The 54,390-nt window shown below is 36.8% G+C and carries 76 protein-coding genes and 1 pseudogene (1 of these 77 only partly in view); 59 read left to right on the top strand and 18 right to left on the bottom strand.

Going from position 1 to position 54,390, the window contains the following annotated elements; all coding sequences use genetic code 11:
• From QXQ25_02465 to QXQ25_02480, 4 genes are all read left to right on the top strand, one after another.
• A partial coding sequence (locus QXQ25_02465; GenBank protein MEM0160570.1) for a transposase occupies nt 1-303 on the top strand: 303 nt, incomplete at its 5' end.
• 174 nt (nt 304-477) lie between these two features.
• Complete coding sequence (locus QXQ25_02470) at nt 478-1,008, top strand: nicotinamide-nucleotide adenylyltransferase (protein MEM0160571.1); 531 nt, start codon at nt 478-480, stop codon at nt 1,006-1,008.
• A 1-nt stretch (nt 1,009) separates the two neighbouring features.
• Nucleotides 1,010-1,798: an ArsA-related P-loop ATPase gene (locus QXQ25_02475; GenBank protein MEM0160572.1), complete on the top strand. Its 789-nt coding sequence runs from the start codon at nt 1,010-1,012 to the stop codon at nt 1,796-1,798.
• A 23-nt stretch (nt 1,799-1,821) separates the two neighbouring features.
• Nucleotides 1,822-2,655 (top strand): molybdopterin-binding protein, encoded by an 834-nt coding sequence (locus QXQ25_02480; GenBank protein ID MEM0160573.1) that lies wholly within the window; start codon nt 1,822-1,824, stop codon nt 2,653-2,655.
• A gap of 52 nt (nt 2,656-2,707) precedes the next feature.
• Here QXQ25_02480 and QXQ25_02485 read toward each other — a convergent pair whose 3' ends face one another.
• Nucleotides 2,708-3,304, bottom strand: coding sequence for a peroxiredoxin (locus tag QXQ25_02485; GenBank protein ID MEM0160574.1), 597 nt, complete (start codon nt 3,302-3,304; stop codon nt 2,708-2,710).
• 112 nt (nt 3,305-3,416) lie between these two features.
• On the opposite strand from QXQ25_02485, the gene QXQ25_02490 reads away from it, so the two are divergent.
• Nucleotides 3,417-3,668 (top strand): KEOPS complex subunit Pcc1, encoded by a 252-nt coding sequence (locus QXQ25_02490; protein ID MEM0160575.1) that lies wholly within the window; start codon nt 3,417-3,419, stop codon nt 3,666-3,668.
• Nucleotides 3,655-4,020, top strand: a complete 366-nt coding sequence (locus tag QXQ25_02495; protein MEM0160576.1) for a prefoldin subunit beta — start codon at nt 3,655-3,657, stop codon at nt 4,018-4,020. Before QXQ25_02490 ends, QXQ25_02495 begins: the two co-directional genes overlap by 14 nt.
• On the opposite strand, the gene QXQ25_02500 is transcribed toward QXQ25_02495, so the two are convergent.
• Nucleotides 4,006-4,596, bottom strand: a complete 591-nt coding sequence (locus QXQ25_02500; GenBank protein ID MEM0160577.1) for a winged helix-turn-helix transcriptional regulator — start codon at nt 4,594-4,596, stop codon at nt 4,006-4,008. The genes QXQ25_02495 and QXQ25_02500 overlap by 15 nt on opposite strands.
• Nucleotides 4,597-4,836: 240 nt before the next feature.
• Nucleotides 4,837-5,847 carry a tRNA preQ1(34) S-adenosylmethionine ribosyltransferase-isomerase QueA gene (gene queA, locus QXQ25_02505; protein ID MEM0160578.1) on the bottom strand — a complete coding sequence of 337 codons (1,011 nt, stop codon included), beginning with the start codon at nt 5,845-5,847 and terminating at the stop codon, nt 4,837-4,839.
• Between the two features lie 108 nt (nt 5,848-5,955).
• Between queA and QXQ25_02510 the strand changes: the two genes are divergently transcribed.
• The 10 genes from QXQ25_02510 (at nt 5,956) to QXQ25_02555 (ending at nt 15,068) form a co-directional block, all read left to right on the top strand.
• Nucleotides 5,956-6,513: a 2-oxoacid:acceptor oxidoreductase family protein gene (locus tag QXQ25_02510; protein ID MEM0160579.1), complete on the top strand. Its 558-nt coding sequence runs from the start codon at nt 5,956-5,958 to the stop codon at nt 6,511-6,513.
• Between the two features lie 3 nt (nt 6,514-6,516).
• Nucleotides 6,517-6,831: a 4Fe-4S binding protein gene (locus QXQ25_02515; GenBank protein ID MEM0160580.1), complete on the top strand. Its 315-nt coding sequence runs from the start codon at nt 6,517-6,519 to the stop codon at nt 6,829-6,831.
• The gene (porA, locus tag QXQ25_02520) at nt 6,828-8,015 is read left to right on the top strand and encodes a pyruvate ferredoxin oxidoreductase (GenBank protein MEM0160581.1); all 1,188 of its coding nucleotides are present in this window, start codon (nt 6,828-6,830) and stop codon (nt 8,013-8,015) included. Before QXQ25_02515 ends, porA begins: the two co-directional genes overlap by 4 nt.
• Entirely contained in the window at nt 8,012-8,914 is a 903-nt protein-coding gene (porB, locus tag QXQ25_02525) for a pyruvate synthase subunit PorB (protein ID MEM0160582.1), read from the top strand. Before porA ends, porB begins: the two co-directional genes overlap by 4 nt.
• A 6-nt stretch (nt 8,915-8,920) precedes the next feature.
• Nucleotides 8,921-10,792 carry an indolepyruvate ferredoxin oxidoreductase subunit alpha gene (iorA, locus tag QXQ25_02530; GenBank protein ID MEM0160583.1) on the top strand — a complete coding sequence of 624 codons (1,872 nt, stop codon included), beginning with the start codon at nt 8,921-8,923 and terminating at the stop codon, nt 10,790-10,792.
• The gene (locus QXQ25_02535) at nt 10,785-11,381 is read left to right on the top strand and encodes an indolepyruvate oxidoreductase subunit beta (protein ID MEM0160584.1); all 597 of its coding nucleotides are present in this window, start codon (nt 10,785-10,787) and stop codon (nt 11,379-11,381) included. The genes iorA and QXQ25_02535 overlap by 8 nt, the downstream gene beginning before the upstream one ends.
• Before the next feature lie 2 nt (nt 11,382-11,383).
• Nucleotides 11,384-12,517 carry an NAD(P)/FAD-dependent oxidoreductase gene (locus tag QXQ25_02540; protein MEM0160585.1) on the top strand — a complete coding sequence of 378 codons (1,134 nt, stop codon included), beginning with the start codon at nt 11,384-11,386 and terminating at the stop codon, nt 12,515-12,517.
• Nucleotides 12,518-12,575: 58 nt separating this feature from the next.
• Entirely contained in the window at nt 12,576-13,187 is a 612-nt protein-coding gene (locus QXQ25_02545) for a MarC family protein (protein ID MEM0160586.1), read from the top strand.
• Between the two features lie 71 nt (nt 13,188-13,258).
• Nucleotides 13,259-14,461: a dihydropteroate synthase gene (folP, locus tag QXQ25_02550; GenBank protein ID MEM0160587.1), complete on the top strand. Its 1,203-nt coding sequence runs from the start codon at nt 13,259-13,261 to the stop codon at nt 14,459-14,461.
• A 127-nt stretch (nt 14,462-14,588) separates the two neighbouring features.
• Nucleotides 14,589-15,068, top strand: a complete 480-nt coding sequence (locus tag QXQ25_02555) for a hypothetical protein (protein MEM0160588.1) — start codon at nt 14,589-14,591, stop codon at nt 15,066-15,068.
• On the opposite strand, the gene QXQ25_02560 is transcribed toward QXQ25_02555, so the two are convergent.
• Nucleotides 15,048-15,578 carry an AAA family ATPase gene (locus QXQ25_02560; GenBank protein MEM0160589.1) on the bottom strand — a complete coding sequence of 177 codons (531 nt, stop codon included), beginning with the start codon at nt 15,576-15,578 and terminating at the stop codon, nt 15,048-15,050. The genes QXQ25_02555 and QXQ25_02560 overlap by 21 nt on opposite strands.
• 245 nt (nt 15,579-15,823) lie before the next feature.
• Here QXQ25_02560 and QXQ25_02565 point away from each other — a divergent pair, with 245 nt between their 5' ends.
• From QXQ25_02565 to QXQ25_02710, 30 genes and pseudogenes are all read left to right on the top strand, one after another.
• The gene (locus QXQ25_02565) at nt 15,824-16,822 is read left to right on the top strand and encodes a 50S ribosomal protein L3 (protein ID MEM0160590.1); all 999 of its coding nucleotides are present in this window, start codon (nt 15,824-15,826) and stop codon (nt 16,820-16,822) included.
• A gap of 5 nt (nt 16,823-16,827) precedes the next feature.
• Nucleotides 16,828-17,592 carry a 50S ribosomal protein L4 gene (gene rpl4p / locus QXQ25_02570; GenBank protein ID MEM0160591.1) on the top strand — a complete coding sequence of 255 codons (765 nt, stop codon included), beginning with the start codon at nt 16,828-16,830 and terminating at the stop codon, nt 17,590-17,592.
• On the top strand, nt 17,589-17,846 hold the full coding sequence (locus tag QXQ25_02575) for a 50S ribosomal protein L23 (protein ID MEM0160592.1): 258 nt from the start codon (nt 17,589-17,591) through the stop codon (nt 17,844-17,846). Before rpl4p ends, QXQ25_02575 begins: the two co-directional genes overlap by 4 nt.
• Nucleotides 17,847-17,856: 10 nt before the next feature.
• Nucleotides 17,857-18,561, top strand: a complete 705-nt coding sequence (locus tag QXQ25_02580; protein MEM0160593.1) for a 50S ribosomal protein L2 — start codon at nt 17,857-17,859, stop codon at nt 18,559-18,561.
• A gap of 16 nt (nt 18,562-18,577) precedes the next feature.
• Nucleotides 18,578-19,024, top strand: a complete 447-nt coding sequence (locus tag QXQ25_02585) for a 30S ribosomal protein S19 (GenBank protein MEM0160594.1) — start codon at nt 18,578-18,580, stop codon at nt 19,022-19,024.
• Nucleotides 19,025-19,039: 15 nt separating this feature from the next.
• Complete coding sequence (locus QXQ25_02590) at nt 19,040-19,492, top strand: 50S ribosomal protein L22 (protein ID MEM0160595.1); 453 nt, start codon at nt 19,040-19,042, stop codon at nt 19,490-19,492.
• Nucleotides 19,489-20,142: a 30S ribosomal protein S3 gene (locus QXQ25_02595; protein MEM0160596.1), complete on the top strand. Its 654-nt coding sequence runs from the start codon at nt 19,489-19,491 to the stop codon at nt 20,140-20,142. The genes QXQ25_02590 and QXQ25_02595 overlap by 4 nt, the downstream gene beginning before the upstream one ends.
• A complete protein-coding gene (rpmC, locus tag QXQ25_02600; GenBank protein ID MEM0160597.1) occupies nt 20,102-20,302 on the top strand; it encodes a 50S ribosomal protein L29 in 201 nt (66 codons plus the stop codon). Before QXQ25_02595 ends, rpmC begins: the two co-directional genes overlap by 41 nt.
• A complete protein-coding gene (yciH, locus tag QXQ25_02605; GenBank protein MEM0160598.1) occupies nt 20,303-20,569 on the top strand; it encodes a stress response translation initiation inhibitor YciH in 267 nt (88 codons plus the stop codon).
• On the top strand, nt 20,566-20,823 hold the full coding sequence (locus tag QXQ25_02610) for a ribonuclease P protein subunit (GenBank protein MEM0160599.1): 258 nt from the start codon (nt 20,566-20,568) through the stop codon (nt 20,821-20,823). Before yciH ends, QXQ25_02610 begins: the two co-directional genes overlap by 4 nt.
• A gap of 2 nt (nt 20,824-20,825) precedes the next feature.
• Nucleotides 20,826-21,143, top strand: coding sequence for a 30S ribosomal protein S17 (locus QXQ25_02615; protein MEM0160600.1), 318 nt, complete (start codon nt 20,826-20,828; stop codon nt 21,141-21,143).
• 11 nt (nt 21,144-21,154) lie between these two features.
• On the top strand, nt 21,155-21,553 hold the full coding sequence (locus QXQ25_02620; protein ID MEM0160601.1) for a 50S ribosomal protein L14: 399 nt from the start codon (nt 21,155-21,157) through the stop codon (nt 21,551-21,553).
• Between the two features lie 10 nt (nt 21,554-21,563).
• Nucleotides 21,564-21,905: pseudogene (rplX, locus tag QXQ25_02625) on the top strand (50S ribosomal protein L24).
• 149 nt (nt 21,906-22,054) lie between these two features.
• On the top strand, nt 22,055-22,768 hold the full coding sequence (locus QXQ25_02630) for a 30S ribosomal protein S4e (GenBank protein MEM0160602.1): 714 nt from the start codon (nt 22,055-22,057) through the stop codon (nt 22,766-22,768).
• Nucleotides 22,761-23,282: a 50S ribosomal protein L5 gene (locus tag QXQ25_02635; GenBank protein ID MEM0160603.1), complete on the top strand. Its 522-nt coding sequence runs from the start codon at nt 22,761-22,763 to the stop codon at nt 23,280-23,282. Before QXQ25_02630 ends, QXQ25_02635 begins: the two co-directional genes overlap by 8 nt.
• Nucleotides 23,283-23,284: 2 nt before the next feature.
• Entirely contained in the window at nt 23,285-23,446 is a 162-nt protein-coding gene (locus QXQ25_02640) for a 30S ribosomal protein S14 (GenBank protein MEM0160604.1), read from the top strand.
• Nucleotides 23,447-23,460: 14 nt separating this feature from the next.
• The gene (locus tag QXQ25_02645; protein ID MEM0160605.1) at nt 23,461-23,850 is read left to right on the top strand and encodes a 30S ribosomal protein S8; all 390 of its coding nucleotides are present in this window, start codon (nt 23,461-23,463) and stop codon (nt 23,848-23,850) included.
• A gap of 13 nt (nt 23,851-23,863) precedes the next feature.
• Nucleotides 23,864-24,409, top strand: a complete 546-nt coding sequence (locus QXQ25_02650; GenBank protein ID MEM0160606.1) for a 50S ribosomal protein L6 — start codon at nt 23,864-23,866, stop codon at nt 24,407-24,409.
• A complete protein-coding gene (locus QXQ25_02655) occupies nt 24,406-24,804 on the top strand; it encodes a 50S ribosomal protein L32e (GenBank protein ID MEM0160607.1) in 399 nt (132 codons plus the stop codon). Before QXQ25_02650 ends, QXQ25_02655 begins: the two co-directional genes overlap by 4 nt.
• 6 nt (nt 24,805-24,810) lie before the next feature.
• Nucleotides 24,811-25,260 carry a 50S ribosomal protein L19e gene (locus tag QXQ25_02660; GenBank protein MEM0160608.1) on the top strand — a complete coding sequence of 150 codons (450 nt, stop codon included), beginning with the start codon at nt 24,811-24,813 and terminating at the stop codon, nt 25,258-25,260.
• Entirely contained in the window at nt 25,257-25,745 is a 489-nt protein-coding gene (locus QXQ25_02665; GenBank protein MEM0160609.1) for a 50S ribosomal protein L18, read from the top strand. Before QXQ25_02660 ends, QXQ25_02665 begins: the two co-directional genes overlap by 4 nt.
• A gap of 4 nt (nt 25,746-25,749) precedes the next feature.
• Entirely contained in the window at nt 25,750-26,436 is a 687-nt protein-coding gene (locus QXQ25_02670) for a 30S ribosomal protein S5 (GenBank protein ID MEM0160610.1), read from the top strand.
• Entirely contained in the window at nt 26,402-26,872 is a 471-nt protein-coding gene (locus QXQ25_02675) for a 50S ribosomal protein L30 (GenBank protein ID MEM0160611.1), read from the top strand. The genes QXQ25_02670 and QXQ25_02675 overlap by 35 nt, the downstream gene beginning before the upstream one ends.
• Nucleotides 26,873-26,877: 5 nt before the next feature.
• On the top strand, nt 26,878-27,303 hold the full coding sequence (locus QXQ25_02680; protein MEM0160612.1) for an uL15m family ribosomal protein: 426 nt from the start codon (nt 26,878-26,880) through the stop codon (nt 27,301-27,303).
• Nucleotides 27,296-29,107, top strand: a complete 1,812-nt coding sequence (gene secY / locus QXQ25_02685; protein MEM0160613.1) for a preprotein translocase subunit SecY — start codon at nt 27,296-27,298, stop codon at nt 29,105-29,107. Before QXQ25_02680 ends, secY begins: the two co-directional genes overlap by 8 nt.
• A gap of 6 nt (nt 29,108-29,113) precedes the next feature.
• Complete coding sequence (locus QXQ25_02690; GenBank protein ID MEM0160614.1) at nt 29,114-29,662, top strand: adenylate kinase; 549 nt, start codon at nt 29,114-29,116, stop codon at nt 29,660-29,662.
• Nucleotides 29,655-30,326, top strand: coding sequence for an EMC3/TMCO1 family protein (locus QXQ25_02695; GenBank protein MEM0160615.1), 672 nt, complete (start codon nt 29,655-29,657; stop codon nt 30,324-30,326). The genes QXQ25_02690 and QXQ25_02695 overlap by 8 nt, the downstream gene beginning before the upstream one ends.
• Nucleotides 30,323-30,859 carry an AAA family ATPase gene (locus QXQ25_02700; protein ID MEM0160616.1) on the top strand — a complete coding sequence of 179 codons (537 nt, stop codon included), beginning with the start codon at nt 30,323-30,325 and terminating at the stop codon, nt 30,857-30,859. The genes QXQ25_02695 and QXQ25_02700 overlap by 4 nt, the downstream gene beginning before the upstream one ends.
• Entirely contained in the window at nt 30,849-31,772 is a 924-nt protein-coding gene (locus QXQ25_02705) for an RNA-guided pseudouridylation complex pseudouridine synthase subunit Cbf5 (GenBank protein MEM0160617.1), read from the top strand. Before QXQ25_02700 ends, QXQ25_02705 begins: the two co-directional genes overlap by 11 nt.
• Nucleotides 31,773-31,805: 33 nt before the next feature.
• Nucleotides 31,806-32,681, top strand: a complete 876-nt coding sequence (locus QXQ25_02710) for a hypothetical protein (GenBank protein MEM0160618.1) — start codon at nt 31,806-31,808, stop codon at nt 32,679-32,681.
• Here the strand turns inward: QXQ25_02710 and purF are convergent.
• Genes purF through QXQ25_02725 form a run of 3 tightly spaced genes read right to left on the bottom strand, consistent with a single transcriptional unit; the run spans nt 32,678 to nt 34,489 of the window.
• Nucleotides 32,678-34,126 carry an amidophosphoribosyltransferase gene (gene purF, locus QXQ25_02715; protein MEM0160619.1) on the bottom strand — a complete coding sequence of 483 codons (1,449 nt, stop codon included), beginning with the start codon at nt 34,124-34,126 and terminating at the stop codon, nt 32,678-32,680. The genes QXQ25_02710 and purF overlap by 4 nt on opposite strands.
• Complete coding sequence (locus QXQ25_02720; GenBank protein MEM0160620.1) at nt 34,074-34,238, bottom strand: 50S ribosomal protein L37e; 165 nt, start codon at nt 34,236-34,238, stop codon at nt 34,074-34,076. The genes purF and QXQ25_02720 overlap by 53 nt, the downstream gene beginning before the upstream one ends.
• A 23-nt stretch (nt 34,239-34,261) precedes the next feature.
• Nucleotides 34,262-34,489, bottom strand: a complete 228-nt coding sequence (locus QXQ25_02725; GenBank protein ID MEM0160621.1) for an LSM domain-containing protein — start codon at nt 34,487-34,489, stop codon at nt 34,262-34,264.
• Nucleotides 34,490-34,708: 219 nt separating this feature from the next.
• Here QXQ25_02725 and albA point away from each other — a divergent pair, with 219 nt between their 5' ends.
• From albA to purN, 5 genes are all read left to right on the top strand, one after another.
• A complete protein-coding gene (gene albA / locus QXQ25_02730; GenBank protein ID MEM0160622.1) occupies nt 34,709-34,990 on the top strand; it encodes a DNA-binding protein Alba in 282 nt (93 codons plus the stop codon).
• Between the two features lie 126 nt (nt 34,991-35,116).
• Nucleotides 35,117-35,896, top strand: a complete 780-nt coding sequence (locus tag QXQ25_02735) for a DNA methyltransferase (GenBank protein MEM0160623.1) — start codon at nt 35,117-35,119, stop codon at nt 35,894-35,896.
• A 2-nt stretch (nt 35,897-35,898) separates the two neighbouring features.
• On the top strand, nt 35,899-37,056 hold the full coding sequence (gene mfnA / locus QXQ25_02740) for a tyrosine decarboxylase MfnA (GenBank protein ID MEM0160624.1): 1,158 nt from the start codon (nt 35,899-35,901) through the stop codon (nt 37,054-37,056).
• Complete coding sequence (dph2, locus tag QXQ25_02745; protein ID MEM0160625.1) at nt 37,038-38,024, top strand: diphthamide biosynthesis enzyme Dph2; 987 nt, start codon at nt 37,038-37,040, stop codon at nt 38,022-38,024. The genes mfnA and dph2 overlap by 19 nt, the downstream gene beginning before the upstream one ends.
• A gap of 34 nt (nt 38,025-38,058) precedes the next feature.
• Nucleotides 38,059-38,673: a phosphoribosylglycinamide formyltransferase gene (gene purN / locus QXQ25_02750; GenBank protein MEM0160626.1), complete on the top strand. Its 615-nt coding sequence runs from the start codon at nt 38,059-38,061 to the stop codon at nt 38,671-38,673.
• Here the strand turns inward: purN and QXQ25_02755 are convergent.
• Complete coding sequence (locus QXQ25_02755) at nt 38,668-38,832, bottom strand: hypothetical protein (protein ID MEM0160627.1); 165 nt, start codon at nt 38,830-38,832, stop codon at nt 38,668-38,670. The genes purN and QXQ25_02755 overlap by 6 nt on opposite strands.
• 185 nt (nt 38,833-39,017) lie before the next feature.
• Between QXQ25_02755 and QXQ25_02760 the strand changes: the two genes are divergently transcribed.
• From QXQ25_02760 to QXQ25_02780, 5 genes are read left to right on the top strand one after another with little or no spacing between them, the layout of a single operon-like run.
• Entirely contained in the window at nt 39,018-39,392 is a 375-nt protein-coding gene (locus QXQ25_02760; GenBank protein ID MEM0160628.1) for a hypothetical protein, read from the top strand.
• Between the two features lies 1 nt (nt 39,393).
• Nucleotides 39,394-39,924 carry a hypothetical protein gene (locus QXQ25_02765; GenBank protein MEM0160629.1) on the top strand — a complete coding sequence of 177 codons (531 nt, stop codon included), beginning with the start codon at nt 39,394-39,396 and terminating at the stop codon, nt 39,922-39,924.
• Nucleotides 39,925-39,939: 15 nt separating this feature from the next.
• Nucleotides 39,940-41,091, top strand: coding sequence for an SPFH domain-containing protein (locus tag QXQ25_02770; GenBank protein ID MEM0160630.1), 1,152 nt, complete (start codon nt 39,940-39,942; stop codon nt 41,089-41,091).
• Nucleotides 41,092-41,096: 5 nt separating this feature from the next.
• Entirely contained in the window at nt 41,097-42,047 is a 951-nt protein-coding gene (locus QXQ25_02775) for a zinc ribbon domain-containing protein (GenBank protein MEM0160631.1), read from the top strand.
• A 35-nt stretch (nt 42,048-42,082) separates the two neighbouring features.
• On the top strand, nt 42,083-43,393 hold the full coding sequence (locus QXQ25_02780) for a tryptophan--tRNA ligase (GenBank protein ID MEM0160632.1): 1,311 nt from the start codon (nt 42,083-42,085) through the stop codon (nt 43,391-43,393).
• Here the strand turns inward: QXQ25_02780 and ilvA are convergent.
• On the bottom strand, nt 43,386-44,609 hold the full coding sequence (ilvA, locus tag QXQ25_02785) for a threonine ammonia-lyase (GenBank protein MEM0160633.1): 1,224 nt from the start codon (nt 44,607-44,609) through the stop codon (nt 43,386-43,388). The genes QXQ25_02780 and ilvA overlap by 8 nt on opposite strands.
• On the bottom strand, nt 44,581-44,883 hold the full coding sequence (locus QXQ25_02790) for a DUF1805 domain-containing protein (protein MEM0160634.1): 303 nt from the start codon (nt 44,881-44,883) through the stop codon (nt 44,581-44,583). The genes ilvA and QXQ25_02790 overlap by 29 nt, the downstream gene beginning before the upstream one ends.
• A gap of 165 nt (nt 44,884-45,048) precedes the next feature.
• On the opposite strand from QXQ25_02790, the gene QXQ25_02795 reads away from it, so the two are divergent.
• Nucleotides 45,049-45,405: an ArsR family transcriptional regulator gene (locus tag QXQ25_02795; protein ID MEM0160635.1), complete on the top strand. Its 357-nt coding sequence runs from the start codon at nt 45,049-45,051 to the stop codon at nt 45,403-45,405.
• A 5-nt stretch (nt 45,406-45,410) separates the two neighbouring features.
• On the opposite strand, the gene QXQ25_02800 is transcribed toward QXQ25_02795, so the two are convergent.
• From QXQ25_02800 to eno, 6 genes are read right to left on the bottom strand one after another with little or no spacing between them, the layout of a single operon-like run.
• Nucleotides 45,411-46,040 carry a DedA family protein gene (locus QXQ25_02800; GenBank protein MEM0160636.1) on the bottom strand — a complete coding sequence of 210 codons (630 nt, stop codon included), beginning with the start codon at nt 46,038-46,040 and terminating at the stop codon, nt 45,411-45,413.
• 2 nt (nt 46,041-46,042) lie between these two features.
• A complete protein-coding gene (locus tag QXQ25_02805) occupies nt 46,043-46,480 on the bottom strand; it encodes a CoA-binding protein (protein ID MEM0160637.1) in 438 nt (145 codons plus the stop codon).
• A gap of 15 nt (nt 46,481-46,495) precedes the next feature.
• Nucleotides 46,496-47,911: an aminopeptidase gene (locus tag QXQ25_02810; GenBank protein ID MEM0160638.1), complete on the bottom strand. Its 1,416-nt coding sequence runs from the start codon at nt 47,909-47,911 to the stop codon at nt 46,496-46,498.
• Between the two features lie 4 nt (nt 47,912-47,915).
• Complete coding sequence (gene amrB / locus QXQ25_02815) at nt 47,916-48,734, bottom strand: AmmeMemoRadiSam system protein B (GenBank protein ID MEM0160639.1); 819 nt, start codon at nt 48,732-48,734, stop codon at nt 47,916-47,918.
• Complete coding sequence (rpsB, locus tag QXQ25_02820; protein ID MEM0160640.1) at nt 48,731-49,330, bottom strand: 30S ribosomal protein S2; 600 nt, start codon at nt 49,328-49,330, stop codon at nt 48,731-48,733. The genes amrB and rpsB overlap by 4 nt, the downstream gene beginning before the upstream one ends.
• Before the next feature lie 7 nt (nt 49,331-49,337).
• Nucleotides 49,338-50,546, bottom strand: coding sequence for a phosphopyruvate hydratase (gene eno, locus QXQ25_02825; GenBank protein ID MEM0160641.1), 1,209 nt, complete (start codon nt 50,544-50,546; stop codon nt 49,338-49,340).
• A gap of 138 nt (nt 50,547-50,684) precedes the next feature.
• On the opposite strand from eno, the gene QXQ25_02830 reads away from it, so the two are divergent.
• Nucleotides 50,685-51,041 (top strand): hypothetical protein, encoded by a 357-nt coding sequence (locus tag QXQ25_02830; GenBank protein MEM0160642.1) that lies wholly within the window; start codon nt 50,685-50,687, stop codon nt 51,039-51,041.
• Between the two features lie 40 nt (nt 51,042-51,081).
• A complete protein-coding gene (locus tag QXQ25_02835; protein MEM0160643.1) occupies nt 51,082-51,564 on the top strand; it encodes a cytidine/deoxycytidylate deaminase family protein in 483 nt (160 codons plus the stop codon).
• Here the strand turns inward: QXQ25_02835 and QXQ25_02840 are convergent.
• Complete coding sequence (locus QXQ25_02840; GenBank protein ID MEM0160644.1) at nt 51,561-53,351, bottom strand: PINc/VapC family ATPase; 1,791 nt, start codon at nt 53,349-53,351, stop codon at nt 51,561-51,563. The genes QXQ25_02835 and QXQ25_02840 overlap by 4 nt on opposite strands.
• A 337-nt stretch (nt 53,352-53,688) precedes the next feature.
• Nucleotides 53,689-54,390, bottom strand: partial view of a Glu-tRNA(Gln) amidotransferase subunit GatE gene (gatE, locus tag QXQ25_02845; protein MEM0160645.1) — the end only. It continues 1,143 nt past the right edge of the window; 702 of the gene's 1,845 nt are visible here — the last part of the coding sequence; its start codon lies off the right edge, out of view; its stop codon occupies nt 53,689-53,691.

A 54,390-nucleotide genomic window follows, 5' to 3' on the forward strand; every position in this document is an offset into this window, starting at 1 on the left:
TCGCGGATAGTATATCGAGATAAAGGGTACTATGGAGTAGAGCCAAGAGGCATAGATGGGACAATGGATAAAAAAGTAAAGGGAGAAGACAAATTGCCAATAGCATCGATACGGAGAAATCTAAGAATTTCGAAAAAACGGTCGATAGTAGAAAGGCCCTATGCAGTGATAAAGAGCATATTTCATGGAGGTCATGTATTGGTAACAACGGTGATCAGGGTTCGAGTAAAGGCAATGTTTATGTGTTTAGCACATAATCTATCCATAGTTTTATCATTGCAAAAACGGGGGTTGATAGCGTAAGCTATAAAAAAATCAATGAAAAAACGTGAAAAATAATAAAAATAAATGAAAAATGATCTAGGAAACTGCCTATTTTTGCAATTTTGAATGTTTTTTTATGATGTAAGTTAGAAATCGAGACATAATCATAAAATTTATTATAGTTATTAGATATCGTCAAAGGTGAATGTTAAGATGGTTAAGAGAAATCATAACAAGATCTCAATTTATCCAGGAAGATTTCAACCGTTTCATCTTGGGCACTTGAAAGCAATAAATTACATTTTAAAAGAGGAAAAAGAGCTAATAATAGTCATAGAAAATGCTACAGAATCTTTTACACTTTCAAATCCATTCACTGCTGGTGAAAGAATAGAGATGATTAGGAACACACTGAAAGTTGAGAATATAGATCTCACTAGAATCCTCTTAATTCCCGTATCAAATATTGAGAACAATGCACAATGGGTTAATTATCTAAAAACCATGCTGCCAGACTTTGATATCTGCTACTCTAATAACAATCTTGTAAAAGTTTTAATGCAGGAAGCAGGAGTAACGGTAAAAGAGATCCCATTTTTAAATAGGGATATATATCAAGGTAATCTTATAAGAGCAAGAATCATAGCTAATGAGCCTTGGAAAGAGCTGGTGCCAGAGCAAGTATACAACATCATTATGAATAAAGGTTTGGACAAAAGAATTAGAAGGATAAGTGAGGAATAGTATGATCTATTCATTTTTAGGCAAAGGAGGTGTTGGAAAATCTACAATTTCAACAGCATTTGCACTTGAGAAATCAGATCAGCGAAAAGAGAAGATTGCATTGATCACGTTTGACTTTATGCCTTCATTACATCATATTTTAAAAGATGGTCACGAAAATGTAGACATTTATGAATACTCTGAAGCTACAGTTGCAAATAACTGGATTGAAGAGTATGGAGAGGAAGTGTATGATCTTATTTCCAGTTTTTTTGATCTGGACAGATCTATAATTGATCATATTGCACGTGCTCCCGGTATAGCAGAAGAGTTTATGCTTTCAGAAATATTGGCAATGAAATCAAAGTATCGTACTATTGTATGGGATACAGCAGCTGCATCTTCAACCATGCATTTATTATTGGCTGAAAAAGAGTTTTATGATCATATAAGCAGGGACATTAAGTTTTATGTCAGTATAAAAAATATGTTGAATAAGATAAATAGGCATGGTAAAGATCCAATAACCATATTAAACAAATGGCAATTGCTCGCTAAAAACGTTTGGGAAATACTCGAAAAAGAGACGGTATTTTTTGTTATTGAAAATCAGGATGAGCTTTCTAAAATACAGGCAATGGAAATAGAAGAAGACCTTAAGAACATGGGATTGAGCATAAAAGCTCATATATTAAACAGATGCATTTCATGTGAGGGTACAATATCTATACCCGAGCTCAAAGGATCTGCATTAGAAACAGTTCAGAAGATTCGGTTTTATATTAAAGATAGCATGAAAGTTTACATTTAAAAAAGTTTCTGGAGGAAATATTAATGGCAGATCGCAATATGGTTGAAATACTAGTTACTGGCGATGAGATACTGAATGGTGATGTAGCAGATACAAATTCTACTTACCTGATTCGCGGCGTTACTAATCTTGGAGGCTATGTAACGCGTGTAGTTACGGTGCGGGATGATATCGAAACAATTGAAACAGAGTTAAACAGGAGCATAGCAAATCATCCAAAAGTCATAATAACTGTTGGAGGATTAGGACCTACACCCGATGACCTAACTTTAAAAAGCATCGCTTATACATTAAAAAGAGATATGGAGATTAATGAAAAAGCTTTGAAATTCATAAAAGATAGATATGAGAAACTCGCGAAAAATAAGATACTTGAAGATGGGACATTAACAGCACCCAGAATTAAGATGGCCACATTGCCAAAAGGATCTATTGCACTTGAAAATCCAGTCGGCAGCGCGCCGCCCGTTTTAACGAGAGTCAATGATATTATTATAATATCTTTGCCCGGAGTACCGGCAGAGTTAAAATCTATATTTGAGAAAGTTTTAAAACCGATCTTAGTCCATGAATTTGGAGATCGCATATTTTTTGAGAAAGTATTGGTTTTAAGCTCTAGGGACGAGTCTAAAATTTCAAGTGTATTGAAAGAGATCTCAGATAATTATAAAGACTTGTATTTCAAATCAAGGTCACAGATATTCGGATCTGATAATAAACTGACAATTACAGTGGCGATGAGGGGTGATACTATGGAAGAAATAGATAAAAAAATAAAGAGTGTAGTTGAAGATCTAACAGCAAAATTGTTGAAAGTAGGAGTAAATATAGAAAATAGTGAGCTACATCTCAGCTAAAGATCTGAAAATTACTGTTTTTCTCAAACATCTGCAACATTTAAATAAAAAATTAGAGTTTTCCAATATCTTTTACAATATTTATATCCAGTGCCTTATCTCCAATTTTCCAGTTTGCAGGAATCGCGCACATATGTCCTTCCTCAGAAGGTGTATCATGCAAATATTTCAGGCCCATAAAAGCAGTGTAAATGTGTGTTGCATCTTTGCCAAGTCCGTCATTGAATAGAGAGATATACTGTACTTTTCCTTCAGGATCTATTATAACAACGCCTCTTCTTGCAGATCCTGCGCTTAAATTTAAAAATCCATAATCTGTAGATATTTTTTTGTTAAAATCCTCCAGCATCGGTATTTTGCTATTTTTTACTCTTGGAGAAGTGCCCACCCATCCTTTATGAGAAAACACGCTGTCAGTACTAACTGCGAAAATTTCGGCGTTGTTGCTTTTAAAATCATCATAAATCTGCATAAAAGCTTCAATGTCTGTAGCGCATACAAACGTAAAATCACCAGGGTAGAACGTCAATATTACCCACTTTCCGCGAAAATCAGAAAGCTTCACATTTTCGATCTTATCAGTGCTCGGAAAATATGCTTTTGTGGTAAACTCTGGAGCGATCTCTCCAATATCTATTAAACTATTCATTTTACATCACCAGTTTAACAAAATTAATGGCACCTATAAAAATATTTTGTTATTTTTTCAGCTATAATATCGATAATAATTAAATACCACTAAAAGATATGGTTTAGAGAGTATGAGTTATTCAGAAACCGCCGAATTTGAATTTGAGGAACCGGACGCAGAGATAATATATCAATCTCTGATAGTGGAGAGTTTAAGAGAAATTCCAAGAACTAAAATTGAGCTTTCGACGAAAGACAAAATACTGAAGCTGATAATATATGCAGAAGATCTAAATGCTCTAAGATCAGCGATAAACTCATATTTAAGATGGATAAATTTATCAATAAATATACTGGAGTTGAAAAAAAATGGTAGAACTTAATTTAAGCCCTTACTTACAAGAAAAATTGAAGCAGGCTCAAAATTTACAGCAGCAATTAGAAAGTACGTTGGCGCAGAAGTATCAGTATGACATAAAAATAAAAGAGCTTGCAAAGACAATTGAAGAATTAAGCAAGATAAAAGATGATTCCAAGATATACAAGAATGTGGGAGCTATCCTTATAGAAGTGAAAGACAGAGCAATATTATTGAAAGAATTGCAGGATGAAAAAGAGACTCTTGAAGTAAAATCAAAAACAATGGAAAAGCAGCAAAAATTTTTAGAGGATAAATACAAAGATATTCAGGCTGAGTTTGCCAAGGCATATGGCCAGAAATCAGAGAGCAGTTAATCTCTCTATTTTTTTCAGGTATTCTGACTTGCAGACATTGCAGCAAAAATATTTGTTTTCTCCTCCAACTTTTGCAATTACAGGTTCTCCCTTGATATCCCCCTTGCAATAATAACACTTGATCTTTAACATTGTGTCTTTTTCAAGCATAGTCTCATTTTCTGATTTATGTTCAGAAAGTATTGAATATCGTTTATAGTTCACCATCTCCTGAGAAAGAATCTCTAAAAACTCATGTAACTTCTCGATATTTTTGTAGACGTATGTGACTATTATTACATTCGATTCTGCATTGAGAATTTTTCTTACATTTTCGAGGCCTGAAAGCTTATCTAGGAAACTCTTTAATTTTTTAGGGTCACATTCTATTATGAAAAGGTCTTTGTAGTTCCCAAGTTTAATAAAATCCAATTCGGTAGTATATTTCTTGATCAATTCTAACCGTTCAAGAATTTTAATTTTTGAACTTACGGTAGGAGTGCTAATATTAATTTTTTTTGCGATTTTTCTGTGCGATATTCTGGAATCCTCGATAAGCAAAGACAGAATTTTTAAATCGATGTCATCTAGCTTCATAAGTATATAAAAAACTTTTAGATATTAAGTTTTTGTTATATTTCTATGACGGTAATATAAGGTTGGATAAATAATATTTTTTACTCAAATTTTTTATGTAAGTATTTGCCTTATATCAGAATTAAAAGAGTATTCGCTACGGTAATTCAGAATGATCTAACCATCAATTTCAGCCAGAGTTATACGTTGATTTATAAAAAGAGAAATACGTTTAATTTTTATGCGCAGTATGATAAAAAATTAATCATTTTTTGGGAGATATGGAAATACCAACATAGCGTCTCCAAAGCTGAAAAATCGGTACTTGTTTTCAACAGCAATTCTATATGCTCTCATAATATTTTCATATCCTGCAAATGCTGAAACTAACATCAAGAGAGAAGATTTTGGAATGTGAAAGTTGGTAATCAGTGCAGCTACACCGCTTTTAAATTTATATCCTGGATATATGAACAGATCTGTTTTCGTAGTGTTGCTCATAATCTTTCCATCTTTAGCAGAGCTTTCAAGTGCTCTCATAACAGTAGTTCCAACGGCTATCAATCTGCCGCTTCTATTGTTGATCAGGTCTGCAGTATCATTTGAGATACTATAATACTCATAGTACATTTTATGGGTAGTAATATCCTCTTCTCTGACCGGTGCAAAAGTGCTGAATCCTATATGTAAAGTAATATATCCTATTTTTACTCCTTTATACTCAAGGTTTTTTAAAAGCTGGCTTGTAAAATGAAGCCCGGCAGTAGGCGCAGCAAGAGAGCCATTATTCTTGGCAAAAATAGTCTGATATCTATCTGCATCTTTTAACTCTTTTTTTATGTACGGTGGTAGTTTTACAGTAGCAACATTATCTAGATCTGGCTCTTGTTCAAATTCTATAGTTCCAAACCCTTCATTTTTCTCTATTACCTTCCCTCTCAAACCATTGAAATCTAAAATTGTTCCAATTCTCACATTTTTTCCGCCTATAATAGCAGTGCATACATTATCTTTTTTAGAAGTGATCAGAGCCTCAACTTTTCCACCAGTTAATTTTTTTCCGATCATTCTTGCTTTCAGTACCTTTGTGTCATTGAATATTATCAAATCGTCTTTTTCCAAATAATTGATTATGTTATAAAAATAGTCATGAATTATTTTGTCTTGATTGAGTACCATCAATTTTGAATGGTCTCTGGGATCTACCGGATCCTGCGCAATCAATGTTTTAGGAAGATAAAAATCATATGCTTCAAGGCTATTTAAATTCATAATTTACCCTAAATTAGCAGCAATTATTAATGATTTCTATTTATATTATATTCTACATATAACAAAATATTTTATACAATAAAGAATTATAGGATTGGTGTAAATTATATGTATGAGATAAGATTTCATGGTAGAGGTGGACAAGGTGCTGTTATAGCATCTGAGATCTTAGCAACAGCATTTTTTTATGAGAATAAATACGTATCCTCGTTTCCATATTTTGGAGTAGAACGAAGAGGTGCGCCTGTAACTGCTTTCACTAGAGTTGATGATCAACCGGTGCTAGTCAAATCTCAAATTTATGCTCCAGATTTTGTAGTAGTATTGGATCAGGCGCTCATAGATCAAGTTAATGTTACAGCAGGACTTAAAAAAGGTGGCGCAATTTTGATAAATTCAAACAAAGATCCTGATTTTTTTAAGTATGATTCTGCAGTAGCTACAGTCAATGCAACAGAGATAGCGTTATCTCATAATCTAGGCTCTTCCTCTGCACCGATTGTAAATACCGCAATAGTCGGTGCGTTTGCAAAAGCTACCAATACAGTATCTATAGATTCTGTTTGCAAAGCAATCAGGGACAAGATAAATATCTCTCCGGAGGAGAACGTGAAGGCTGCAATTGAAGCCTTTGAAAATACAAAACTAAAAAAAGAGGTGAAATGAAATATGCCAGGTTTTCCAACACCTATAACAACAGTGCCAAGCACCACCAATAAAACTGGTACTTGGAGAACATTCAAACCGGTGATTGATTACAAAAAATGCATCAGGTGCATGATTTGCTGGAAATTCTGCCCTGAACCGGCAATAATCATAGTTCCTAATGATAAATATGGATACCCAAATCCCGCAATATCAAAACTTGACGCGCCAGAGATCGCCTATGATTATTGTAAAGGATGCGGGATCTGTGCCAACGAATGTCCAGTGAAATGTATAAACATGGTATTGGAGGAGCATGAGGAGGGTGGATCAATATGAAAACTATGCTTACAGGCAATGAAGCTGCGGCACATGGAGCCAGATTGGCCAATGTAAAGATTATATCTGCCTATCCTATCACACCACAGACTACAATCGTTGAAAAAATAGCAGAATTTGAAGCTAATGGAGAAATCGATGCAAAATATATACGTGTAGAAAGCGAGCATTCTGCAATGGCAACTTGCATAGCTGCCGAAAATACAGGAGTCAGAACTTTTACGGCCACATCTTCGCATGGGCTGGCTTTAATGCATGAAATGTTAATGTGGGCTGCAGGGGCAAGACTGCCGATTGTGATGAGCGTAGTAAACAGAGCTATGGGACCGCCATGGTCAATCTGGTCTGATCAGCAGGATACCATTGCACAGCGTGATACTGGCTGGATGCAAATTTACGCAGAGAACAATCAGGAAGTACTTGATTCTATATTGATGGCTTATAAAATTGCCGAGGATCCCGCAGTATTATTGCCAATGATGGTGATAGAAGATGCATTCATACTTTCGCATACTACAGAGTCCATTGACTTGCCATTGAAAAAAGATGTGCTTAAGTTTTTGCCTGACTATAAGCCAGAATTTAAGTTAGATATTTCAAATCCTGCAGGATTTGGATCATTAGTTATGCCAGACGGCCCGTTCATGGAGTTCAGGCATAAAAGTGAAATCGCATTGGAACAAGCAAAAACCATAATAAAAAAGGTAGATCTGGAATTTAAAGAGCAATTTGGCAGGTCATATGGAGGCCTTGTTGAAAACTATATGACAGAAGATGCAGAGTATATAATCACAATGTTAGGCAGCACTGCCTCTACTGCAAAATATGTTGTAAACAAAATGCGCAGTGAAGGCAAGAAGGTAGGATTATTAAAGATTCGATCGTTCAGGCCATTTCCGGTAGAAGAGATTCGTAACACTGCCAAAAACGTAAAGGTGCTTGGAGTAATGGATAAGAGCTATACATACGGGCATGGTGGTGCACTGTTCAATGAAGTCACATCATCACTGTACAATCATAAAAGTGCGATAGTAAAGAATTACATTACTGGGCTGGGTGGCAGAGATATTACGCCGGAGCTGATTGAACAAATGTTTGAAAACATGATACAGATAGGAAAGAGCGGGCTTGATAAGGAGATCGAGTGGGTAAATTTAAATATTGATTTGGAGGCGAGTTTATGAGAAATCTGACTATACCAGAGCAGGAATTGATGTTACCGGGGCACACTGCATGTATGGGCTGTGGAGCAACAATCGCCATGCGCTATGTTTTAAAAGCACTGGGAAAAGATACAATATTGTCAATACCTGCCTGTTGCTGGGCAGTTATCCCGGGCGTATACCCTGCACGAGCACTGGAAGTTCCTTTGCTATATACAGCATTTGAGGTTACTGGCGCTGCCATATCTGGCATAAGAGAGGCTTTGAACGTGCAAGGGAAAGAAAACATTAATGTTGTAGGTTTTGCTGGTGATGGCGGTACTGCAGATATCGGAATACAATCGCTAAGCGGTGCAGTTGAACGCGGGCATAATGTGTTTTACATTATGTATGATAATGAAGCATATATGAACACAGGGATCCAGAGATCCTCAGAAACGCCGTATGGAGCATGGACCACTACCACGCAGATCGGCAAGCTGAGAGACTGGAAAAAAGAGCAGAAGAAAGATATGGTTGCAATAATGGTTGCTCATCATATTCCTTACGTTGCAACAGCCAGTATTGGCTATCCGGAAGACATGATTAAAAAGTTACAGAAGGCGAAGGATATTGAAGGTCCTAAATTTTTTCACATCTTTGCATCATGTCCTACAGGCTGGAAATCTCCACCTGCCAAAAGTGTAGAGATCGCAAAATTGGCAGTTGAAACAAAAATATTTCCTCTTTACGAGGTAGTTAACGGTGTTTATAATATTACATACAAACCACAGAAGAAAGTTGATATTAAAAAGTATCTCGAGTTGCAAGGTAGATTCAGGCACTTAACTGATGAAGACATAAACGAGATCCAGAACATTGCTGAAAAGAATTATGAACAGCTACTAGAAAAAGAAAAATGGACAAACTCCAAGTTGTGAGTAGAGATGCCCTATAATTATCTTTATGAAGATAATGTAAATAAAACGTATTTCATACTTTCGAACGAGGCCATAGTGAGGGGTGCACTGGAAAGCGGTGTAGACATTGTAGCTACCTATCCTGGCACACCCACATCCGAGATTGGAGACATATTTTCAAAAATTGCAAAAGATGCAGGAGTCTATTTTGAATATTCTACAAATGAGAGTGTTGCGCTTGGTGTAGCTGCAGCTGCAAGCAGTTCTGGTCTAAGAGCTATGGCTTTTATGAAGCATGTGGGTTTAAATGTAGCCTCAGATTTTTTGATGACCACAGCATATATAGGTGCCAAAGGTGGCTTTGTGATCATTACAGGCGATGATCCATCAATGCATTCTTCCCAGAATGAACAGGACAACAGACATTATGCCGAACTTGCACACTTACCATTAATAGAGCCATCATCACCACAAGAAGCAAAAGATTTTCTCAAGCAGGCTTTTGATATCTCAGAATCTTTGAAGCTTCCGGTTCTTTTCAGGACCACTACGAGAGTTAACCATTTAAGGGGACAGGTAACGTTCGGAGCGCTTAGGAAAAACAAGAAAAAATCAGAATTTATAAAAGATCCAGAGAGCTTAGTGCCATTGCCGTCCAATGCTTACAAAATGCGTAAGAGTCTTGAAGAAAAAAATAAGGAAGCGCTAAAATATTCAAACGATTCAACACTGAACAAAATTGAAGACGCGCAATCTGAATATGGGGCGATAACAAGCGGAGCAGGATATAATGTTTTGAAAGATGTAATAACTGATAATAGTATAAATATCAAACTGTTAAAATTAGGATTTACGAGACCTGTTCCTGATGCTTTAATTTTAAAATTTATAAAATCTGTAAAAAAGCTGATAATTGTGGAAGAGCTGGATCCTTATTTAGAGAAAGAGGTTAGAACGTTAGCGCAGTTAAATGGAGTAGATATAGAGATATTTGGTAAAATGAACGGCTATTTTCCAAGCATGTACGAATATAATTCTGATGTAGTATACAGTGGCATAGCAAAGGCACTGAACCTAAAAACCTTGGAAAACCCGAAATTTGAAGCAGATCTAAATATACCATCAAGGCCGCCGGTACTGTGCCCCGGCTGTCCGCATAGAGCTACATATTATGCGACTAAGACAGCATTGAAACAGCTCAGAATTAACAATGCAATAGTATCCTCCGACATAGGCTGTTATACATTAGGAATACAGAAACCATATGAACTTGCAGACTTTTTGCTTGCAATGGGCTCTTCGATCAGTGCTGCTACAGGATTTGCCAAAGCCACAGATCAGCCTGTAATATCATTTATTGGTGATTCCACGTTTTTCCATAATGGTATACCGGGTTTGATCAATGCAGTGCACAATAAATCCAATTTATTACTGATTATTCTTGATAACCGCACCACTGCAATGACAGGGCATCAGTCTAATCCGGGAATGCCTATTGACGGCATGAACCAGCAGGCTCCAGAGCTATCAATAGAAAATATTGTGAAGGCTATAGGCGTAGAGTTTGTAAAGGTAGTTGATCCGTACGATCTGAAGACAATGACTAAAGCGATAAGAGAAGGATTGGAGTATCCAAAGACCTCTGTGATTATTGCTAAAAGAGAGTGTGCATTGCTTATGGACGCTAGAAACAGAAAGAATTCTACATGGACTACATATCACATAAATCAGGATAAATGTACACAATGTATGAACTGCGTATCTCACTTTTCTTGTCCTGCCATATTTACAGAAAACGGAAAAGTTTACATAAACGCCACGCTATGCGATGGATGTGGAGTATGTGCAGAGCCGCAAGTTTGTGGATTTAAAGCAATTGAGGTGAGCAAAAGTGACTAATCTCAGCATCTTATTTGCGGGTGTGGGCGGAGAAGGTGTGGTTACAACTGGCGCTGTTTTAGGAGACACGCTTACCAGAAAGGGTATTAAAGTGGTAATGTCAGAGGTACATGGGATGGCGCAGCGCGGTGGCATTGTGACAGTAGAGATGAAAGTGGGGGCTTGCAACAGTCCTATCATAGGCATAGGCAAAGCAGACATAATTGTGGGGTTTGAGCCTATTGAAACGTACAGAGTGCTAAATAAAGGAAACAAAGATACAAAGATAATAATGAACAGCAGCAGGATCGTACCTTTTACTGTATCTGTAGGAGAATCGGAGTATCCTGATTTTGATAAGATCGTGGAAAACATTAAAAAATACTTTAATAGTTTGTATATTATAGATGCTGAGTCGCTGGCAATCAAAGCCGGTAACTCAATTGTCGAGAACATTGTGTTATTGGGTGCTCTTACAGCATTGAATATTATTCCTGTGAACAAGGAAGATGTTATGGAGAGCATAAAGACTGCATTCTCAAACAAGCGTTATGAATCAATGAATATTACTGCGTTCGAGCTTGGATATAACTTCATTAAAGCACATTAAAAATGGAAGACATAATAATAATAGGTGGCGGTCCATCAGGTCTGAAACTTGCGTCTATAGTGGGTAGATACATTAATACAACAATTTTGGAAGAACATTATGAGATCGGCAGGCCCAGCCATTGTACAGGGCTATTTTCCAAGCCAGTGTTTGAGATGGCGTCTGCAAAAGCGGTGACTAATCGAGTGCGTGGAGCTATTATTAAACTTGATGATCTGGAATTCTCAATTACCAAGAAAGAGGACGTAGCTTATGTGGTTGAAAGAAGCGATTTTGACAAAAACATGGCATATGAAGCAATCAATAACAATGCCAAGCTTCAGCTAGGAGCCAGAGTCAAAGAAATAATTAAAAGTAATAACAGAACGATAGTAAAATACAGGAAAGACGGAAACCTGAAAGAGCTGGAAGGAGCAGTAATAGTTGGAGCGGACGGATATGCCAGTATGGTGAGAAGATACATGAACCAGAGTGTACCCAAATTTCTGGGTGGCATACAGCTGAGGGTTTCAGGTGCATCTATAGATGATGATTATGTAAAAATACTGATTGGCTCTGATATTGCGCCCGGCTTTTTTGGATGGATCGTGCCAGAAGGAGAGAAAATGGCTAAAGTGGGGCTTGCTACAGACAAAGGGTATGCGGTTCAGTTTCTTAAAAAGATATTAAAAGATGAAACATTGAAAAATGCTAGGATTCTTGCAGTAGAAGGGGGCGTAATACCGATAGGAACGGTCAAAAACATGGTATTTGAAAACTTAATGTTAATTGGAGATGCTGCTGGATTTGTTAAAGCCACATCCGGTGGTGGAGTGTACATGGGCTTAAAAAGCAGCATCAATGCATCGAAGGTAATATTAAATCATTTTAAAGATAGTTCATACAGCCTTACAAACTTCGAAAAATTGAATGCAAAGCTTTTGAAAGAGCTTAAAATAGATCTGAAAATTCACAATATCTATTCATCTTTTTCAGACTCTGAGCTAAAAGATCTTTTTACTATTTTAAGCAAGAGAGAGAACGTGGAAATAATAGAAAAGTATGGGGATATAGATTACCCTTCAAAAGTTGCATTCGCGCTTTTAAAGCGTAATCTGGCACTTTTAAAGTATGGATCTAGATTACTGAAAAAGTGAGTTTGCATATAATAAAATATATATTATGCTATCATTTATCTATTAATCCGGTGATAGTTTGGACATAGTAGATCAGTTTTTGCATATATTCATTCCCATATTCGTTATAGTGGATCCATTTGCGTCCGTAGCTTTATTTATCAGTTTAACTGCCGGGCTTCCAAAACCTGCAACGGATAAGATCATAAAAGAGTCTGTGTTATGGGGGTTTTTGATATTGCTAGTATTTGCATTGATCGGCTCTTATATTCTTGACTTTTTCGGGATAAGCATAGAAGCATTAATGATCGCAGGAGGATTGTTAATGCTGATCGTGGGTATAGAGATGGTAAGAGAGGGAGATAAACCAAGAGCCACAAGAAAAGGACAGGAAGAAGAAGAGATTGGTGATATAGGTATAGTGCCTCTGGCCACTCCGATGCTTGCGGGCCCAGGTGCCATATCCCTGATGATCATACTGGTTGCAAACTATGACTTATGGATTGTTTTAATATCGACAATACTGGTATTTTTGATTGTGTTCTTATTTTTCAAGTTTTCATCGATGGTATACAGTGTGCTTGGCATGAAAGGCGCAAGAGCGTTTACGAGAGTGATGGGATTGTTGGTAGCGGCATTTGCAATGCAATATATACTTAACGGTATTGGAATATGGTACATACATCTATGATATTTGTGTACCATAGATTTCCTTAAGATTAAAGCAAAAAAGATATATTACGATTCATATCATATGATCTGATGTTTAATGCACATGTAAAAGTATTGACAGGTTCTAAGATTGACACTGAGATGGAAAAAATAAAGGTTGCGAGAGAGGGTATTGAAATAATGAAGCCAAAAGCACAATTTTTCATAGTGAAGCTAGAGCAGGTTCCAATAAAGGATGCCATAATCCTAAAGCAGGAATCTTTAAGCTGCGGGTGTGATGCAGCATTGGCATGGAATGTAGTATCTTTAAAGGCAGAGTTTACCGACGCGCTGGTATTTGGCTCTGGAAAGGAACTGGAATTATTAATAAAAAAAATGAAAAAGCAACCTTTTAACGGTAAGAAAATAGCAGAGGAAATAGAAGTAGCAGTATCCAATTTTCAGAAAAGCGAGTATCAAATCTCAACAGTCTCTAAGGTTATAAAAATACCTTATAGAAGGGTGATGGGAATACTTAACATCACACCTGACTCTTTTTCTGATGGTGGGAAGTATATTGATCCAGATCATGCGTTAGAGCGGGCTAAAGAGATAGAAAGAGAAGGCGCAGACATATTAGATATCGGTGCTGAGAGCACCAAACCTTATTCAAAACCAATATCTATAGAAGAAGAACTGAATCGACTGATGCCCGTGCTTGAAGCAATAAGGGACCAGATAAAGATTCCGATATCCATTGATACTTACAAATGGCAGGTAGCAGATAAAGCTTTAAAATTAGGAGCGGATATAATCAATGATGTTTACGGACTCAAAGACGAAGCCATGTTAAAGGTCATAAAAGATTTTGGTGCTGGAGTAGTGATAATGCACATGAAAGGAACCCCGCAAACTATGCAGAACGCACCTCATTATGATGATCTGATCTCTGAAATATCTCGATTTTTAAAAGATAGAGCCACAACAGCTATAATGAATGGCATTGAACCTGAAAAGATTATGATAGACCCGGGTATAGGGTTTGGAAAAACTGTAGAACATAATTTAAGCATATTAAACAACCTGCAGGATTTAAAGAGTTTAGGTTTTCCGATTGTTGTAGGAACTTCTAAAAAAGGATTTATTGGAGAGATAACTGGAACTCCGGTAGAAAGAAGAATGATGGGCAGCTTGGCTACGGCATTGATAGCAATGCATAATGGTGCATCCGTGATAAGGGCTCATGACGTGAAAGAAACAAAAGAGATAATCAAGATATTTGAATCTGTAACAGCTGAGAAAAAATATAGTTAGAAAAAGCGATTATATATAGTGTATGATAAGGTATTAACAATGAAAACTAAGGGATGAAAGGGCTTTGGGTTATACCCACAAAGTTTAAGCATCAAAGAGATGATAACTTTCAAAGGTGACTGTTAAGATGGTTAACAAAAATCCTAACTTGAAATATGAGTGCCCAATTTGTTTTGCGCCGTTAAAAATCAATGACGAAAAAATGGTTACCTGTCCTTACTGTGATGCATTGTTATATAATGTCGAAGGCACTTTAAAGCTCGTTAGCTCATATCCATGGTGGCAAAAAAAAGACCCATCGTTTGAAGAATACAAAAAACAGTATGGAGCATCGGGGATGATTAGAGCCGGAGATATATTAGAGCTATATGTATTCAAAGATGATAGTTGGTTTTTGATTTTTAATAATGTAATTTACAAAAAGAAAGCTGAACAGAGCTCTGAGCCTGATAAATATGATAAGAAAATTGAGGCTAAAGTGTCATACATATATGGCAGAATTCCGGTTTTTACACCTTTGAATTTTCAGACTGTAATATACTCTAACAATAACTGGATCATAAAGAAAGAGGTTTTCAACTACACGTTATTCGAGCGTGTGCAATAATTTTATGATCTGCTTTTTAAATAGATCAAGGGATTCTGTATTTACAAGCATCATGTCAGCAAGTATGAACACAGTAGCGAGCCCCCAAGAAAGTTCTCTGCGATCTCGTTCTTTGAATTCTTCCAGAGTTTTTGGATCGTCAGGTCTGTTTCTATTTTTTATCCTCTCATATCTCTTTTTCTCATTTGCGAATATTCCTACTACAATAAATTTTTCTTTCAGATGCTCTTTGAAATATTGGATTTCTTCAATATTTCTTATGCCATCTATAACAGTGTTTTCAGCATGAATATTTTTAATCGTTCTTCGTGCCCAAATATCCATACCATTATTTACTCTTTCTTCGTTAGCAATCTTACCAACTATTGAATTTTCTAAATTTAAGCCTAATGATTTTACGTAACTTCTTACAATATCCCCCATCCTTACAATTTCATAGCCATGTTTTTCAGCTTCAATTGCAAATTCTTCTTTACCGGATCCGGGCATACCAACAACAAGGATATTCATCATTAATGAAATTGGCAATAACTATTAAATTGTATCGGTATATTTTATTCTATACATTATATAATTTATATTATTTAATCAATAACTATTTATACCACATAAATATCTCTCTTTTTACTCAACGAGAGATTAGTCAGACGGATCATGGGACAATTCTATATGAATTCCCGAGGCAGAAAAATCAATAATATTTTGATTTTCCTGATCATTCGTCACGACTGATTCAGTATTCGGAGGAAATTAAAATGGCAACACCAAATCATTCTAGGAGAGGCTCTATGGGATACTATCCCAGAAAAAGAGCCAAAAAGATAGTGCCAACAATATCTACTTGGCCTGAATTAGATGAAGGACCGAAAGTTCAAGGATTTGCAGGATATAAGGCGGGAATGACCCATGTAGTAGTAGTGGACTGGAGAAAGAAAAGCACTACTGCAAACCAGGAGATAGTTTTACCGGTGACGGTAATAGAAGTTCCGCCAATGAAAGTGTGCGGTATAAGGTTTTATGAGCGCACAACGTATGGGTTAAGCATTTTTGAAGAAGTATGGGCTGCAAACTTGGACAAAGAGTTATCAAGAAAGATCAGCATACCAAAAAAAGCGAGTGAAAAAGATTTAAAAGATCTGGATAGAAGCAGGGTTGAAGAAATAAGGCTCATTGTTTATACGCAACCTCATCTCGTATCTTCACTGCCTAAAAAGAGGCCGGAGATTATGGAGGTACAGGTTGGGGGCGGTAAGATGGATGATAAAATAGATTATGCAATTAAGTTACTGGGAAAAGAGATATCTTTTTCTGATTTTTCAGAACCTGGAAAATTTGTAGATGTAATTGCAGTTACAAAAGGGAAAGGATTTCAGGGGGCAGTAAAAAGATTTGGAGTGAAACTATTACCCAGAAAGAACAGGAAACACAAAAGGATGGTTGGAACACTAGGGCCTTGGCATCCTAACTATGTTATGAACACTGTACCTATGGCCGGGCAGATGGGGTATCAGCAAAGGACTGAATACAATAAGAGAATAATTTATTATTCTAACAATAACGGAGAATCAATAACTCCAGCAGGAGGGTTCTTGAATTATGGAATTGTAAAAAACTCATATATCCTAGTTCATGGATCGGTGCCTGGAGCAGTGAAGCGAATTATCAGATTTAGAGATCCTATCAGAATGTCTGGAGAGAATGTGAAAGATATCAAGATAACATATATTTCAAGAGAATCTAAACAAGGAGTGTGAATTGGGTGAAAGTTAATGTTTACAATATAAGAGGCGGAATTAAAGGTCAAATTGATTTACCAGAGCCATTTACGTTTGCATACCGGCCAGATTTAATAAAAAAGGTTATTCTTGCAATACAGTCAAATGGAAGGCAGCCTTATGGAGCATATAAATATGCAGGAACCAGGCGCGTAGGCCATAACTGGGGCCCAAATCATGGGCGCTCAAGAATACCGCGCAGACCTGATGGTGATCGAGGTGTTCTTTTAGGTAATATGGTCGGCGGCAGAACTGCGCATGCACCTAGAAGCAACAGGAACTGGACTAAAAAAATAAATAAAAAAGAAAATCTAATTGCAAAGTTTTCAGCTTTATCACAGACTGCAAATAAAGATGCTGTAAGAAGCAGGGGCCATAAATTTAATGAAGAGATAACGTTCCCTATTATTGTAGAAAATGAAATTGAGAATATCAAAACAACTAAACAGGCAGTAGAGATATTGAATAGTTTAGGCATTTATGAGGACGTGGAAAGATCTAAGGATCGCCAGAAGATAAGGGCAGGAAAAGGAAAATTAAGGGGCAGAAAGTACAAGACCCCTAAAAGCATTTTACTGGTAGTGAAGTCCAGGCCCAGTTCACTAAAAAGCTTTGCGAATCTATCAGGGCTGGAAATAGTATCTGTGGATCAGCTAAATACATATGACCTAGCACCGGGTGGAAATGCAGGGAGATTGACTGTTTATACAGAAGAGGCTATAGACACCATAGCGAGGTGGAAAATATGAATCCATATTCTATAATATTGAGGCCTTTTGTTACAGAAAAATCGTTGTTTGCAATAGAGAAAGATAACAAAATAACTTTTATAGTTAAGAGAAATGCAACAAAACTAGAAATTAAAGAGGCATTTGAAAAAATGTTCAATATGAAAATAATTAAGATAAACACTATGATTACAAGAAATGGTAAGAAAGCTATAATCACTTTAGCTCCAGAACACAATGCTGGAGAGCTGGCTACGAGACTAGGAATATTCTGAGGTGAATAATATGGGAAAGAGAGTTAGAAGCAGAAGACGCGGGCGAGGAACTGGAGTGTATTTAGCACCAAGCCACAATTACGAGATCGAGATAAAGCATCCCTCTATTGAGGAAGGTTTAGGAGAAGTACTTGAGATTAAAAATGACATTTCACACACATCACCTGTCGCAGTAGTTAAATTAAACGACAAGAAATATGATATGATCGCGCATTCAGGAATGTATGTTGGTCAGAAAATTGAGGTCGGCATTCATGCGCCGATTAAGAATGGTAATATATTGCCATTAGGTTATATACCTGATGGTACAATGGTATACAATATAGAGATCAGACCTAATGATGGTGGTAAGTTCGTGAGATCTGCGGGCACATATGCACAGATAGTTTCGCATGGTGAAAAAGTAATGATTCTTTTGCCATCCGGACAAATGCGTGCCTTTGACCCGAGATGCAGGGCAGTTATAGGAGAGCCTGCAGGATCTGGCAGGCCCGACAAGCCTTTTATAAAGGCTGGAAACAAGATTCATGCTTATCAGAGCAAGGCAAAGAGGCCTTATACAGTTCGAGGTGTAGCGATGAATGCCTTAAATCACCCTCATGGTGGTGGAAATCACCAGCATGTAGGTAGGCCTAGCACGGTCAGTAAAAATGCACCGCCAGGCCGCAAAGTTGGGAGATTCGGACCTGTGAGAAAGAGATTAAAGAGGCGATAAAATTATGGCAAAGAAGATGATTGTATCTGCAAAATCAACAAGGCGAAAAAAGAGGAAAACGCAAAAGCTCGCGATGGAACGAGCCAAGGAATTTAGTTATAAAGGATATACACTTGACGAATTGCTTGAATTGAAGATAGAAGAGTTGATCACGATATTGCCAGCAAGAGCAAGGAGAACTTTAAAGAGAGGGTGGAATGAAGAGCAGAGCAAGCTGGTTGAAAAGCTATTAAATTCTGACAAAGAGGTAATTAAGACTCAAATCAGAGATGTTGTGATAATTCCACAGTTTGTTGGCAAGAGAGTTATGGTTCACAATGGAAAAGAGTATTTAGAATTTGAGATTAAACCTGAGATGATTGGTCATTATTTAGGAGAGTATTCACTCACCAGGCGAGAGATCAAACACTCAAGTCCGGGTGTAGGTGCTACCAAGTCATCCAAGTACGTACCTTTAAAATAAACTGGTGATATAAATATGTTAAGATATACAAATCAGCTTAAAGGCGAAAAAGTTGTGCGAGCAAGAGGAATAGATCTTCCGATATCGCTCAAAGACTCTGTAGTAGTATGTAATTTCTTGCAGGGAATGAATTTAAATGAAGCAAAAGATTATCTGAAATTAGTAATTGACAAAAAGAGGGCAATACCCTATAAATATTATATGAGAAATGTAAGTCATCAAAAGGGGATGGGTCCTGCACGATATCCTGTAAAAGTGTCACAATATATTTTGACAGTGCTTGCAAATCTGGAAGCAAATGCTGAAAATCAAGATTTAGATTTAGATTCTATACAACTCATTTCGATACTTGCGAAAAAAGCTAGAACTGTGAAAAAATACATGCCCAGAGCGCAAGGTAGAGCAACTCCATTTTTTAAGACGAGGGTATATGTGGAAATAATAGCTAAAGAGGTAGTTAATAAATGAATGAGCGTAAATTTGTACAGGAAAACATAAAACGAGTGTTATTAAAAGAGTATTTAAAAAGAGCAACTGACGCTGCCGGATTTGGAGGCATAGAAATTCAGAGAACTCCTTTAGGCACTAGAATAATACTGGAAGTAGAGAAGCCAGGTTTAGTGATAGGGAAGAAAGGAGACAAGATCAAAGAGATCACATCAGTGATCGAGAAAGAGTACAACATTGAAAATCCGCAGATAGAAGTTAGACAATCTGACAATCCTAACTTGAACAGCTTAATAATGGCAAAAAAGATTGCATCCGCTTTAGAGTCAGGGTGGCATTTTAGGAGAGCAGGGCACTCGACATTAAAGAGGATAATGGATTCTGGTGCAAAAGGCGCTCAGATAATCATTGGCGGTAAGATTGGAGGAGATAGGGGCAGAAGAGAGAAGTTCACAGATGGAAAGATAAAGTATTCTGGCAAACCTGCAGAAAGCATGTTTGTAGGATATGCTGTAGCAAAGACAAAGCCCGGGATAATCGGAGTGACTGTGAAGATTCTAACCCCTGATAAAAAGTTGCCTGATGAAATAACTATTGTTGAAAAGAAGGTAGTAAAGGAGAGTAATAAAAATGACGGAGCTAAGAGCGAAGGAGATAAGGCAGTTGAATAAAGAAGATCTTGCAAAGAAGCTTGATGAGTTGAGAGCTGAATTATTGCATGAGCGTGGAATATCTTCCATGGGCGGTGCGCCTTACAATCCAGGCAAAATAAAGTCTTTGAGAAGACAGATAGCAAGAATCGAGACCATTACGCGGGAGGAAAAGAAATAAATGAAAATAGAAGACAGCATTATAAATCCTATTGATTCTAACGAATTAAAAATCTCAGTTACAAAGCGCAGATATGGAAAGTATATGACTGTAATCGCGGGCTTTGATCTCAAAACCGTGGATATTTCAGAGCTTGCAACGACACTAAAAAGGAAGACGGCAACAGGTGGTACTGCGAAAGATGGCAGAATTGAGTTGCAGGGAGATCAGAGAGAAAGAGTGAAGAAGATATTAGAAGATTTAGGTTACAAGGTAGATACAAAATGAATTACTATACAACCGAGCTGATAGGGTTCGATGTCAAGATATTAAAATCTTCCAACCCATTACATTGCGGGGTAGAAGGAAAGATAGTAGATGAAACAAAAAACATGGTTTATATTGAGAGCTCTAACAGGATATTAAAAATACCAAAAAAAGGTACGGTTTACAAAATTGATAATTATTTGGTTGATGGTACAAAACTGATGTTAAGACCTTATGAAAGAATTTCAAAATTTGTTAAAATGGAGGATTGTTAAATATGAAAAATATCGGAATAGATGTAAAGGCACCTGAGTCCGAATGCCATGACAAGAACTGTCCATTTCATGGATCTTTGAGTGTAAGGGGGCAGATTATTGAGGGAATGGTAGAATCGGACAAGATGAATAAAACAGTAGTGGTAAAAAAAGAGTTTCACAGGTATGATAAAAAATACGAGCGATACAAGAAAGAGAGTAGCAAATATCATGCGCATTTGCCAGATTGTATAAAGGTGAATATTGGGGACAAGGTCAAGATAATGGAATGCAGACCGTTGTCAAAGACAGTGTCATTCGTAGTAATAGAAAAATTATAAGGTGATTAAATATGAAAGGTTTAGCTGGGAAACAGACGCGTGGATTACCCACTGGAGCAGAATTAGATTGCGCTGATAACACAGGCGCGAAGATAATTGAGATAATCACCGTGCTAACGTATCATAACACAAAAAACCGGCAGCCGGCAGCAGGTGTTGGAGATGCTATAGTGGTAAGCGTGAAAAGAGGAAATCCAGAAATGCGAAAGAAGGTGCTCAGGGCCGTTATAATAAGGCAAAAAAGGCCTTTTAGAAGGGCAGATGGCTTATGGGTTAGATTTGAAGATAATGCTGCAGTGATTGTAACAGAAACGGGTGAGACTAAGGGAACCGAGATCAAAGGGCCGGTTTCTAGAGAAGCTGCAGAAAGATGGCCCAGAATTGCAGCGATAGCCTCTACGATATTATAGGTGATTAAAGATGGTACAGCCAAGAAAGGTAAGAAAAGATTATTATACGGAGCCAAAACATGTGATTAGGAAAAACATATCATCACATTTGAGCAATGAGTTATATTCAAAATACGGTACAAGATCATTATCTGTAGTCAAGGGAGATACCGTAAAAGTGCAAAGGGGCAAATTTAAGGGATTTGAAGGAAAAATATCTAAAGTAAATGTAAAAGATCGCAAATTAGCGGTAGAAGGAATCACTATTTCAAAATCTGATAAAAAGCAGGTTTTGTATTATTTAGATGCTTCTAACTTGTTGATCACAAAGTTAAGCTTAGATGATAAAAAAAGAATTGAGAAACTCAGGAAAATAGCGGAAATTAAAAAGATAGCATTTGAAGAGCCTGAACCGGAAAAAGAGGAAACTACAGAAGTTAAGGAAGAAGTTAACGAGGAAAAAGCAGAACCTGAAAAAGCAGATGAAGAACCTTCAGAAGAAAGTAAAGAAGGAGGATCAGTATGAGTAAACATTTAAAGAGGTTAGCAGCGCCAAGGATATTGAAGATATCCAGAAAAGTGGATCCATGGTTAGCCAAGCCTAGAGCTGGGCCTCACAGATCTGAGGATAGCATAGCATTAGGTGTAATTATAAGAGATATATTAAAACTGGCTGACAAGGCAAGGGAAGCTAAAAGGATAATTGTAAGCAGAAACATTTTTGTTGATGGAAAAGTAGTAACAGACCCCAAATACTCGGTCGGATTGATGGATATAATTTACATTAAAACTACAGACAAATACTATAGGTTAATTTATGATAATAACGGTATTTTGAGAGTGATGAGCGTTCCAAATGAAGAAGGGATCTGGAAGCTTGTAAAGATTCATAAAAAAGTTACTTTAAAGGGTGGAAAAACTCAGATTATACTACATGATGGCAAATCAATATTATCTGAAGAGAAGAGCTACAAGGCAGGAGATACCTTAAAAATAAGTCTCCCTGACTTAAAAGTGATAGATCACTATCCTTTCAAACCGGGCAGTTATGTATTAACTATTGGTGGGCAGAATATCGGTAAGATTGCAAAAATAGAAAGTTATATAAAGACAAAATCCACAGCTCCTAACAGTGTCAAATTCAAAGAAGGCTTTGAATCTACCAAAGAGAATGTATTTGTCATTGGCACGACTAAAGCTGAGATCAGAATTCCAGAGGTGAAATTAGATGAGTAATGTTATGAAAGAGGTTGTTTTAGACAAGGTAGTATTGAATATTGGTGTAGGAGAAGGTGGAGAAAAGCTAAAAAAGGCAGAGAATGTTTTAAGATTGCTCACAAACAAAGATCCAGTGACCACAATATCCAAAAAAACAATCAGGGACTGGAACTTACGCAAAAATCAACCTGTGGGTGTGAAAGTAACATTAAGAAAAGCAGAAGCATTAACATTTTTAAAAAGAGCATTATGGGTAAAAGATTTCAAAGTACCATCTTATTCATTTGACAATAATGGAAACTTAAGTTTCGGTGTGAGGGATTACACCACCTTTGAGGGCATGAAATATGATCCAGACATTGGGATATTCGGATTAGATGTAAATGTTAGCTTTAAAAGAAAAGGTGGATACAGAGTAGAGTTAAGGCGCATAAGAAGCAAAAAGCTATCTTCTAAAGAGAGAGTAAAAAGGGAAGAAACTATGGAATATATGATCAAGAATTTTAATCTAAAAGTAATAGAGGTGAAATAACAATGGTACAGTCAAAACAGAGGCCTAAAAAGAACTATGGAAGACATGATGGCTGTATAAGATGTGGCAGAAAAAGAGGCTTGATACGCAGATATGGCCTAAGATTATGCAGGCAGTGTTTCAGAGAAACAGCTTACGATATTGGTTTTAGAAAATATTCCTAATAAAGGTGATAAAGATGAATATGGATCCGTTAAATAATGCATTAAACACAATTAAACATGCGGCGATTAAAGGAATTCAAGAGGTAGAGGTGAAGCCTGCATCAAAGCTTATAGGGAGAATATTGAAGATAATGCAGGAATATAGCTATATTTCAGAATTTGAGTTTATTGAAAACAATCAGGGTGGCAAATTTAAAGTGAAAGTAGTGCCGGTCATTAATGGCTGTGGCGTTATAAAGCCAAGATTTTCTGTAAAGAACAAAGATATTGAAAAGTATGAGAGAAGACTGTTACCGGCTCAAGATTTTGGGATATTGATAATTTCTACAAATCATGGTATAATGACACATAAAGAGGCCAAGAAGAATGGGCTTGGAGGAAAGCTTATTGCTTATGTATATTGAGTGGTGAAATGATATGGTAATGTTTCCAGAATTAAAATACAGCATTGACTTGCCAGACAAGGTTACTGTAAGTTATACCGACTCAATATTATCCATAAAAGGTCCAAAAGGATCAGTTGCCAGAGAGTTCAAGGATAATGATATAAAGCTTAGCATTGCAGGTAAAAAGATAGAATTATATGTAAAATTGCCAAAAAGAAAGCAGTACAGCCTTATTGGAACATGGATGGCGCACATAAACAATATGATAAAAGGGGTAACAGAAGGGTTTGAATACAGCTTAAAAGTTTTATACGCACACTTTCCGATCAAGGTCACAGTTAAAGACAATCATGTACTGATAGAGAACTTTCTCGGAGAAAAAACAGCTCGTTCGGCAGAGATATTAGAAGGCGTGAAAGTGACTCTTAAGGGTGATATACTTACAGTTTCAGGCATAGACATAGAAAAAGTAGGGCAAACTGCAGCAAACATAGAATTTGCAACGAAGATCAAGCATTTTGATCCGCGAGTGTTTCAGGATGGCATATATATCACAAATAAAGGTGAAGTTCAATGAAACCGGATTTAAATGATAAAGAAAGGATTTTACTTAAAATCAGAAACAAAATGAATAAGAAGAGACCTGAATTTAAAAGGCAGGAATGGTTCAGATATACTAAACTTGGAGAGTCATGGAGAAAGCCAAAAGGAAAGCATTCTAAGTTAAGAGAACAAAAAGGATACCGGCCCCCCAATGTAGACAGTGGATTCAGAGGCCCCAGAAAGGTAAGGTATCTGCATTCAAGTGGATTCAGGGACATTTTAGTTTACAATATTGAATCTTTAAAAAATCTAGACCCTAAAAAAGATGCAGTCAGGATCGCACGTACTGTGGGAATGAGAAAAAAGATAGAGATAGTGAAGGAAGCGAATAAGCTGGGATTAAAAGTTCTCAACGGTTTAGAAAGGTGAGAAAATATGGATTTAACATTTCAAAAAAGATTAGCGTCAAAAATATTTAAGTGCGGGGTAAACAGGGTTTATCTAGATCCAAAGGCTGAAGAAGACATAGAATCTGCCATATCCAGAGACGATGTAAGGATGTTAATTAAAAAAGGAGTAATCAAGAAACAAGATGTAGTTGGAAATTCCAGAAGCAGAATAAGGCACAATAAAATGCAGAAAAGCAAAGGGCTGAGAAGAGGTCAGGGATCTAGAAGAGGTACAAAATACGCAAGGTATCCAAAGAAACAGAGATGGATGAAAAATATAAGGGTATTAAGAAAAACTTTAAAATCTTTGAGAACAGATAACAAGATAGATGCTCATGTTTATCGCAGATATTATTTGCTTGCCAAAGGTGGATCTTTTAAGAACAGGGCCCACTTACTGTCACATCTCGAGTTAAAAGAAGGAGTGAAAAAATGACTGTCAATAGATTACCATTTAAAAGAAGAAGAAAGAACATTACAGATTACAGAACTCGTTTAAACCTGTTAAGAGCTAATATTCCAAGGGCTGTAGTCAGAAAGACGTTGCAGAACACAATTGTTCAGATTGTGAATTTTGAAGCTATTGGAGATAAGGTTATCTCGTCAGCCACGGCTATAGAATTAAAAAAATATGGCTGGTCATACTCTACAAAGACCGTTCCAGCAGCATATCTGGCTGGATATCTTGCAGGGAAGAGAGCCATAAAAAAAGGAATAGAGAAAGCAGTGCTTGACATTGGAAGGCAAGTGCCGTCAAAAGGTGGCAGAGTATTTGCGGCGCTACAGGGTATGTTAGATGCAGGATTATTGATTCCGCATAGTGAAGACAAGATTCCCAGTGCAGACAGACTTTCTGGAAAGCATCTGAACAAAGATATGGAATCTGAAATAACTCAAATTAAATCTAAATTGGAGGAATAACTGTATGGCTAAAGAGAACATAGAATGGATACCGAAGACAAAGTTAGGAAAATTAGTCATAAGCGGAAAGATCACGACACTTTCCCAAGCATTATCATCATATTTACCTTTAAAAGAACCGCAGATAGTAGATTTGCTCATGCCTGGCTTAGAGGAAGAAGTGCTTGATGTCAAGATGGTACAGAGGATGACCGATTCAGGGAGAAGAACCAACTTTGCAGTTACGGTGGTAGTAGGAAATAAAAATGGTTTTGTAGGTATAGGCAGGGCTAGAGGCAAAGAAGTAGGTCCTACAATAAAGAAAGCAATACAAAATGCAAAATTAAAAATCATCGAAATTAAAAGAGGTTGCGGATCCTGGGAATGTGGTTGTAATACATCTCATTCTTTACCATTTAAGGTGGTGGGCAGTGCAGGATCTGTAAGAGTGGTTTTAAAACCTGCTCCGAGAGGAGTAGGCCTTGCAGTTGGCAACATATCAAAAGCAGTGTTAAGATTAGCTGGAATAAGCGATGTATGGGGATTTACACAGGGTCATACAAAGACTACGGTTAATTATGCATTTGCAACATATGATGCATTAAAAGCAACGATCATCATGAGAATTAGCAGCAGGTTAAGTGTAAGTTTACCTATCTATAAAGGAGGTGTAAATAATGTACATAGTGATACGAGTGAGGGGACGGACTAAGATTAATACAGATACTGCAGACGCACTGAAAATATTAAGATTGACCCGTATAAACCATGCGGTATTATTAAAGAAAAACAAAGAAAATGAAGGAATGTTAAGAAAGGTAAATGATTATGTTACATGGGGTGAAATAGATAAAGAAACTTTAAAAGAGCTGATTACTAAAAAGGGTCGATTAATAGGTGATAAAGCAGTAACAGATGAATATATAAAGGAGAATACATCATACCAGAGCATTGATGAATTAACAACAGCCTTAATAGAGAGAAAGATTGTTTATGGAGAGATACCAGAGATAAAGCCCCTTTTTCGGCTTTCGCCACCAAAAGGAGGATATGGAAAGACAAAAAGGTCTCACAAAGAAGGTGGAGCCTTAGGATATCAGGGTAAAGAGATAAACAATCTTGTAAAGAATATGATCATATATAGGTGAATAATATGACAGACAGAGCTAGAAAATTTAGAGGATATAGGAGACATGGACATGGCATGAAAGGAAGACGAGGCAGAGGCCTTCGCGGTGGAGAAGGAATGTCCGGGCTTGGAAAGCATAGATGGATCTGGCTGAACAAGTTTTACAGGTATCACTGGGGAAGACATGGCTTTGTAAGCCACAATAACAATGTTCCAGACAGTACTATAAACATTATGGAACTTGAGCAAAATCTTCAGTTTTTTGAGGATATTGGGCATGCTAAACATGATAATGATCTATGGACTGTAGATCTGACCAGTGCAGGCATAACCAAGCTTTTAGGGAAGGGCACACCCACCAAAAAAATGAACTTGAAAGTTGAAAAAGCATCCGCACAGGCAATAGAAAAGATAAAAAAAGCTGGTGGCGGGGTAGAACTAGATGGTTGAAGTCACTGATAAAATCCCTAGAAAAAGAGGAGTAAGCGTAATTGTAGCTATATTGTTTATTGCCACTATTTATGTTTATATTTCATATATTGCCGGCAAACTATTGTCTTTGCAGAGCTTTTATAGTATATATATGGCACAGTGGCTTCCAAATACTGTAATACTGTTATTACTTGCGCCACTGTATTATATTTTATATTTGATTTTATCATATAATGGAGATAAGAAAAGTAAACTATACGGTTTAAAGCCATTGGTGGAGAGATTACCGAGCGTAATTAAGCCAGACAGGCATGTATTATTTAGAGAAAAGTTGTTTTGGACAGGCACAGTGTTGATACTTTATTTTGCACTTACTAACATATTTATCTACGGACTGAATACATCGGAGATCATAGATGTATTTGCCTCTTTCAGGGCCATATTGGCCGGTGCGTCTGGTACTTTAATGCAGCTTGGAATAGGGCCAATCGTTACAGCATCGATTATAATGCAGTTATTTGTCGGTGCTAAAATAATTAATTTTGATTTAACAAATGAAGAAGACAAAAGTATGTACCAGCAAACGCAAAAATTGCTGGTAATAATAATGATCTTGGTAGAGGCAATACCTCAGGTGTTCGGGTATCTGGATCCTTCCACATCATTTATTGCAATCTTAAATGGTATATGGGCCGGGCAAGGATTGTTTTTAGCCAGGACTTTAATAGTAGTACAGATATTTTTTGGCTCATACCTAGTGTTTTTAATGGACGAGTTGGTCTCAAAGTGGGGCATAGGATCAGGTATATCATTATTTATCGCTGCTGGAGTTGCTCAGGCTACTTTTACGGGTATCATAAACTGGATACCTTCCAATGTTGCACTTCCTGTATCTCTTGCAAACCCGCCCAGCGGAGTAATACCAAAAACAGCTTACTTGCTGATCCATTTTTCGTCAAGTCAGCTTTATGCAGGGAGGATTGAAACGATTTTGTTTGCTCAGCCAAATCCTATCGTTGCATTGATAGGCACGGTATTGATATTTTTGGTAGTGGCGTGGACAGAGAGCACTAAGATTGAGCTGCCGCTTGCGCATGAACGTGCTAGAGGAGCAAGAGGCAGATATCCTATCAAGCTGATGTACGCTTCAAATATACCTGTAATTTTAACGACAGCGTTACTTGCTAATGTAGCAATGTGGACAATGATATTCTGGACCAATCCTGCGCTTGCACACATACCATTGATAGGGCACAATCCTCTGCTTGGGGTATATCCAAATGCTGCCCAGATACAGATGTATGGCATAAACCAGACTACACCTATAGGAGGTCTCGCCTATTATCTAAACCAGATCAATGGGATAGGGCAATGGCTATTGCCATTAATGGAACCAACAACTTACCAGGCAGAGTTTCTAGGACACACATACTGGCAGGAATTGATAAGAGTATTCGCTTTTACAGCGTTTATGGTAGGGATGAGTGTACTATTCGCAATATTCTGGATCGATACAACAAATATGAATTCCAAGGCGGTAGCAAAACAGATTCAGAGCAGCGGCATGCAGATACCAGGTTTCCGGCGTGAGCCCAAGATAATTGAGAGCGTATTAGATAAGTATATTCCAGCGATCACTATATTTAGCGGTGCTGCGGTAGGTGCACTTGCAGCAGTGGCAGATCTGATAGGTACTATAGGAAATACTACCGGTACCGGATTGTTGCTGGCAGTAGGTATAATGATACAGTTTTATGAAGCAATGGGAAGAGAACAGCTTATGGAAATGCATCCTGTTGTAAGACAATTTTTTGAAGGGTGAGTAAAAATGAGAATAATAATAACTGGAGTTCCAGGTGTTGGAAAAAGCACGATATTAGAAGGAGTAAGCAAAAACATGGGTTACCCGATACAGAACTACGGAACAGTAATGCTCAACATTGCAAAGGGATATGGTGTGACATCAAGGGATGATATAAGAAAACAGAAAGTTGAATGGCAGAGAGATATACAGAAAGAAGCAGCAATGGCGATCGGCAAATCTGAGAATGTTATTGTAGACACACACATGTCTATAAAAACCAATTCCGGATATTTGCCAGGATTGCCTTCCTGGGTGCTCAAAGAATTGAAGCCTGACCTGTTAGTATTGATCGAGGCAGACTCGAAAGACATATCATCAAGAAGGAAAAAAGATGAGACTCGAGTAAGAGATGAAGATGAGGTTTTGAGCATAGAAGAGCATCAGAGCATAAACAGAGCTTTTGCAGCTGCATGTTCTGTTCAGACTGGTGCAAATGTCATAATCATTCAAAACAAAGAGGGTAAAGTTGAGGAAACAGTACTTAAGCTATCAGAGATGATAAGAAATGGCTGAGCAGAATGCACCGGTCCCGAGGCAAAGCGGCAGCACGATGGGGTTTTACTTCTTATTCATGATGCTCTCTTTTATCATTATTTTATCCCCTCAAATAAGAGATGCTATAGCATATGCTGTAGGCTATGTATTCTTTCCTGTATTAGGGTTCAATGGAGCACTGCCAATGTTAACAATTATCTTTGCAGGTGTGGTAATAACACTGATAAACACATATGCAAGGCACTATTTTGCAGACTGGATAAAGTTTGGAAAAATACAGAATAAGATGAAAGAGATGCAAAAAAAGAGCAGGGAAGCTTACAGAAGCAGGGATATAGCCAAGATAAACCAGTACAGGAAATTGCAGCAGAAAATGATGCCAGAGCAGATGGAAATGATGAATGCACAGATGAAACCCACAATGCTCACAATGTTTATTGTTATTGCAATATTCACATGGCTTTATGTATTTTTAGGAGGCCAGAAAACAATATATCCTGTCCATCTGGCAACGCTAAAATATTTTAATGTGCCATGGGCTTCTAATCTACCGTATAATGCATATTATTTTGTGATACCTTACTGGATGATTGTTTCTTCGCTTTTTACTGCGGTATTTGCACAAGTAATGACTTACATATTCAAAATGTATGAGTTTACGAAGAGGTTAAAAACTCTATGAAGTTAACAGTTAGTGGCCCACCTGGCAGTGGTAAAACTACTGTTTCTAAATTAATTGCAAAGAAACTATCTTATTTTTATATTTCTGGCGGGGATGTATTTAGAAAACTTGCTAATGCCCACAACATGAGCATAGAACAGTTTAGCAAATATTCTGAAAATAACCAGGAAATCGATAGAAAAATAGATGATTATCTGAAAAAAGAGCTTGAAAACAACGATAATATAATATTAGATTCTAGATTAGCTGGATGGATTGCATATTTAAATAATATCAAAGCGATAAAGATTTATATCACAGCCTCATTTGAGGTTAGGGTTAAAAGAATATCTGGGAGAGAAACAAGTGCAGAAGAAGAGATACGCAAGAACCTAGCATTAAGAGAACAGTCTGAAAAGTATAGGTATCTATTAATATATAATATACATTATGAAGATTTAAAAATATATGATCTGATAATAGATAGCGATGATAAAGACCCAGAAACGGTCACTAAAATAATAATGGAGTATGTAAAGGCTAATGGTTACTGAAAAAAAAAGTATTGAAGAGCTCTTGAACTTTGGAGTCGTTTTTATAGATAAGCCTAAAGGACCTACAAGCCATCAGGTTAGCGCATGGGTAAAAAATATACTGCAGGTATCTAAGGCAGGTCATGCAGGCACTCTGGATCCTAATGTGACGGGAATATTACCGGTCTCATTAAACAAAGCTACAAGAATTGTGAATTTTATACATTTAGACTCTAAAGAATACATAGCGCTTATGCGTCTGCATAAGGATGTAGAGCCTCAGAATATCATGGCAGTAATGAACGATTTTCAAGGGGTTATATTTCAAACGCCGCCGGTCAGGGCGGCAGTGGCCAGAAGGCTCAGAAAACGAACAATATACAAAATCGATGTATTAGAGATTTCAAAGAGAGATGTGTTATTTAAGGTTAGCACTGAAGCAGGAACATATATCAGAACTCTTTGCGTGGACATTGGAGACGCTTTAGGAGTAGGCGCACATATGGAAGAGTTAAGAAGAACCAGAACAGGGATATTTGACGAGTCTATTTCTTGTACTTTACAGAATCTGTTAGATGGTCATTATTATTATTTGCAGGGCGATGACAGCTATCTGCGAAAATTGATACATCCGGGAGAGGAGCTGGCGAGCAGTCTCCCAAAAATAATTGTGCGTGATCTTGCAGTTGATGCCCTGGCACATGGGTCCCCTTTATATTTCAAAGGAGTGAGTTCCTTAGAATCTAAATTTAATAAAGGAGAGTATGTATCATTGTATACTAAAAAGGAAGAATTGATCGGTGTGGGAATATCTGCAATAAACAGTGAAGATTATCCAAAAATGAACAGTGGTATGATTGCCAAAATGAAAGAGGTCATTATTGAGCGTGGCATATATCCTTCATTCTGGAAAAAAAAGTACATTGAAAAATAGAAAAAGTTATGAGTGTAAAGCAATTGTATTATTATGGCATATGTTAGATGGCATGGGATTTATGCAATAAAAGACGGACTCGTTGTGGATAAAATTGAATATGAAAAAGAGAAATTACCAGAATATTTTCAAAAGCTCAGAAATGGCGAGTTCAATGATTTTATAAAGAAATATGTGGATTATAACGAAATACTGAATACTGAAGAAGATATGAAACTCTTACAGCGGTCTTTATTAGAATTTGGAAAGCTGAGAATTAAGGAAGAAACACTTAAAGAAGAAGGAATTTTGCAAGCGATATCAACATTGCAGGACCTGGACATATACACAAATTTTTTATTTGAGCATCTGTCAGAATGGTATGGCATATATACACTAAAAACTGATCGATCTGTGGACGATACAATATCAAATATTATGGAAAATGTTGAGACTTTAATATCAAGAACAGAATACGATAAAAAAGCGCTATTATCTTTTTCAGAATTTGTTAAAAACGCGATGGTGCTTAAATCTCAATTAGAAAATTATGTAGAAGCTACTATGGATCAAGTTGCACCGAATTTAAAGATTGTTGCAGGACCACTGATAGGTGCACTGCTCATTTATCATGCGGGCAATCTTCAAAAACTGGCAAATATGCCAGCGAGCAAGTTGCAGGTTTTAGGCGCACAAACAGCCATGTTCAGGCATTTAAAAAAAGGGTCAAAGCCACCAAAGTACGGCATTTTATTCAAGCATCCGGCAGTACACAATGCACCGGCACCAAAACGTGGCAAAATAGCAAGAATGCTGAGCGGTAAGATATTAATTGCTGCAAAGATGGATTATTATGGAAATACCAATATTGGACCGGCTCTAAAAGATAAAATTAACAAGAGTGTAGATAGAATTTTAAAAACAGGTTAGAGCTTATAGAAATTGTTGAGAATTAACTGATCCCTGTATTTTTCTCCTTTTATAGGAACAGGGTAAGTGCCTGTCAAGCAGCCCAGACATAGATCATTTTCATTTATTCCAATAGCTTTTACAAGTCCAGCTATGCTTAGATATCCTAAAGAATCGGCATTGATAATTTCTCTTATTTCTTCTACGGTCTTTCCAGATGCAATAAACTGGCTTCTGGTTTTCATATCTATTCCCAGGTAACAAGGTGCAATAATAGGTGGCGAGGCGATTCTAACATGAACTTTTTCTGCCCCTGCATTTTTTAACAATTTAACAATCTTCTTTGTTGTATTTCCACGAACAATGCTATCATCAATAAGCACTATTTTCTTGCCGTTAATCACTTCTTTTATAGGATTTAATTTCAGCTGAATTTCCTGTACTCTTTCTTTTTCTGAAGGCATAATAAACGTGCGATCTATATATCTGTTTTTCATCAATCCTTCAGCAAATGGAATGTTTGCTTCTTCTGCATATCCAAGTGCATGGGTCCTGCCAGAATCTGGTACAGGCACCACGATATCTGCATCTGCAGGATGCTCACGGGCCAGAAACTTGCCAAGGTTTTTGCGGACAGAATATATGTTTTTGCTGTTCATTGTGCTATCTGCTCTTGCAAAGTACACATACTCAAACATACAAAAAGCAGTCTGCACATTTTCTATTCTATAGTGCGTGATAGCCTCATCCGGCTCAATTTCTAAAATCTCTCCCGGATAGATGTCTCTTATTGTTTTTCCGCCCAAGGCATCAAATACAACTGATTCTGACGCTATCCCATATCCACCATCAAGTTTACCAAGCACCAGCGGTCTAATCCCTAATGGATCTCTTATTGCAAATATTCTATCATTTATCTGAAAAGCTAAAGAATATGAGCCTTTAAGATATCTCATGCTTTTCTTAATTCCATCTATAATATTTCCACGCTTTGTAGACTCTAAAGCTATCAATTTTAAAATTAGCTCAGTATCAGATTCTGTAAAAAAAGAGTCTCCTGCTCTTTCTAGATATTCTCTAACATCTGCCGCATTTGAAATCTCGCCATTGTGAGCAATAGCCATATCTCCCATGGCAGTATGGATCATTATCGGTTGTGCGTTTGATATGATCGAAGATCCTGCAGTTGAGTATCTGACATGACCTATTCCACTGTTTCCAGATAACGAATCTAATAAATTTCGTGTAAAGACTTCATGTACCAGCCCCATACCCTTATACGTATAAACTTTATTATTATTATATAAACTTATGCCGGCAGATTCTTGGCCTCTATGTTGCAAACTTCTTAATCCAAAATATAGTGATGATACTATACTACTGTGGCTCTTAAATCCCAAAACACCACAATATTCAGTGCTTTTTCGCCCAATTATAGCTTCTGAGCCTTGGTGCGGGATAGCCACAGTGTGAGCACCTCTTTTCGTGGATATTGTATGCATGATATCCACATCTTCTACATCTGATGTGTGTCTTACGGCTCCCGTGTTTACCTAATGCAGGAGTACCTGCTCCCATAACTATTACACCTCTTAATTTAATTATGATGGAGAAATATATATGACGTTATCTCCCCTAACTATTACTGTATTTAATATTCCTTTTGACTGGTTCTCAATAACTTCTTCTGCGTTTTTGAGTACGAGATTCATATGTTGATCATATCCATTTAACTGCCCTCTATATTCTTTACTTCCTTTGACAGAGATCAAAACATTTTTATTTAACGCATTCTGTAGTATTTGTAATGGCTTTGCTGTATTATCCATATTGGGCATAAACCTAACCATATATTTAAACTTAACTTCAACCTATCTATACAAAAACTACGATATGGCATTGAGGTAATCTTTGCAGGCATACACAAATGTAATTTAATAATGCGAATTACTGAAAAATAATACGTGACATGCATACAAAACCAAAAAATATAAGTAGTATCAAATCATACATTAAATACAAAAAAACAATCTTACGGAGGTACTAATATGGCAGAAATACAAAAAAGCAACGAAAATGTGGTATTTATTGGAAAGAAGCCAACTATGAACTATGTTCTTGCAGTAATCACACAGTTTAAGACTGGTTCTAAACTGGTGGTTATAAAAGCAAGAGGCCGTACAATTGCTAAAGCTGTGGACATAGCTGAGATAGTTAAACATAGATTTTTACCAGATGTAAAATCTGAGGTAAAAATAGATACTGAAAAAGTAAAAAATGAAGATAGAGAGAGTAATGTATCTTCAATAGAAATAAGCATGAGAATGTGAAGTATCTCTATCTCTTTTATTATTTTTAAACACGCAATAGTTTAACTTTTGAGCTTTATTTAAAAAAAGATTTATTCAAATTAATTATTACAAAATTTTAAATCTATAAACTTATTTCTGTTGTCTGTGTCTATTAACAACTTAGATATGAAAAAATGGAAACAGTACGATGATATTATCACAGACTCTCTCTGGTTATTTTCTTCCAGAGACAATTCTGGTGTCCATGACCCCAATTTTCATGGCAATTTCATACCACAGATTCCAAGGCAAGCAATTATTAGATTTACAAAAAAGGGAGAGTGGGTTCTAGATCCTTTTATGGGAGCAGGCACTACATTAATAGAGGCAAAGTATCAAGGTAGAAATGCGATAGGTATAGATATTAATGACCAAATCTTAGAAGTTGCAAAAGAAAAATTAAAAGAAATAAAATCTGACACAATTTCAGAAGTATTTAGTGCTGACTCTACCAATCCTGATACATATAATAAATTGAAAAAAATCAATAGCAGGTTCCAGTTATTGATGATTCATCCACCATATTGGGATATTATACATTTTACTACAAAAGTAATGGACTTGTCAAATTCTGCAACGTTAACTGAATTTTTAGATAGGATAGATATAGTGATAAAAAACACATATGATCTTCTGGATCCAGGAAGATACATGGTATTTGTCATAGGTGACAAATATGAAAACGGAGCATTAGTTCCATTAAGCTACTATACATTGCAGATCATATTAAAGTATAATTATATTCTGAAGGGAATAGTTGTAAAAAATATTGAAGAAAACAGAGAAAAGCGTGGAAAGTACTCTTTATGGAGATATAGAGCCCTTAAAAGTGGCTATTTTGTGTTCAAGCATGAATATATATATTTTCTAAAAAAAGGAGATTGATTATGCAAAAAAGAGGAATATCTGAGAAGGAGATAAAGAAGGAATTATTGAACTATTATAGTGAGAATTATAAATATAGGGATGGCACCATTTTGAGTTCTATGAGCAGCGAACCTGAAAGCATAGCTGTTTGGGCAAATAGCAGGTTTATAGAATCAAATCTTGGAAACCCTTACTTATTTCCAGGGACAAAGAAAGTTGAGGAAAAAGTGATTAAAGGTATTGGAGAGTTGTTGCATAACAAAAATGCATATGGGAGAGTGCTTAGCGGCGGAACAGAATCAAATATTACCGCTTTATGGGCAGCTAAAAAGTTAAAAAAAGAGAAAAATACGGTAATAGTATCCAAGGCTGCGCATTTTTCAGTTGTTAAGGCTGCTGATTTGCTGAACCTGAACTTGGAAATAGTGCCTCTTACAGATAATTACGTTATTGACTATTCAATTGTCAAAGAGACCAATCCTGATGACGTTATGGCAATCATCGGCATCGCTGGTACTACTGAGTACGGCACTGTAGACCCCATTGATAAACTGGCCGATTTTGCAAGAAAATATAACATTTTTTTGCATGTTGATGCAGCATTTGGTGGATTTATAATACCTTTCTTAAAGATGTTGGGATACAAGCTACCTAACTTTGATTTTGAGATAGAGGGTGTGAATTCTATATCAATAGATCCACATAAGATGGGGCTCAGCACCATAGGCGCTGGAGCATTGCTGTTCAAAGATAATTATTTTGATCTGATTAGTTTTTCCTCAGAGTATCTGACCAGCAAGATAAGCACTACGTTACTTGGCACCAGAAGTAGTGGCAATGTTGCCGCTGCATACGCAGTAATGAGAAAAATGGGCATGGAAGGATATAAAAGAATGGTCAAGAATTGTTATCAAAATACGTTATATATGTACGACATGCTTCAGGAAAAAAACATTGATGTATTGTTAAAACCTGTTATGAACATTATAAACATAAAAACAGAATCATCTGAGAAGATAGCTAACAGACTAAAACCAAAATGGATGGTGGGATACAACAAATATGATAATTTATTAAGAATTGTAGTTATGCCGCATATTACTAAGCCAATCATAAATGATTTTTTGAGAGATCTTGAAAGAGAAATGAGGAGGGTAGGATGGAAGAATACAACATAAACTGGAACGAAATAAGAAAGATGCTTACAGATAAAAAGGTGAAAAAGATACTGATACAGTTGCCTGAAGGCTTAAAACAGTATTATTCATACATCACAGATCAATTGCAGGGGTTTGAGCTGGTGTTTTCTGGAGATCCTTGTTTTGGGGCCTGTGACATTCCAGATAATCGGTATGGATGTGACATGATCCTGCATTTTGGGCATTCTATTATTCCTAACCTGAAGCTTAACGTACCTGTTTATTTTGTAGAGATGAGAGTAAAAATGGATATTGAATGGATCAAGGATCAACTCAATAAGATAAATTGCAAAAAAATAGGTTTGACGGCAACATTGCAATACATAGATATGTTGCCAGAGATCTCTGAGTTTCTATCGAAAAAGCATATTGATTCGTATATAGGAGATAGTGACCCACGAATCACTTACAATGGGCAGGTACTTGGTTGCAACTTCAGCTCTGTGCGAAGCATAGCAAAAAAAGTGGATTGCTATATCATACTAAGCAACGGTGATTTTCATGCCATTGGCATTGAGATGGTTACTGGCAAGAAAGTCTACATAATTGATCCTCTGATGAGAGAGATAAGAACTGTCACAGAAAAGGTTGACAAGATTATTAGGCAGAGATATGCGGCCATAGGAATGGTAAAGAATGCGAGCACTTTTGCACTTATTGTTTCTACTAAAGCAGGTCAATTCAGAGGCAAATATGCTGAGCATATAAAAAAAGTTCTTGAAGAGCAAGGCAAGAAAGCATATATAGTATACTTAAATCTGCTGGATCCAAATCAAATGCTGAATTATAATGTAGACGCATTTGTATCTTTTGCGTGTCCAAGGATTGCGATCGATGACTGGAACAGATTCAATAAGCCGATCATTACGCCAATAGAACTTGAAATTGCGATTGGCATAAGAGATATCAGTCTCTTGAAATTTGACGAGATTGTAAATACAGATTAATAAATTTAAATATCCCTATTATATTATATGGACAATGATAAATTTAGGTGTGTTGATCTCTGGGCATGGAACTAATCTTCAGTCTATAATAGATGCCGTGAAAGCTGGCAAACTTAACTGCGAGATCAAGGTTGTAATATCCAATAGAAAAGATGCCTATGGTTTAGAGCGTGCTAACATAAACAAAATCCCTGCTATTTATATTTCGCCAAAAAACAAGAGTGATGAAGAATTTGATGAATTAGTATTGAAAATTTTAGAAGAGCATAATGTAGATATAGTGGTACTTGCTGGATATTTAAAGATTTTAACTTCTAAATTTATAAGAAAATATGAAAATAAGATTATAAACATTCATCCAGCGCTACTTCCGGCATTTGGAGGTAAGGGGTACTATGGTGAACATGTGCATGAGGCAGTGTTAAAAGCAGGATGTAAAGTTTCTGGCTGTACTGTGCACTTTGTAACCGAAGATATCGATGGGGGTCCTATAATTGCTCAAACTGCTGTAAATGTTTTGGATACAGATACGCCAAAAAGTCTGGCAGAACGAATATTGCCATATGAGCATGAAACTCTAATTTTCGCCCTTAAAAATCTCACTGAAAAAAAGTATATAATTAATGGAAAAAGAGTGATTTTTTTATAAAGCATCATATTTTTCTTGAAGTTCTGAGCTCAAATTTTCCAGCACTTCGTCTAAATTCTCGCTTTCTATGCTCACTACTTCTCCACTCTGCAACGTAATTCTTGCAATGAATATATCCCCGTCTCTTACCACTTCAACTTCAAACAGCTTTGTTGACATAAAAGTTCACCTTTTTTGTAATAGTTTCGGCATTTGTAATCTACTATTTAAAAATTTTTATTTTTTATACATCTATGAAACAATCTGAAAATTTAAAGTTAAATCATAATGTTTTTATTATGCAATAAAAATATAATTATATAGAAAAATAGATATATTTGATAAAGTTATGAGGTTTGATTCAGATGAAAAGCAGTAGATTTATAGGCATAATTATTGCAATAGTACTAACATTGTTCGCAGTACTATTATTCTATTATCTTTTCGTATCCAACACAGATAAATTAGTTGCTGTAGTTTATATTGGTATACTGTCCTTAGTATTTTCTCTCATTGGTTATCTTTTATATGCTTTTATAGGCACAAACATAATATTAAAAAGCTTTGCATGGGCCTATTATATTTTTGGATTCGGCACGCTTTTTTATGCTAATACGGTAATAAAGTTCAGTTTTCCATATCTATTAATACTACTTTTTATTTTTGTAATTTCTCTAGTATTTATATACTGGAGGTTAAGGTCTTTGGAGAATGTTAAAAGAAGTCGAGGTGCAAAATAATATGGCAGATATAAGAGATCAGGTCGAAGATAGCAGAGGAGTTTTAAAGAAATTGCAGTTATTAATACCAGGATATTCAGGGTATAGGAGACTAGAAGATATAAGAGAAGCTGATAATTATCTTAGAATCCAGATTGCAAATAAAATGCATGAAAACATAAACAACCTTCAGGATTTAAGAAAAATGCTTGTGGACAGAGGATTATATGCCGGATTATCCCAGTTTCAAACACTTTTTTCTGAGATCCAGCAATTGGAAGGAGCGATAAGACATGCACAGCAAGGATACTCGGGGATCTCGCCACCTATTAGAATTACGGCAGATAATCTTAATGCCATGTACGAATATGATTATAATTTTATAGCGCAAGCAGACACCTTAAATAATGAAATAAAAGAACTTGTGAATGCGGTGATGAGTGGAAACTCTCAGGATAGCTATGCAAAGCTACAATCTGTATCTGGCGCTATAAAGGATCTGAGAGATAAGTTTAATGAGAGAATGATAGTAATACAAGGTATAAAAGTATAAACGGAGGAATATATTATGTTTAAAAAGCAGGCGCAGGTAGGAAGTGGAGATAGCGTAATAGGTGCTACCACAATAATATGGGAAGATCAATATAAAGAAACCAACATTATGTGGAAAGTTCCAAGAAATATCAGGTTAAATGATAACATAGTGGTAAGAGAAGATGAGATTGCTGTTTTTTTCAGAGATGGTAAAGTATTAACTTATTTTGACAAACCTGATCGATATGCGTTAACATCATTAAATGCTCCGGTTGCAGGAAAACTGGTCCAATTTTTGTCAGGAGTTCAACAGCAAGCTGAAGTCTATTATCTGCAGCGCAGGTTTTTGGATGGCAAGTTTGGCAGTAAAGAACCATACATATTCAACGACGCAGATTTTGGCATAGTGAACCTGCGTGTCTTTGGGGAGTATAGATACAGAATATCACATCCAGAGAATTTTATAAATCAGTTTGTAGGAACTTTCAATGTTGAAACCTCTGCAGATGTTGAATCAAGAATGAAAGATCAGATGGTAATATTAGTATATGATACATTAGGAAAGATGAAGGCGCAGGGATTGAAAGTTACAGATCTGGCTGCAAATCTAACGAACATAGAGCAGGCTGTGCTTGCAAATTCCCCTTCGCATTTTGACCAGTACGGATTGGAGATCAATAAGATATCCGGACTGTCCATAAATTTGCCGGATGAAGTACAAAAAGCAATTGATCTAAGATCTCAGATGTCAGTTCTGGGAGTGAACTATATGCAATATCAGGCTGGTCAGGCAATGGTAGACGCTGCAAAAAATCCAAGTGGAGGTGCAGGCGCTATGACGGGATTGGGTGTGGGATTAGGAGCGGGAATGGGTGTAGGCGGCATGATGGGTGGTACAATGGCCGGGCAGATGTCTCAGCAACAAAACCAGAAAAAGTGCATTAAATGCGGAGCTATGATAGATGCTAATGCAAAGTTCTGCCCTGTGTGCGGTGCAGATCAAACACAGACTGCAGCTACGATCACATGCCCAAATTGCAAGGCGGTTGTGCCGGCAGGTACAAAATTCTGCCCAAATTGTGGCACAAAACTGTCAGGTACCATAACATGCCCTAACTGTCATGCAGAGGTACCAGTGGGTACAAAGTTCTGTCCTAACTGTGGCTATAAAATTACAGGAGCGTGAAAAAAATGATATACTGTAGTAAATGTGGAGCACAATTGCCAGATGATGCACAATTTTGCTATAAATGTGGCACAAAAGTTACAACGCAACCGGCTCAGCAGGCAGAAGCGAAACCGGCTGAAGAATCACATATACTCAAAGAGATGAAATGTCCAAACTGCGGTGCACCATTTTCTCCGAAGTTTGGAGAGATGATAATTACCTGCGAATACTGTGGCAGTTCGATCACGCTTTCAAATGAGGGCTGGAAACAGATACAGAGCCATACCATGTTACCGCCAAAGACGCTTGACAACAATCAAGTCATACAGGTAGTAAAAGAATGGATGGACAGAGGCATATTTCACAAGCATGTGGCTGAGCATTCTGAATTAAAAGAGATCTCCGTGAGCATGGTGCCATACTGGATAATCCCAGCAACTGCAACCACTAACTATGTGGCATCAGAGACTGGAGAGAGCGTAGCCACGACAGTAGGTACAATGGTCGCTGCAGCAGCTTTGAGCAGTGCAGTAAGTCGTGGTCGTGGGCCGATACTTGCGGTAGGTGCACCTGTTAACATAAAAAAGAGTTATACAATACATGGAGAATACCAGTATCCAGTGGTCGCTATTAAAGGATACCAGCAATATCAAGCGCTAGATTATCAATTTGATATACAGAACAGAGCGTTGTTCGACACGACCAAGATACCAAAAAATATAAAAGTTTTGAATGGAGATCTAGGCGAGGAAGCTGCCAAAAATTCTGCAAAAGGCTATATAAATCAGCTACAGGATAAAAAAGCACATTCACAGCACCATATGATTCAGTCAATACAGACCAATGTAAATGTTTCAGATGGTGAGTTATTGCATGTGCCTATCTGGGTATTGAAATTTTTGTACAAAGGAAAAGAGACAATGGTATTTACAGTAGATGGCTATTCATTAAAAGTAATGCAGGAAATAAAATAGAAACTATTAAATAATTTCTTTTTATTCTTTTTCCTATGTTTATAGATCCTTGGTCATCACAGCAGTTTATTGATTATAATAGGCTTCGAAGAGAGTTTGGAATAGAAGAGTTTAACTTTAAATTGCCAGATCCGCAAAAACTGTTCAGGAGAAATATAATATTCGGGCACAGAGGGTTTGACACTGTTTACGACGCAATAGTCAATCACCGGAAATTTGCGGTATTAACAGGATTGATGCCGTCTGGCAAGATGCATTTTGGTCATAAAATGACGATTGACCAGGTAATTTATTATCAATCTTTAGGTGCAGATATATACATTGCAGTTGCCGATCTAGAAGCGTATGCTACAAGGGGGAAAAGTTTCAAAGAAACTCTGAAAATCGCAGAAGAAGAGTATTTTTTAAATTATATAGCATTGGGGCTAAAATCTGAGCATTCTCAAATTTATTTTCAATCTCTCAGAAAGGATGTTACAGATCTAGCATTTATTTTTTCGAAGAGAACCAACATTTCCGAGATGAAAGGTATTTATGGATTTAAAGATGAAACCTCAATAGCGCACATCGAAAGCCCGTTAATACAGTCAGGAGATATTCTGCATGTTCAGCTGGACAAATATTCAGGTCCGATCCCGACCGTGGTGCCGGTGGGCATAGACCAGGATCCGCACATCAGATTGGCGAGAGAGTTTACAAGAAGAGTCAGTTTTTTCAGCGTTCAGCAAACAGATAACGGGCTGGGGATTTTCATAAAGCAAGATAATAACGTTGCAGAGCTTCTAAATAATGTATCAGATAACCTTAAAAAAATAGGAATTAAAGAGATTGAATTAAATGTACCATATAAGGCACTTTACATAAAAAACTTTGATTTAGAAAAGCAATCTGTAATCGAAAAAGAGCTATTAAAGATAGAAAAGCAAGAAGGTGGCTACGGTTTTTATTTGCCAGCGGCCACGTATCATAGATTGATGACTTCTCTGGACGGTACCAGAAAAATGTCTTCTTCGGTTCCAGATTCATATATATCTTTAACTGAAGAGCCGGCTGATGTAAAGAAAAAGATGATGAACGCCAAAACCGGCGGGGGCTCAACAATTGAAGAGCATCGTAAATTTGGTGGAAAGCCTGAAGAATGTTCAGTATACGAATATTATGTTTATCATCTAGTAGATGATGATAATTATTTAAAAGAGGTACATGACACATGCAAAGCAGGCACTAGACTATGCGGAAACTGTAAAAAAGAAGCTATTGAAAAAATCAATCTGTTTTTGAAAGACTTAAAGGAAAAAAGAGAGATTGCAAAAGAAGAACTTGACAAGTATGTGAGATTTAACTGATGATCTCATATTTTATGTTATTTTCACTGAAAAACTTTTCAAGTGAAGTAATATGGTACGTGCCTAAAGTTTGAAGTGTGATAATGATCTTTACCATTCCTACAGGTACGTCTCTATCGAGCCTATCTCCCTCTATAGACTGCACATTCGCTTTTAAGTTAGAGATAAAGTTCAAGATATCCTTTAAAGCTCCAGGCTGGTCCGGTATAATCATAGAAACCCGTGTTAAAAGTTTCTCTTCTGTCAACCCTTTTTCTATGATCTGAGTCAACAAGCTTAAATTTATGTTACCGCCACTAATAAGCGCGCAGATGTTCTTATTTTTCAAATTGATCTTGCCTGATAAAAGCGCAGCCAACGTTACTGCCCCTGCAGGTTCTGCTATGATTTTACCGCGGCTTAAAAGCATGTAAATGGCTCTGGATATCTCTGCGTCGCTAACAGAAACCAGTTCATCCACATATTTTTTCACAAGCTCAAAAGTGATATCTCCTGGTGTCTTTACGGCAATTCCGTCTGCAATAGTATCCAGATTTTTTAGAGGGATAATCTGGTTTTGCTCAACCGAAATTTTCATAGATTGAGCACCTTCTGCTTCTACGCCTATTACCCTGATGTTTTTATTAAGTGATTTAAGAGCCAATGCAATGCCAGATATCAATCCTCCACCACCAATGGGCACTAATACTGCATCAAGATCCTTTATTTGCTCAAATATCTCTATTCCTATAGTTCCCTGTCCGGCTATTAAAAGCTCATCATTAAACGGGTGTATAAATTTCTTGTTTTCATTATTGGCAAAAGCGATGGCTTCTCTGTACGCATCATCGTATGTGTTACCTACCAATCTTACTTCTGCACCGTAGCTTTTAGTGGCGATCACTTTCATGGGAGGCGTGAAGATAGGCATGAAGATCGTAGATGATATTCCTAAAGAATTTGCAGAATACGCAACTCCCTGCGCATGATTACCCGCACTCGAAGCAACCACACCGCTCTTTTTTTCTTCTGGTGTTAAATTTTTAAGCCTATAATATGCACCCCTAAGTTTAAAAGAGCCGGTAGTCTGTAAATTTTCCAATTTCAAGTAAATATTATTACCTGTAAGCTCTGAGAATATTCTAGAATGTTCTACTGGAGTATGCTTAACTACATTTTTCAAAGCTTGTTCTGCTTTCTTGATCTCCTCAAACTGGATCATGTTCATCAAGTCCATTCAAAAAATCTAAGCCAGTAATCCCATTTCTAAATCCCATTTTCTGTGCAGATTCAGAAAATTCAGAAATCTTTGCATTAAGCATATCTTCAAAGTTTTTAACACCAGTAACTCTAGCAGCAACATCGCCAAGTTTTGAAGAAACACTTAGGTTCAGATATCCGCACATAAGATATCCTTTTTCAGCTTTAATGATCAGCAAAGGCGCATGCTCTAGTTCCAGTTTTATGCCTAATGCAGTTTTATTTTTTAGTTTGATCTGTTCAATTATCATTTTGAGCGTGAATGTTGATAAAATATTTAATGTTTTACTATAAATTACGCAAGAACTCAATTTTTCTTAACTCTTTGTAAATTTAAATCTATCTTTTAAATATAAAGAATTGAATATTAGAAATTCTTATATACTTGATTTTATATATATATTCAGGTGAATTATATGATTGAATTCACAAAAGATGATGAAGAGCTGGTAAACTTTCTTGTGTCTGCTGGCATCAAGAAAAATATCGGTAAAACAATATCCTATTTACGAAAGGTGCAAGAAACCACGTCTGTAGAAATAGAACGTGCTACGGGGTTAAGACAGCCAGAAGTATCTATCGCCATGCAGTGGCTGGAAAAAAAGCAATGGATCATAAAGAGAGATATTAAAAAAGAAGGAAAAGGCAGGCCTGTTTTTGGGTATAGATTATCCAAGCCCTTCAAAGAGATCATTGAAGATATAGAAAGAGACCTGAAATCCAAAATAGATCTCGTAGATTCTAATATTGCAGGCCTAAAAAAATTTCTCTAATATTTTTATTTTTTCCAAGCTTTATAGGCTCGGTACCCTAAATATAGTATTATAGCTATAGCTACTGCGTAAACTACATAATCTAGCTCTCCGAAAAACCTGAAAATAACGACCCAGTTATTTCCAAGCATAAAACCGAGATATACAAGAACTATGCTCCATATTAATGATCCTAACGCTGTGTAAATTGTAAATTTTAAGATATTCATCTCACCAATTCCTGCCGGAATCGAGATGAAAGTCCTGAATATCGGTACTAGTCGCGTCAAAAATACAGAGAGTGATCCATATTTTTTAAACCAATTTTCTACAACTGAAAGCTCTTGCTCTCTTATCAGTATATATCTTCCAAACTTTATAATAAACGGTCTGCCACCATAATAGCCAATTCCGTAGCTGATCAGAGATCCTGCCAATCCACCTAACGTGCCGGCCAGTATCGCCAGAATCATGTTCATGGACCCTCTGTAAACTAGATACCCTGCAAATGGCAATATTACCTCGGAGGGAATTGGCAAAAGCATGCTCTCCAAGGTCATTAAACTAAAAACACCAAAATATCCACCATATTCTAAAAAAGAGATTATTTGAGTTATAATCCATGATACAATTGAAAAAGACATTGAAACAATCACTGTTAATAGTCCTTCTCTATTTCTAAAATTTCAGAATGGATCAGTCCTTCTTTCCTAAGCTTGGCATGCTCTTTCATCATGCATCGATCCATGACCACTTCAATGCCGTTTTTTCTGGCTAATTCTGCTGCTTTTTCGTTAATAATACCCTCTTGTAACCATAACACTTTTACTTTCTTTTTTATTATATCATCTATCACATCATTGACACGCTCAGAAGGCATGAATACTTCAGCCACGTCAATATCGACAGGAATATCTATGATGGACTTATATGCTTTTAATCCTGCAATTTCGTCTGCTGTAGGATTGACAGGATAGCAGACATAACCATGCCTCATCAAGTATCTCATGACCGATCTGCTTGGCTTTTTTGGATCTTTGGATGCCCCTATAACCGCTATAGTCTTTGTATTTTTTAATATTGTTAAAAAGTCCATGTTTATCACAAAAAATTAAAATAAAAATGTTTTGAAGGCGCGATAAGTGCTCCACAGATCCAGCTTGCTTACTAGCTCGAAAGGAGAATGCATAGAAAGTAAACCTGGGCCCATGTCTATCACATCCATTCCGTATTTTGCAAAATCCTGTGCAATAGTACCGCCACCACCTTCGTCAACTTTACCCAGCAACCCACTTTGATATATTACTCCTTTCGAATCAAAAAGGTTGCGCAGATATGCTAAATATTCAGCAGTAGCCTCGCTGCTATTGTACTTTCCACCACTGCCAGTATACTTTGTTATTATAGTACCATATCCTACTTTCGCGGCATTTGTAATATCTTGCACCTGCTTGTATAATGGATTAAGGGCAGCATTAACATCTGCACTTATAGCTTTGGAATTGTGCATCATAGTCACAAAATCACCGTACGTATAGTCTTTTAATATCTTGCCGAGTAATGTAGTGGTAACATAATCTATAAAGTTGGATCTTGCACCGCTGCTACCAGCACTGCCAATCTCCTCTTTATCATATACTATTATTATAGAAGTATACTCGGGCACCTTTAAATCTATAATGGCCTGAAATGAAGTATAGGCACAGATCCTGTCATCTTGGCCATAGGCTCCAACCATACTATTATCCAGCCCTACATCCCTAGCTTTATCTGCAGGCACAATCTCAATATCCGCAGACTGAAAATCTTGCTCCATTATACCATATTTTTCAAAAAGATTGTTTAAAACCGCAGTTTTTACCTTTGCTTTTATCTCTTCATCATTTATCGGCACACTAGATACTAATATCTGTAAATCTTCACCTTCAAATCCCTCAAATAGCTTTTTTTCACCCTGCACTTTTCGCGCTAAATGAGGCTCTATGTCAGGTATTACAAATACTGGATCTTCTTCAGATTCTCCGATTTTAAGGTCTATATTCTTTCCTTCTTTAGTAACTACCGTTCCATGAATAGCCAGAGGCCTGCTGACCCACTGATACTTTTTTATACCTCCATAGTAATGAGTCTTTAAAAGCGCTGTTGATGACTCAGAATCCTCGGTTAACGGATTAGGTTTTAAATCCAGTCTCGGTGAATCTATGTGAGATACTATGTATCTGATACCCTCTAATATTGGCTTTTTTCCAACCACAATAAATGCTGCCACTTTCTGATTTTTTGACATGTATAATTTAGAGCCAGATACAATGGATTTTACAGTGTGTAAGTTTTTAAAGCCTGCTTTTTCTGCTGTGTCTACAAAGTATCTGACCGCTTCACGCTCTGTTTTTACACTATTTAAAAATTTTCGATACTCTTTTGCAAATTCGTGAATCTCTTTTTTTTCTTTTTCAGAGACTCTGTTCCAACCATTTTCTCTATTCAAACTCAATTTCTTTTCTAAATTCTCTTTTTTTTGTGCCATAAAATCACCTTTTATCTACTTTAATTGCCGTATATCCGACCACTTTGTCCATCTTGCTAACATCGCCACTGGTCGCATATTTTAAAAGGCTTGGTTTGCCTTTTAATGCGTACAGCATGGTCATCATGGGGCCATACCCGCACGCAGATATATCATATTTTAACAGCGTACTGTAAAAGTTAGAGAGATCCATCTTTATAATTTTTTCTATGAGCAAATGATCGTTTTTATAGGCGATCTCTTTTGGTACGTAATGCGAAAAATCGGAGGAGGCTATTATTACAACATCTTTCCCCTTTATTGCATCTTTTATAATTTCTCCTAATTTTACAGCGGTTTCATAACTTTGATCTAGCATTAGAATAGGAACAAATTTTATATTATTATTAAAAAATTGTAAATAAGGTAACTGTACCTCTATTGAATGCTCGTATAAATGAGCGTTGACATCAGATTCTACAAAGTCTCTATATATCATCCTTGAAAGCTCCAGATCATTTTTAACTATGCCTAACGGTGTTTTGAAATCTTGTGTGGTTATTGCCACACCTGGCCCTATGCCATAATGATTTGGCCCTATTATAATAAAAGATTCTGGAAAACCATCCTCTGCTAAAGCATTATAAAAATGAGCAGCCACAGGTCCTGAATAAATATATCCTGCATGAGGCACTATGCCACCTACAATATTTCTTGGCCCTGAAACTGCAAGAGAGGCAATTTTTCCAGGGCCTATGTTGTGCAAAAAAACTTCTCTAATCAAATTTTTTAGATCTTCTTTATCTTCTGGATAGAACTGCCCTGCTACAGCAGAATTTCTCATATAGGTGCCTCGAAATCCTCCACTTTAAAGCTATAATCTTCGTACGATTTTAAATCGCCTCTGCTCTTGAGGATCTCTCTGGTAAGTAACCAGTATACCAACGCTAACGCTTTTCTGCCTTTGTTGTTTGTCGGTATTACAAGATCTATAAACGAGATTTGATTATTTGCATCGCAAAGTGCAATAATTGGAACACCCACTTGCAGTGCCTCTTTCAAAGCCTGGCTATCTGCTATCGGGTCATTTAAAAATATTACCTGTGGCTCAATGTAGCCTGCTAAGCTGGGATTTGTCAACGTTCCGGGTATGAACCTACCTGAAATTGATTTTGCGCCAATGGTCTCTGCCATCAAAGATGCAGGTTTCTGAGCATACTGTCTCTGTGCAAGAATCAGAATTTCTGACGGCTCAAACTTTGCCAGAAATTTACCCGCTATCGCAATTCTCTCATTCGTCTTAGCTATGTTCAAAATATATAATCCATCATTTCTTATACGAAATATGAACGGGACCATATCTTTTGACTTTATCTGCGTTCCTATATGCACTCCGGCTGTTAAATATTGTTCTTCTGGTATCAATAAATTTTCACTCATAGTTTATTCAGTCCTCCAAATCTTCTTCTATCCTTATCAGTTCATTATACTTTGCAGTTCTCTCCCCGCCAATAGTTCCTGCTTTAATATACTCTATGTTCAGACCTACTGCCAGATGGGAGATCGTGCTATCTTCAGTTTCTCCACTGCGGTGTGATATCACTGCAGTATAATTATTTTCTTTTGCCAACTTCACAGTATCAATCATGTCTGTAAGCGTGCCAATCTGATTCGGCTTGATTAACACTGCATTTGCAGCACCTAGCTCTATTCCTTTGCTGAGCCTCTCTTTGTTGGTTACGAATAAATCATCACCAACGATAAGTGCGTTATCACCTATCTTTTCAGTTAATTTTGCAAAGCCATCAAAATCATTTTCATCCATAGGATCTTCTACAAAATATACATTGTAATCTTCCACAATTTTGGCTACAAATTCAATCTGTTCTTCTGCACTCAATATCTTATCTTTATACACATACTTGCCATTTTTATAAAACTCAGATGCTGCTAAATCTATGCCTACAAATATGTCAATTCCATATTCTCTCGAAACTTCTTTAGTTGCCTTACTCAAGAGCTCTAATGCATCCAGATCATCCATTGCAGCAACCCATGCTTTTTCATCACCTAACCCTAGAGGAATGTTAGGAAACTTGGATTTCAGTAAACTTCCTACGTTTTTATGAACTTGTATGTTTGCAAATATTGATTCATTGAAAGTCTTGCCAAAAGCGATGGATAAAAATTCCTGCATCACAGTCCCTCCAATAGCATGTTTTCCTCCACCAATAATATTGCTGACAGGAGTTGGTAAATAATCTGCATTCATACCTCCTAAATATTTGTATAATGGCAGGTTCAGACTGTCTGCTGCAGCTTTTGCATTTGCGAGAGATATTGCAACGGCAACGTTTCCACCAATGTTTGAAAAGTTGGTGGTGCCATCAAGCTCATGCAATAATAAATCAACCTTGCTCTGATTTAAACTATCCATTCCTACCAGTTCTGGAACAAGTTTTTCTTTGAATATTGTAATACCTTCATCTATCCCTTTAAGAGGATAGTCTTTTACTTCAAATGCTCCTTTGCTCGCGCCACTTGGGGCAATAGCCCTGCCAAATCCACCACTAGTGGTCATGATATCTACTTCTACCGTTGGATTACCGCGAGAATCTATGACTTTCCTGATTTTTGCATCTTCGATAAATGTCATATTTTTACACCTATATTAAAAAGGAATATAAACTTTGTATTTAAAATCTTTTTCATAGTCACATAAAATTTTTGTTAGATAGCACAATTTTTAAATAATATCAAAATATGTAGCCTCTACCTATTGGAGGGGAGATAAATGAACAAAGGAATTCTTTTAGGTATATTTGCGATATTGTTTATAAGCACTATATTTTATGGAACCGGCAGTGCAATGGGATTGTCTATAAATACTCACGTGCCTATATTGGCTACAAATGCAACACAAGCACTATCAAACATGCTCGGAAGATTGACATATACTGTAAATATTATTGCAGGATCTATCATAGGCGTGGTCTGGATCTATGAAGCATTATTTTTAATTCTGCATAAAGATGATAAAGAAGGACTGCTAAAATTTAAAAGAGATCTGCCAGTTATGGTTCTTGCTACAATCATAATATTTGGGGCAGCAACGATCGTAAATGTGCTATCATGGATCGGCCAAGGATGATAGAAGAGATAATATATAAGAACTACATATATCAAAAATCGTGATAAACAGACCTAGCTGGGACGAATACTTTATGCGAATGGCATACTTGGTAGGAAGCAGATCTACATGTACTAGAAGAAAAGTGGGTGCAGTAATAGTCAAAGATAAAAGATTGCTCTCTTCAGGATACAACGGTCCTCCTTCTGGCCTTGCACATTGTGATGTTACTGGCTGCATAAGAGAAGAACTGAACGTGAACTCTGGAGAAAGACACGAACTTTGCAGAGGTCTTCATGCGGAACAAAACGCCATTATACAGGCTGCAGTTTACGGAGTAAGCGTAAAAGATTCGATTATCTATGTGACCAACCATCCTTGCGTAGTGTGCGCAAAAATGATTATCAATGCAGGAATTAAAGAGATTGTTTATGCAAACGGCTATCCTGACGACCTGGCAAAACTTATATTGATAGAAAGCACTGTTAAAACAAGGCAGTATGAAATTGAAGATAAATATTTTGAAAAATTTTCAGAAATCTAGATTGTCTCAAAGTACAGCTCTTTTCCATCTTTTAACTTTGTGATTATCAGGTTCGCATTGTCCGTATTTTCACGTACTTTGATAGTTCCTTCTTTTGAACATTTGGCAGTAAATAAATATTCATCCTCCGCGAAAATCTGGCCTGAAAGATCTTTAAAGTCTTCGCCTGCATAAAGATAAATATGATTTTTCTTTTTTTGAATCAATAATTTGCACTTTTTACCCTCTATCTTCATGCCCTTTACATCAATGTGCAAACCGAGCAGATTCTCTAGATAATTAACATTTTTTCCATTCTTGCCTATTATGGTAGGAATATAATCTTCCCTCACATACAATTTTATCTGTGACTCTCCAACCATCTCAACCTTGAATTTTTCGTCTGGAATTACAGTTTTTAATTGTCTTTCCAGCTCTTTTTCTGCTAATGATAAAACCTTGTTTTTACGCTCTTCTACAGGAACCACCACAATCTGCTCTCCGTATGTATATATCTCGTACTCCAGCTTATTGGTATAAAAATCTAAAACTTCGATCACAGGCCTTGCCAGATCCTGCTCTAGCATACCGCTCGGAACTTTTACCTTATATTCAATAATATATATTTTCCCTATTTTGCCATTTTCAATGTGTATTATCGTATCTACTAATTGCGGTATTACGCCAAGCTCTACCCTGCCAATCAGTCTCTGCACTGCATCTATAGCTCTGCTGGCATGCGCAACACCGACCATGCCCACACCCGCCATTCTGAGATCTGCATAGATTTTGAAATCATAGGAGGTTCGCATCTCGTCAAATATTGTATAGTCCGGCCTTACTAACAATAATATATCTCCTGTTTTCTCCATATCCCCTTCCAGCGCAGTATACCTTGTGATCTCGTTAGACAACAATAGATCCCTGGGCTTTTCCATTGTTTTCACAACCTTGTTTTCAAAAAGATACATTTCTGCCAGGGCCTGGACAAACGTGGATTTACCAGCACCTGGTGCACCTGAAACCAGTATGCCCTCAGCACGTTTCTTGAGCCTCGAAAACAATTTATCATCAATATTGTAATCTTCAATCATTAACTTTACTGTTGGCTTAACAGCCGTGATCTCTGAAACCTCTGAAAATGGTGGTCTAGTAATTACAATTCTGTACTCTCTTAACTGTATTACAGTAGCACCTTTTAAATCTAGGTCTATGAGTGAAGATTTGTCGGTTCTGGCTCTCTCTATTATGTCTCTCGCAATATCGTTTAATTCCTGTTCTGAAATCGGCTCTTTTCTGAGTTTTACAAGCTCTGTGTTTCCAGGTCTTCCTTTTTTTGCAATAGGTATTGTACCTGTTTTTAAGTGAACGCTCATAGTACCCGAATCAAAAAAATCCTCAATCTTTGAAGTAATAGTTTTCTCAACTTCAAAAAATATGGCTTTTACACCTCTCAGTTTAGCGATACTGTACTGTATAAAATCGGAGGTTATCAAGGTGCCTTCTGTCTCTAACGCTATGGTCCTGATAATATTATCAATTTCTCCAGACTTAGCTTTCTCAATCTGCCATTTATCAGGCCTTTTCCCATAAAATGAAATTTCTATGTTGCGATCTTTCGCAAATTTTATGATTTTCTCAAGCTCAGAAATAGCTGTAAATCCGATCATTAAACCCCGATTTGCCTGTGCTTCTATCTCAGAAATTACAGCCTCGGGTATAATGAGCATAACATCACTCTTATCCCTTATGAATTCATAGAATCTGCCGTTAATTATTACTGACGTATCAGGTATGTATTTTTCCATAATCTCAATATTCAATATAATCTATTTTAACTTTGCGAGCGAGAATTTTCGTTTCGCAAGATGGATTGTGAAAGTGAGCGAAAGATTACAATGTATAAAGCACCATGATGGGAACATGATCAGTTATATTCGGGAAAGTTCACAGATCATTGTTCTGAACAATATGCTGGAACTGTGACATGAACTCTAAAACGCAATGCACTATCCGAGTATGCAATATAGGGCTGAAAAAAGTAAGGAGGGCACTCAGAAACTCACGCACTTGATTTGAGAAGTACCAGAAATGGCAAAATCAGGCGTTGAAACTGTAATCATCATGCGTTGCTGGGGAAGTAATTCACAGTATCTGTTTAGAAAACTTGGACAGCTCCTCTTTTAGAATTAAGCTAACTTTCTTGCCATCATATTTACCCCTTATCTTATTCATGACAACACCCATAATAGTTGAAAATGCATTTTCTCCTTTCTCCTCTATCAAAGCCCTGTTTTTCTGAAGGATATCTTTTATGATTTCTCGAACTTTATCTTCACTGTACATATCCAACTGTCCCAGTATGTCAGATACATTCTTGTGTTCTGTAATCTTTGATCTCAGTATGTCAGGTATCGCCTCTTTAGCAATTTTTTTATCCGCCAGAGCTCTGAAAATAGAGAGCAGGTCAACATCATTGACAGATTCAACAGATAATCCCTCATTTTCCAGTTCTGGGAGCGTGCTTAAAAGAGTTCCGGCAATTATAGAATGCTGATCATAAACACTTGCCAAGCTGCAAAAAAGCTCATCTTGTCCATTGTTTATTATTTGCTCAGCCACCTGTTTTGATATTTTATATGAATTCAAAAAACGAGACACTTTGTCATCATATTGCTCTGGCAAATTGTTTTTGATATACTCTATTTTTTCCGGCAATACAGGTATCGGTGGCACATCAGTCTCTGGATACATTCTTTCTTTTCCGGGTAAAGGTCTCAAATACTCAGTTGTACCATCATCTTTCGGCCCTCGCGTCTCCCCCGTCACTCCTTCTATAGCCTTGTT

The sequence above is a fragment of the Thermoplasmata archaeon genome, assembly GCA_038729465.1.
In the GTDB taxonomy this organism is placed as follows: Archaea; Thermoplasmatota; Thermoplasmata; order Thermoplasmatales; family ARK-15; genus JAVRLB01.

Bases quoted from the DNA above. Each gene is read 5' to 3' on its own strand.
- QXQ25_02470 (MEM0160571.1), top strand. From the start codon at position 478: ATGGTTAAGAGAAATCATAACAAGATCTCAATTTATCCAGGAAGATTT.
- QXQ25_02475 (MEM0160572.1), top strand. From the start codon at position 1,010: ATGATCTATTCATTTTTAGGCAAAGGAGGTGTTGGAAAATCTACAATT.
- QXQ25_02480 (MEM0160573.1), top strand. From the start codon at position 1,822: ATGGCAGATCGCAATATGGTTGAAATACTAGTTACTGGCGATGAGATA.
- QXQ25_02485 (MEM0160574.1), bottom strand. From the start codon at position 3,304: ATGAATAGTTTAATAGATATTGGAGAGATCGCTCCAGAGTTTACCACA.
- QXQ25_02490 (MEM0160575.1), top strand. From the start codon at position 3,417: ATGAGTTATTCAGAAACCGCCGAATTTGAATTTGAGGAACCGGACGCA.
- QXQ25_02495 (MEM0160576.1), top strand. From the start codon at position 3,655: ATGGTAGAACTTAATTTAAGCCCTTACTTACAAGAAAAATTGAAGCAG.
- QXQ25_02500 (MEM0160577.1), bottom strand. From the start codon at position 4,596: ATGAAGCTAGATGACATCGATTTAAAAATTCTGTCTTTGCTTATCGAG.
- queA (MEM0160578.1), bottom strand. From the start codon at position 5,847: ATGAATTTAAATAGCCTTGAAGCATATGATTTTTATCTTCCTAAAACA.
- QXQ25_02510 (MEM0160579.1), top strand. From the start codon at position 5,956: ATGTATGAGATAAGATTTCATGGTAGAGGTGGACAAGGTGCTGTTATA.
- QXQ25_02515 (MEM0160580.1), top strand. From the start codon at position 6,517: ATGCCAGGTTTTCCAACACCTATAACAACAGTGCCAAGCACCACCAAT.
- porA (MEM0160581.1), top strand. From the start codon at position 6,828: ATGAAAACTATGCTTACAGGCAATGAAGCTGCGGCACATGGAGCCAGA.
- porB (MEM0160582.1), top strand. From the start codon at position 8,012: ATGAGAAATCTGACTATACCAGAGCAGGAATTGATGTTACCGGGGCAC.
- iorA (MEM0160583.1), top strand. From the start codon at position 8,921: ATGCCCTATAATTATCTTTATGAAGATAATGTAAATAAAACGTATTTC.
- QXQ25_02540 (MEM0160585.1), top strand. From the start codon at position 11,384: ATGGAAGACATAATAATAATAGGTGGCGGTCCATCAGGTCTGAAACTT.
- folP (MEM0160587.1), top strand. From the start codon at position 13,259: ATGTTTAATGCACATGTAAAAGTATTGACAGGTTCTAAGATTGACACT.
- QXQ25_02555 (MEM0160588.1), top strand. From the start codon at position 14,589: ATGGTTAACAAAAATCCTAACTTGAAATATGAGTGCCCAATTTGTTTT.
- QXQ25_02560 (MEM0160589.1), bottom strand. From the start codon at position 15,578: ATGAATATCCTTGTTGTTGGTATGCCCGGATCCGGTAAAGAAGAATTT.
- QXQ25_02565 (MEM0160590.1), top strand. From the start codon at position 15,824: ATGGCAACACCAAATCATTCTAGGAGAGGCTCTATGGGATACTATCCC.
- QXQ25_02575 (MEM0160592.1), top strand. From the start codon at position 17,589: ATGAATCCATATTCTATAATATTGAGGCCTTTTGTTACAGAAAAATCG.
- QXQ25_02580 (MEM0160593.1), top strand. From the start codon at position 17,857: ATGGGAAAGAGAGTTAGAAGCAGAAGACGCGGGCGAGGAACTGGAGTG.
- QXQ25_02585 (MEM0160594.1), top strand. From the start codon at position 18,578: ATGATTGTATCTGCAAAATCAACAAGGCGAAAAAAGAGGAAAACGCAA.
- QXQ25_02590 (MEM0160595.1), top strand. From the start codon at position 19,040: ATGTTAAGATATACAAATCAGCTTAAAGGCGAAAAAGTTGTGCGAGCA.
- QXQ25_02595 (MEM0160596.1), top strand. From the start codon at position 19,489: ATGAATGAGCGTAAATTTGTACAGGAAAACATAAAACGAGTGTTATTA.
- rpmC (MEM0160597.1), top strand. From the start codon at position 20,102: ATGACGGAGCTAAGAGCGAAGGAGATAAGGCAGTTGAATAAAGAAGAT.
- yciH (MEM0160598.1), top strand. From the start codon at position 20,303: ATGAAAATAGAAGACAGCATTATAAATCCTATTGATTCTAACGAATTA.
- QXQ25_02610 (MEM0160599.1), top strand. From the start codon at position 20,566: ATGAATTACTATACAACCGAGCTGATAGGGTTCGATGTCAAGATATTA.
- QXQ25_02615 (MEM0160600.1), top strand. From the start codon at position 20,826: ATGAAAAATATCGGAATAGATGTAAAGGCACCTGAGTCCGAATGCCAT.
- QXQ25_02620 (MEM0160601.1), top strand. From the start codon at position 21,155: ATGAAAGGTTTAGCTGGGAAACAGACGCGTGGATTACCCACTGGAGCA.
- QXQ25_02630 (MEM0160602.1), top strand. From the start codon at position 22,055: ATGAGTAAACATTTAAAGAGGTTAGCAGCGCCAAGGATATTGAAGATA.
- QXQ25_02635 (MEM0160603.1), top strand. From the start codon at position 22,761: ATGAGTAATGTTATGAAAGAGGTTGTTTTAGACAAGGTAGTATTGAAT.
- QXQ25_02640 (MEM0160604.1), top strand. From the start codon at position 23,285: ATGGTACAGTCAAAACAGAGGCCTAAAAAGAACTATGGAAGACATGAT.
- QXQ25_02645 (MEM0160605.1), top strand. From the start codon at position 23,461: ATGAATATGGATCCGTTAAATAATGCATTAAACACAATTAAACATGCG.
- QXQ25_02650 (MEM0160606.1), top strand. From the start codon at position 23,864: ATGGTAATGTTTCCAGAATTAAAATACAGCATTGACTTGCCAGACAAG.
- QXQ25_02655 (MEM0160607.1), top strand. From the start codon at position 24,406: ATGAAACCGGATTTAAATGATAAAGAAAGGATTTTACTTAAAATCAGA.
- QXQ25_02660 (MEM0160608.1), top strand. From the start codon at position 24,811: ATGGATTTAACATTTCAAAAAAGATTAGCGTCAAAAATATTTAAGTGC.
- QXQ25_02665 (MEM0160609.1), top strand. From the start codon at position 25,257: ATGACTGTCAATAGATTACCATTTAAAAGAAGAAGAAAGAACATTACA.
- QXQ25_02670 (MEM0160610.1), top strand. From the start codon at position 25,750: ATGGCTAAAGAGAACATAGAATGGATACCGAAGACAAAGTTAGGAAAA.
- QXQ25_02675 (MEM0160611.1), top strand. From the start codon at position 26,402: ATGTACATAGTGATACGAGTGAGGGGACGGACTAAGATTAATACAGAT.
- QXQ25_02680 (MEM0160612.1), top strand. From the start codon at position 26,878: ATGACAGACAGAGCTAGAAAATTTAGAGGATATAGGAGACATGGACAT.
- secY (MEM0160613.1), top strand. From the start codon at position 27,296: ATGGTTGAAGTCACTGATAAAATCCCTAGAAAAAGAGGAGTAAGCGTA.
- QXQ25_02690 (MEM0160614.1), top strand. From the start codon at position 29,114: ATGAGAATAATAATAACTGGAGTTCCAGGTGTTGGAAAAAGCACGATA.
- QXQ25_02695 (MEM0160615.1), top strand. From the start codon at position 29,655: ATGGCTGAGCAGAATGCACCGGTCCCGAGGCAAAGCGGCAGCACGATG.
- QXQ25_02700 (MEM0160616.1), top strand. From the start codon at position 30,323: ATGAAGTTAACAGTTAGTGGCCCACCTGGCAGTGGTAAAACTACTGTT.
- QXQ25_02705 (MEM0160617.1), top strand. From the start codon at position 30,849: ATGGTTACTGAAAAAAAAAGTATTGAAGAGCTCTTGAACTTTGGAGTC.
- QXQ25_02710 (MEM0160618.1), top strand. From the start codon at position 31,806: ATGGCATATGTTAGATGGCATGGGATTTATGCAATAAAAGACGGACTC.
- QXQ25_02720 (MEM0160620.1), bottom strand. From the start codon at position 34,238: ATGGGAGCAGGTACTCCTGCATTAGGTAAACACGGGAGCCGTAAGACA.
- QXQ25_02725 (MEM0160621.1), bottom strand. From the start codon at position 34,489: ATGGATAATACAGCAAAGCCATTACAAATACTACAGAATGCGTTAAAT.
- albA (MEM0160622.1), top strand. From the start codon at position 34,709: ATGGCAGAAATACAAAAAAGCAACGAAAATGTGGTATTTATTGGAAAG.
- mfnA (MEM0160624.1), top strand. From the start codon at position 35,899: ATGCAAAAAAGAGGAATATCTGAGAAGGAGATAAAGAAGGAATTATTG.
- dph2 (MEM0160625.1), top strand. From the start codon at position 37,038: ATGGAAGAATACAACATAAACTGGAACGAAATAAGAAAGATGCTTACA.
- purN (MEM0160626.1), top strand. From the start codon at position 38,059: ATGATAAATTTAGGTGTGTTGATCTCTGGGCATGGAACTAATCTTCAG.
- QXQ25_02755 (MEM0160627.1), bottom strand. From the start codon at position 38,832: ATGTCAACAAAGCTGTTTGAAGTTGAAGTGGTAAGAGACGGGGATATA.
- QXQ25_02760 (MEM0160628.1), top strand. From the start codon at position 39,018: ATGAAAAGCAGTAGATTTATAGGCATAATTATTGCAATAGTACTAACA.
- QXQ25_02765 (MEM0160629.1), top strand. From the start codon at position 39,394: ATGGCAGATATAAGAGATCAGGTCGAAGATAGCAGAGGAGTTTTAAAG.
- QXQ25_02770 (MEM0160630.1), top strand. From the start codon at position 39,940: ATGTTTAAAAAGCAGGCGCAGGTAGGAAGTGGAGATAGCGTAATAGGT.
- QXQ25_02775 (MEM0160631.1), top strand. From the start codon at position 41,097: ATGATATACTGTAGTAAATGTGGAGCACAATTGCCAGATGATGCACAA.
- QXQ25_02780 (MEM0160632.1), top strand. From the start codon at position 42,083: ATGTTTATAGATCCTTGGTCATCACAGCAGTTTATTGATTATAATAGG.
- ilvA (MEM0160633.1), bottom strand. From the start codon at position 44,609: ATGGACTTGATGAACATGATCCAGTTTGAGGAGATCAAGAAAGCAGAA.
- QXQ25_02790 (MEM0160634.1), bottom strand. From the start codon at position 44,883: ATGATAATTGAACAGATCAAACTAAAAAATAAAACTGCATTAGGCATA.
- QXQ25_02795 (MEM0160635.1), top strand. From the start codon at position 45,049: ATGATTGAATTCACAAAAGATGATGAAGAGCTGGTAAACTTTCTTGTG.
- QXQ25_02805 (MEM0160637.1), bottom strand. From the start codon at position 46,480: ATGGACTTTTTAACAATATTAAAAAATACAAAGACTATAGCGGTTATA.
- QXQ25_02810 (MEM0160638.1), bottom strand. From the start codon at position 47,911: ATGGCACAAAAAAAAGAGAATTTAGAAAAGAAATTGAGTTTGAATAGA.
- amrB (MEM0160639.1), bottom strand. From the start codon at position 48,734: ATGAGAAATTCTGCTGTAGCAGGGCAGTTCTATCCAGAAGATAAAGAA.
- rpsB (MEM0160640.1), bottom strand. From the start codon at position 49,330: ATGAGTGAAAATTTATTGATACCAGAAGAACAATATTTAACAGCCGGA.
- eno (MEM0160641.1), bottom strand. From the start codon at position 50,546: ATGACATTTATCGAAGATGCAAAAATCAGGAAAGTCATAGATTCTCGC.
- QXQ25_02830 (MEM0160642.1), top strand. From the start codon at position 50,685: ATGAACAAAGGAATTCTTTTAGGTATATTTGCGATATTGTTTATAAGC.
- QXQ25_02840 (MEM0160644.1), bottom strand. From the start codon at position 53,351: ATGGAAAAATACATACCTGATACGTCAGTAATAATTAACGGCAGATTC.